This is a genomic window from Pseudonocardia humida, from assembly GCF_023898865.1.
Classification (GTDB): domain Bacteria; phylum Actinomycetota; class Actinomycetes; order Mycobacteriales; family Pseudonocardiaceae; genus Pseudonocardia; species Pseudonocardia humida.
Genome location: NZ_JAGSOV010000064.1, coordinates 1 through 55432 on the forward strand (window position 1 = coordinate 1; position 55432 = coordinate 55432).

Sequence of the window (55432 nt, forward strand, 5' to 3'; positions counted from 1 at the left end):
GGCCCGACCCCCGCACCCGCCCTCCCAACCGCAACTCGTGGATGCCAGGCGTGCGGGGGTCGGGACGGCCATGCCAACCTGAGCGGGACGACGCGACGGCAGGGGGCACTTCGACCCCCCTGCTCGAGCCGAGGCCCTCGCCGGAGGCGCACTTCCCCCGCCTCCGACGCGCTCCTCTCCCCGGAGCGGACGCGCGCGGACGCCCTCAGTAGGCAGGAACGTTGCCGGGTGGCGTGCCCAGCCTCGTGAGAACCGGTGGGGCAAAGGCCGGGTGAAAGAGCGCCTCCGGCGGCGCCTCCGCGGCGAGCGACCTCAGATCGAGCAGGGGTTCGGCCCCTGCCGTCACGTCGACACGCCCAGCGAAGCACGTCCGCCGCGACCCCCGCACGGTTGGCATCCACGGGCTGCGGCTGGGAGGGCGGGGTGCGGGGGTCGCGGGGGGGGGGGGGGGGCGCCCCCCGCCCCCCGGGGGCGGGGGGGGGGGGGGGGGGGTGGGGGCCGCCGCCCCCGGTGCGAGCGGTGAGCACCCCGCGATCGAGTGGCGCGGTCGCCCAGCCTGGTCGGGCGAGCGGCGCGTTCGCTCAAACCACGCGCTCCTGCCCGGGGTGAGCGAGCGGCGCGTTCGCGCAGCCTGGTTGGGCGGACGGCGCGCTCGCTCCGGGTCCCGTCCTCCCGCCGGGGCGAGGATGGCTCTCGTCCCCTCCGGTGGAGCGAGCGCGGCTTTCGTTCCGTCTGGCGGGACGAGAGTCGCTCTCGTCCCCCCCGGCGCGGGCGAGGACGCCCAGTCCCGGACGGGGTGGGTCAGGGGGTGCGGGGGCGCAGGCGGAGGCCCTCCATGCCGCCGTCGACGGCGAGGGAGGTGCCGGTGGTGGAGCCCGACAGGGGGGAGGCCAGGTAGAGGACGGCGCGGGCGACCTCGTCGGCGGAGACGAGCCTGCCGTGCGGCTGGCGGGCCTCCAGGGCGGCGCGCTCGGCGGCCGGGTCGGGGGCCGAGTCGAGCAGCCTGCCGACCCACGGCGTGTCGGCCGTGCCCGGGTTGACGGCGTTGACGCGGATGCCGTCGGGCATGCCGTCGGCGGCCATGGCGCGGGTCAGTGCGAGCACCGCGCCCTTCGACGCCGAGTAGACCGCGCGCTCGGGCAGCCCGGCGGTGGCGGCGATCGAGGACGTGTTGACCACCGCCGCGTGCGACGACGCCCGCAGGTGCGCCCAGGCGGCCCGGCTCACCCGGGCCGTGCCGACGACGTTGACGTCGAGCACGCGCGCCCACTCGTCGTCGGTGGCGGTCTCCACCGTGCCCTGCGCGCCGATGCCGGCGTTGTTGACCAGCACGTCGAGCCCGCCGAGCGCGGCCACGGCCTCCTCGACGGCGGCGCGGACGGCGGTGTCGTCGGAGAGGTCGGCCTTGACCGCGACGAGTCCGGACGCGGTGGGCGACTCGCGGTCGAGCACCGCGACGGCGGCGCCCTCCGCGGCGAACAGCTCGGCGATGGCCGCCCCGATCCCGGAGGCGCCGCCGGTGACCAGGGCGCGCAGCCCGTCCAGGGAGCCCATCACGCGGCCCCGAACGTCTGGCGCTGCCGGCCCAGGCCGTCGATCTCCAGCTCCACGACGTCGCCGGGGCGCAGGTAGGGCTTGGGGTCGGGCTTGCCCATGGCGACGCCGGCCGGCGTCCCCGTGTTGATCACGTCGCCGGGGTAGAGCGTCATGAACTGGCTGAGGTACCACACGACGTGCGCCACATCGAAGATCATGTTCTTGGTGCTGCCGTCCTGGCGGGACTCGCCGTTGACCGACAGCCGCAGCCCGAGGGCCTGCGGGTCGCCCACCTCGTCGGCGGTGGCGATCCAGGGCCCGAACGGGTTGAACGTCTCGCAGTTCTTGCCCTTGTCCCACTGCCCGCCGCGCTCGATCTGGAACTCGCGCTCGGAGACGTCGTTGCTGATCGCGTAGCCGGCGATGTGCCCGGCGGCCGCGGCGGGGGAGTCGAGGTAGCGGGCGGTGCGGCCGATGACGACGGCCAGCTCGACCTCGTAGTCGGTCTTGGTCGACCCGCGCGGGACGAGCACCTCGTCGTCGGGGCCGACGACGGTGTCGGGCGCCTTCATGAACACCACCGGCTCCGGCGGCGGCTCGGCGCCGGTCTCGGCGGCGTGGTCGCGGTAGTTCAGGCCGATGCAGACGATCTTGCCGATGCGGCCCAGCGGCGGGCCGAACCGGGTGCCCGGGCCGACCGGCAGCCCGGGCAGCTCGGCGAGGTCGAGCCCCGCGCTGGCGGCGACCAGCTCGCCGGTGACGTCCTGGGCCAGCGGGCGCAGGTCGAGCCAGGTCTTCCCGTCCGCCGAGACGGCGGGCACCTCGGCGCCGGGTTCCCCGATGCGGGCGAATCTCACGAGCTCTCCTCCGGTCGGTCGGTACGGTCGAGCCGGTCGGCGCCCCGACCGTCGGTGCGCCGGGCCAGCCAGGCCTCGGTGATGTGGCGGTCCATCGCGGCCGCCGCCCCCGCCGCGTCGCCGGCCGCGATGCGCTCGCAGACCTCGCGGTGCCCGCGGTTGGCGGCGATGCAGCCGTGCGCGTCGGGGCGGCCCACGTAGCGGGCGGCCTCGGCGGCCTGCGACTCCAGCGAGCGCACGACGCCGCGGGCGATCCGGTTGCCCGAGGCCCGCATGACGACGTCGTGGAACTCCTTGTCGCGGGGCATGTAGCGGGGCCAGTCGTCGACGAGTGCGTCCATCAGCTCGACCAGCTCGCGCAGCCGCGCCAGGTCGTCGCCGGAGATGGTGCGGGCGGCGACGAAGGCCATGTCGGCCTCCAGCAGCCGCCGGGTGACGACCAGGTCGTCGAGGATGGCGGAGTCCTCCTCGGCGCCGATGCTGGCCGCGAGCACCTGCTCGTCGAGCAGGTTCCAGTGGTCCTGATCGGCGATCACCGTGCCGGAGCCCTGGCGCACCCGGACCAGGCCCTTCTCCTGCAGCATCTTGACCGACTCGCGGACGACGGTGCGGCTGACCGAGAAGGTCTCGCAGAGCACCGGTTCGGTGGGCAGCGGGGTGCCCGGCGGGTAGGTGCCCGCCACGATGCGCTGAACCAGCTCGGTGGCGACGGCGCGGGAGAGCCCGGTCGGGCGCCGGGTCCAGGCGGGAGCGGCGGGACCGTCGAGCGGCGCTGCGGTCATGGCTCCCACTCCTTGGCGGACGGTCGGGCGGAACCCTACCCGAGGAGGGCGCGGTGACATCAGTCGTCATACGAATTACCGTGCGCTCGGCCCGGCCCAGGCTGCCGCCGAGCTGGCCCGCCTCCTGGTCACAGGTGGGCGAGGGTGGTGACCAGCCGGTCGGCGATGTCGGGCGGCCAGGGGAAGGCCGGTGCGGCGGTGCGCTGGTGGGCCAGGCCGTGCAGGCCCAGCCAGAGGGCCACCGCGTCCGCGGCCGCGTCCGTGCTCCGCGACGCGCCGGACTCCACGCACGCCCGCAGCTCGGCGATCAACAGCCCCAGGACGTCCTGGCCGAGCTCGGTGGCCTGCGCCTGCGTGATGCTCCCGCCGGCGACGGCCTGCTCGGCGTTCCACACCCCACCGAACATCACTCGGTAGCGCTGCGGTCGGGTGCGGGCGAACTCCAGGTACGCCGCGCAGGTGGCCCGCAGCCGGGCGACCGGATCGGCGTCCGCGGCGTCGCGGGCCCGCCGGAGCTGCTCGTCGAGCTCGGCGAAGGCCCCGGCGGCGACGGCCAGCAGGATGGCCTGCCGGTCGGCGAAGTGGGCGTAGATCGAGGGCGCGGTGATCCCGACGCGGCGGGCGACCGCGCGCAGCGTCACGGCCTGCTCGTCGCCCGCCTCGTCGAGCAGCTCCGCACCGGCGCGCACGATGTCGTCGCGGAGCCGCCCGCCCTGGCCGCGGCGGTTGCGTTCGCGGGTCCCGGAGCGGGGTGTCGAGGCCATGCTGTGAGCTTACAGCGCAAGTTTACGGGCGTAATCCCTTGCTGGGATCACGGAGCGGCGAGGCCGCCGGTGAGGAGGTCGGCGACGACGTCGGGGGCCAGGCCGTGGCCGCCGTCGCCGTGGGTGATCGAGGCGACCGACGCGGCCACGGTGAGCAGCCGGGCCGCGGCCAGGTGGACCGGGGTGGGCGGGCCGTCGTGCGCGCAGGCGGCGGCCAGGTAGCGGGCCACCCGCCCGATCGTGTCGCGCTCGAACTGCAGGGCGTGCTCGCGCAGCTCGGGATGGGTGTCCAGCTCGCGGAAGACGATCCGGTGCAGCGGGCTCGGGGTGCCGAGCTGGTCGCGCAGCCGCCGCCACAGCTCGGCCACGGCGTCGCGCGGTTCGGCCGGCCGCGGCTCGGGCAGCAGGCCGGTCAGCGCGGTGTCGGAGCGCTCGCGGACCAGCTGCAGCAGCAGGTTCTGCTTGGTCCCGAAGTGGTAGAAGATCAGCCCCTGCGGCACCTGCGCGGCCCTGGCCAGCCGCGCGGCCGAGGTGCCGTCGAAGCCGTGCTCGGCGAACAGCTCCTCGGCCGCGGCCAGGATGCGGTCGCGACCCGACGCGTCGGGTCGCCGCTGCTCGCCGGTCACCGCGGCCCGCGGGTCACTTCTTCGGCGAGGACCGGGTGAAGTCGGCCGGGATGACCAGGTCGTCCGGGCCGAGCTGGTGGATGGAGGACTTGGCCAGGCCGAAGAGCGTCTCCTCGACGCCGCTGCGCAGGATGGCCAGGACGTTGTTGACGCCCTTCTCGCCGTTGGCGGCCATTCCCCACAGGTAGGCGCGCCCGATCATCACGGCGCGGGCGCCCAGGGCCAGGGCCTTGACCACGTCCGAGCCGCGGCGGATGCCGCCGTCGAGCAGGATCTCGATCTGGTCGCCCACCGCGTCCACGACGTCGGGCAGCAGCCGGATGCTGGCCGGGGTGGAGTCGAGGTTGTTGCCGCCGTGGTTGGACACCGAGATCGCGGTGGCGCCGATGTCGACGGCGCGCCGGGCGTCGTCGGGGTGGGTGATGCCCTTGACCATGAACGGGCCGCCCCACTGCTCGCGCAGCCACTGCAGGTCGTCCCAGGTGACCGGCGGCGTCATCATCCACTGGCCGTAGGCGCCGAAGAACGTGGGCACGTCCTGACCGCGCGCGACGAGGTTCGGCACGCCCAGGTCGGGCAGCTTGCCGTGCTTGAGCCAGCGCAGCAGGTAGCCCGGCCGGACCGCGACCTGCGGGGCGTACCGCGCCATGGCCTTGACGTCGAGCCTCTCCGGGATGAACGGGCTGCCCCAGTCGCGGCGGGAGTCGAACACCCAGTCCAGGGTGACGATCAGGCCCTTGGCACCCGCCGCGCGGGCGCGCTCGGCGCGGGCCAGCATCGCGTCCCGGTCGCCCACCCAGTAGGACTGGAAGAAGAACTTCGGGTTGGCCTCCGCGACCTCCTCCACCGGCTTGGAGGCGAACGACGACAGCCCCATCACCGTGCCGGCCGCCGCCGACGCGCGGGCCACGGCGACCTCGCCGTCGGGGTCGACGGCCTGCACCCCGGTGGGGGAGATCAGCACCGGGAAGGCGACGTCCTGGCCCATGACCGTCGTCGAGACCTCGCGCTCGGTGGGCAGGTCGGCCACCCGGGGGCGGAAGCCGAGCTCGGCGAAGGCCGCGGTGTTGTCGTCCATGGTCGTGCCGGCCTCGGCGCCGGCCACGAGGGCCATGTAGACCCCCTTGGGCAGCCGGCGCTTGGCCCGGCGCTGGGCCTCGGCGACCGTCTCGAACCAGTCCCTGGTGCTTGCCATGGGCGAACCCTAATTCCTTCCTCGCTCCGCCGGACCTGTCGGAAGGGCGCAGATCACCGGCCCGGACGCCCGGGTGCGGCTCAGAACTCGGTGACGCCGGCGTCCGGGGCGATCTCGTGGGCGGTGATGTACTTCGACTCGTCCGAGGCCAGGAACAGCACCGTGTCGGCGACGTCCTCCGGCTCGGTGATGTCGACCGGCAGCAGGTTGGTGAACATCGGGGCCAGCCGCGGGTAGTCGCCGATGGCCTTGCCCAGCACCGCCTGCATGTCGCCGGTGCCCATCGGGGTGTTGACGCCGGTCGGGTGCACGGTGTTGACCCGGATGTGGTGGCGGCCGAGCTCGGCGGCGAACGCCTTGCTCATGCCGCGCACCGCCCACTTGCTGGTGGTGTAGGGGACCATGAACGGCTGCACCTTCAGCCCGGCCGCCGAGCTGATGATGATCACCGAGCCGCCGCCCGCGGTGACCAGGTGCGGCGCGCCGGCCATCACGGTGTTCCAGACGCCGGTGACGTTGGTGCTGATGGTGTCGTCGAAGATCTTCGGCGTGACCTCGTCCCAGGAGCGGGGCACGCAGATCCCGGCGTTGGCCACCACGACGTCGAGCCTGCCCAGCTCGGCGACGCCGTCGTCGACGGCGGCCTTGAGCGCGTCCAGGTCGCGGACGTCGAGGCGGGCGGTGACGATCCGCCGGTCGAGCTTCTCCACCGCGGCCGCGGTCTCGGCCAGCTCCTCGGGGGTGGCCGAGTCGTAGGCGACGCTGGGCAGCGGCGCGGCCACGTCCACCGCGATGATGTCGGCGCCCTCCTGGGCCAGCCGCACGGCGTGCGCCCTGCCCTGCCCCCGCGCCGCTCCGGTGATCAGCGCGACCTTGCCCTGCACACGTCCGGCCACTGCATCCGCTCCCTCGTCCGATCCGTTGTCCCCCGACCATCCCCCTGACTGGGTACTCAGTCAACGAATGTGACCGTCGCCGCTGTCGTCGGCTCCGCGCCGCGGCCGGGCTACGGTCGGCGGGTGGACGGATCGAGCGACGGAGCTGCGGGACCCCGCCTGGCCGGCCTGACGGCCGTGGTGACCGGCGGCAACCGGGGGATCGGCCTGGCCGTGGCCGAGGGCATGGCCAAGGCGGGCGCGGACGTGGCCGTGTGGGCCCGCGATGGCGCGACCAGCGCCGACGCCGTCGAGCGGTTGCGGGGCCACGGGGTCCGCGCGCTCGCGGTGGCCTGCGACGTCGCCGACGAGCAGCAGGTGGCCGAGGCCATGACCCGCACCGTCGACGAGCTGGGCCCGCTGGGCTGCTTCGTGGCCAACGCCGGGATCAGCGCGGCCGCCCCGTTCGTCGACACGCCGTTGGAGGACTGGCGGCGGGTGCTGCGGACCAACCTCGACGGCGCGTTCCTGACCACCCGCGAGGCCGCCCGGCGCTTCGTCGCGCAGGGCAGCGGCGGCTCGATCGTCGTGGTCGCCTCGACGGTGAGCCGCTTCGGCGCGGCCAACCAGGCCGCCTACGCCGCCAGCAAGACCGGTCTGCTCGGGCTCGGTCGCACGCTGGCCGTCGAGCTCGCCCGCCACCGCGTGCGCTGCAACATGCTGCTGCCCGGCTGGACCCGCACGGACATGACCGCGCCCGCCCTGCGGAACGAGCGGTTCACGGCGGCGACCACGGCCCGCACGCCGGTCCGCCGGTGGGCGGAGCCTGCCGAGTTCGAGGAGGTCGCGGCGTTCCTGGCCGATCCGGCGCTGACCTTCCACACCGGCAACGAGGTCGTCGTCGACGGCGGCTACACCGTGTTCTGACCCCGCGGCGCGTCAGGCGGGGTGGGGGCCGTGCGGGCGCCGTCGAGCACCTCAGCACGTCACGGCAGTTGCGGCTGTACGGGCTGTCGGTCAGCCGCCGTGCAACGGGGTCGGCGTTCGCTGCGTCACGTCGGGCCGGAGCGTCAGGCGTCGGCCTCCACCAGCAGGTCGCGGCCCCGGGTCTCCGGCATCCGGACGGCCGTCAGCAGACTGACCATCATGATCGCCATCATGTAGAGGGCCACCCCGAGCCAGCCGGCGAACACCTGCACCAGCACCCCGGACAGCAGCGGCGCGATGCCCCCGCCCAGGACCGCGGAGAACTCCCGGCCGAGCGCGACCCCGGCGTAGCGGTGGCGCGAGCCCGACAGCTCGGCGAAGGCCGCGGCCTGCGAGCCGACCGTGCCGTAGGCGGCGAAGACGAAACCGAGCACGATCACCAGCACGACCAACGCGGTGTCGCCGGTATCCAGGAGCAGGAACGCCGGGGCCGGGAACAGCACCAGGAACACGGCCACGGCGATGATCACCGGTCGGCGGCCGAAGCGGTCGGTGAGCAGGCCCGCGGTGAACGCCGCCGCGCACCCGAACAGCGCCCCGACGAGCAGCGCCTGCGGCACGAGCCTCGGGTCGACCCCGACGTTCTCGATGAGGTAGCTGCCGATGAACACCTGGAAGACGTAGGACTGGGTGTTGCCGCCGATGTTCAGCGCGAACGTGCGCAGGAACGCCCGGCGGCCGGTGGTGAACACGCTGCGGATGGGCGAGCCCGCGGCCCGCTGCTCAGCCGCCTGCTCGCGCTTGGCCTGCTCGAACACCGGCGCGTCGCGCAGCTTGCGGCGCAGCACGTATGCCGCGACGGTGACGAACGCGCTGGAGAAGAAGACGAGCCGCCACCCCCACGACAGCAGCTGGTCCTCGGGCAGCAGCTGCACGAGGATCCACACCACGGCACCGAGCGCGGTGCCCGCCGATGCCCCGACGAACACCAGCGAGGCGTAGCGGCCGCGGCTGTGGCGCGGGGCGATCTCGGTGAGCAGCACGACGCCGCCCGCCTGCTCGGCCCCGGCCCCGAAGCCCTGCAACAGCCGCAGCACCACCAGCAGCGCCGGGGCCAGCACCCCGACGGTGCGGTAGTCGGGCAGCAGACCGATCAGGAACGTCGAGATCCCCATCAGGAACAGCGTCGCGACCAGCACGAACTTGCGGCCCAGCCGGTCGCCGTAGCGGGAGAAGAACAGCCCGCCCAGCGGCCGGGCCAGGAAGCCGACGGCGTAGGCGCCGAAACCGGCCAGGATCGCCACGGCGGGCTCGGCGTCCGGGAAGAAGATCTCGTTGAACACGATCGCGGTGGCGGTGCCGTAGATGACGAAGTCGTACTGCTCCAGCGCGGTGCCGATGAGCCCGCCCCAGGCCGCCGTGCGCAGGGCGGAGCGGTCGACCCGGTTGCCGGAGCCGTCGTCCACGGTGGTCGTCGTCCGGGGGTCGGTCGTACCGCCGCCCGCGCTCTCCTGCGCCATCACCGTCTCCCCGTCGAGTACCGGCCCGCCGGAACGGACCATGCAACACGGTCGGATGGTCGACAACTCGAGGCCGAGGGGTAACGGTTCAGAAGGGGCCGCGGCGGCGGTGGGGGCGCCGCCCCAAGTAGGCGGGCGCGCATCGGGTAGACAGCACCGTGGCCTTTCGCCTGACCCCGCACGAGCGGGGCTTCTACCCGCTGTTCACCCGAGCCGCGGAGAACATCGCGACCGCCGCGGACGAGCTGGCCAAGCTGGTCGCCTCGGAGCCACCGGCCCGGGCCCGACCGGCCGCTGCGGTGCGGGACTGCGAGCACCGCGGCGACGAGCTGACCCACGACATCATGGTCATGCTCAACCGGACGTTCGTGACGCCGTTCGACCGCGAGGACATCTACCGGTTGGCCTCCGCCCTCGACGACGTCATCGACGCGATGGAGGAGGCCGCCGACCGGATCGTGCTCTACCGCCTCGGCGCCCTGCCCGCGGGGATCGCCCAGCAGGTCGAGGTGCTGCGCCGGGCCGCCGCGTGCACGACCGAGGCGATGCCGAGGCTGGAGGACCTGGCCGGCCTGGAGAGCTTCTGGATCGACGTCAACTCCCTCGAGGACGAGGCGGACGCGGTCTACCGGACCCTGCTGGGCGACCTGCTGGCCCCGCCGGACGACGCGCCGCCCGCCGACGTGCTCACCGTGCTCAAGGTCAAGGAGGTCGTGGAGACCCTCGAGGAGGCCGCGGACGCCTTCGAGACGGTGGCGAACACCGTGCAGAGCATCGCCGTCAAGGAAGCCTGAGCATGGAACTCGCGGCGATCATCGTCGTGATCGTGGTCGCGGTGGGCTTCGACTACACCAACGGCTTCCACGACGCCGCCAACGCGATCGCCACCTCGGTGTCGACCCGCGCGCTCACCCCGAGGGCGGCGCTGCTGATGGCCGCGGTGATGAACCTGATCGGCGCCTTCCTCGGGACGTCGGTGGCCAGCACGGTGGGCAGCGGCATCATCGACCCGCCGACCGGCATCTCCGGGCTGGTCGTGGTGCTGAGCGCGCTCATCGGCGCCATCGTGTGGAACCTGGTGACCTGGTACTTCGGGATGCCCTCCTCGTCGTCGCACGCCCTGATCGGCGGTCTCGTCGGGGCCGCGCTGGCCTCCGCGGGCACGGTGAAGTGGTCCGGGGTCCTGGAGAAGGTCGTCATCCCGATGGTGGTCTCGCCGATCGTCGGGTTCGTGCTGGCCGGCCTGGTCATGCTGGCGCTGCTGTGGATCTTCCGGCGGGGTCGGCCGTCCCGGCTCAGCCGCGGCTTCCGGCACGCCCAGACGGTCTCCGCGGCGGCCATGGCCCTGGGCCACGGCCTGCAGGACGCCCAGAAGACGATGGGCGTGATCGTGCTTGCGCTCGTCGTCGGCGGCTACCACCAGGGCTTCGAGGTGCCGTTCTGGGTGATCGTGGTGTCGGCGGGCGCGCTGTCGGCCGGCACCTACGCCGGCGGTTGGCGGATCATGCGCACGCTGGGGCGACGGATCATCGACCTCGACCCGCCGCGCGGCTTCGCCGCCGAGGCCACCGCCTCCGCGGTGCTCTACACCGCGGCCTTCGCCTTCGCCGCGCCGATCTCCACCACGCAGACGATCACCTCGGCGATCCTGGGGGTGGGCGCCACCAAGCGGCTCTCGGCGGTGCGGTGGGGCGTGGCCACGAACATCGTCGTGGCCTGGGTGCTGACGATCCCGATGGCCGCGCTGGTCGGGGCGCTGGCCTTCTGGGCGCTGCACGCACTGGTGTGAGCGGCCCGGGCCACCGGCTGGCAGCATGGGGCCGGTGGGCACCGGCGGTACGGCGTTCGTCCTGGGCGGGGGCGGCGTGCTCGGCGCGGTGCAGATCGGCATGCTGCGCGCGCTGGTCGAGGCCGGCATCCGGCCCGACCTGGTGGTCGGGACGTCGGTCGGGGCGCTGAACGGGGCGGTGCTCGCCGCGCTGCCCGCCGCCGAGGTGGCCGATCGGCTCGAACTGGCCTGGCGCTCGCCCGGCGCCCGCGAGCTGTTCGCGGGCGGGGGCGTCGCCCGGCTGCGGCATTTCGCGAGCAGCGGGGTAGCCGCGCACTCGCCGGCGCCGCTGCGCCGGATGATCGGCGAGATCGTGGGGGAGCGCCGCATCGAGGACCTGCCGGTGCCGTTCACCTGCTGCGCGGCCCGCATCGAGGACGCCGCCGAGCACTGGTTCGACCGCGGGCCGGTGGTCGACGCCGTGCTCGCGTCCGCGGCGGTGCCGGGGCTGCTGCCGCCCGCGGAGATCGACGGCCGGCACTACCTGGACGGCGGCCTGGTCAACAGCATCCCGCTGGGCCGGGCGGTCGAGCTGGGCGCGCGGCGGGTCTTCGTGCTCCAGGTGGGTCGGGTCGACCAGCCGCTGCGGCCGCCGCGGCGGCCGTGGGAGGTGGCGATGGTCGCGTTCGAGATCGCCCGCCGCCACCGCTACGCGCGCGATCTGGCCGCCGTGCCGCCCGATGTCGAGGTGCACGTGCTGCCGACCGGGGGCGGCACCCCGCGCTGGGACAGCCGCGCCGCCCTGCGCTACCGGGCCACCGGCGCCACCGGCCACCGGGTCGCGGCCGCGTACCAGGCGTCGGCGAAGTACCTGGGGATCTACTCCGACGACGGGAGCCGGGCGTGAGACCACCCCCGCGGTGGGCCCGGCGGGTGCTGCTCGCGCCGGGCGTGCTGCTGCTGACGGTCCTGGTGCTGGTCACGCTGCCGGGCTGGCTGGTGGTCGCGGCCGCGGTGTCGCCGCTGCTGCCCGGGAAGTTCCGGGCGCTGCGGGTGCTGTGGGTGGCGGTCGTCGCGCTCGTGCTGGAGAGCACGGTCCTGGTGGTCCTGTATTGGTACTGGCTGCTGTCGGGGTTCGGGGCGGCCCTGCGCACCCCGCTGTTCCAGCGCCTGCACTACCAGCTGATCGGCTGGTACCTGGACGTGCTGTACCGCGAGGTGGTGCGGGTGCTGCGGCTGCGCATCGAGATCGAGGGCCCGCACCCCGACGAGTACCTCAACCGCCCGCTGGTGGTCTGCTCCCGCCACGCCGGCCCGGGTGACTCGTTCATGCTGGTCCACGCCCTGGTCAACTGGTACGCGCGGGAGCCGAGGATCGTGCTGGCCGAGCAGCTGCAGTGGGACCCGGCCCTCGACGTCGTGCTCAACCGGCTGCCCAACCGGTTCATCCGCGGCGGGGGAGCGGCGCTGGAGCGCCGCATCTCCGAGCTGGCCCACGCTCTCGACCACGACGACGCGTTCCTGATCTTCCCGGAGGGCGGCAACTTCACCGAGCGGCGCAGGCTCGCGGCCATCGAGCGGCTGCGCGGGCGCGGGCTGGAGGACATGGCCCGCCGGTCCGAGGCCATGCGCCACGTGCTCGCCCCGCGTCCCGGCGGGCTGACCGCGGCGCTGGCCGCCGCCCCGGAGGCCGACGTCGTGTGGGTGGCCCACGCCGGGCTCGACCAGCTCTACACCCTCGCCGACGTGTGGCGGGAGCTGCCGTTGGACCAGACCGTGCGGATGCGCTGGTGGCGGGTGCCGGTCGCGGAGGTGCCGCGCACCGAGGAGGAGCAGGTCGAGTGGCTCTACCAGTGGTGGGAGCGCATCGACGCGTGGATCGACGAGGTCCGCCGGGAGGAGGCAGGCTGACGGGCGGCCACCGCCGGTCGGCGGGTGCCCGCCGGGCACGGACCCCGCCTCAGCGCGGGTCGAGGGGGCCCGGTGGCGGCTGCGGGACCGGTGGGCCGGGCTCCGGCGCCGGGTTCGGGGGCATCGGCTCCGGCAGCGGGACGGGCCCCGGGTCGGGACCGGGCAGCGGCGGCGCCGGGTCCGGGTGGGGCGTCGGGGGAGTCGGCGGCACGGGCGGGGGCTGCGGCGCCGGCCGCCCGGGATCGGGCGGCTCGAGCGGCGGGATGGTGTCGTCCACGGCGTCGGCGTACCCGTCGCCGGGTTCGGGCAAGCGGATCGCGGGTCAGCCGGTGCGCTGGCGGTGCTCCGCGCGGGCCGCCTCCACGGTGGCCTCGGAGTACCCGGCCTTGATCGCGCGGTGCACGGTGGAGCCCCAGGCGAACGCCGCGCCGTAGAACAGCCCGATCGCGGCGCCGGCCACGATCGCCATCAGGGTGATCGTCGGGCTGAACCCGAGCACCGGGTTGAGCAGCACGTAGAGGAGCAGGGCGACCGGCACGATCTGCACCACGGCGCGGACGAGGTGGCGCAGGAACCAGGTGCGGGTGGTGACGTCGTGCAACACCCACGCCCGGTTGCGCTCGGGCAGGCCGGCCCCGAAGGCGTAGAGGACCCAGCGGAACGGGTCGGGCCGGACGGTGTCGGTGGACATGCCTACGGCGTACCCGGCTGGGCCGGCGCGGAACCGCGCCCGTGCGTTCCGGCCTGGGGCTGAACGCGGGCATTCCTACGCAGGGTGGTCGAGCACCTGCTCCGAACGCCTCAGCAAAGTGCGCGAAGATGGGGGTACGAAATTGCCCTCGCGGCGGAGGGTGGACTGGTCCGGTGTCCTGCCGAGCGCGGCGTCCGCGCTCCCGGGTGGTCCGCCGCTGGTCGTGAGGGCTGTCGGTGGCCGGATGGTTGCAGCGGCAATGCTTCCCCGGCCGGTGGAACGGGAGCGGACGGCCGTCGCAGGGGGAGTCCGAGAGCGGATGCCGGTGTTCCGGCGCTTTTCTCGTCGGTCGTCGGCCGAGCCGCGGAAAAGGGCATCACGGCGGCGCGGGATCTATTTCCGATGAATCGACGGTGGGTGGCGATCGGTGAGTCGGTCCGCTCGGCGCGCGTCCGGGAGCGCCCGGCGGCCGGCCCGTCCGGCGGGCGGACGTCGCGCGTCGCCGTCCGGCACCCCGACCGTCCCGCTCCCGCTCGCCGAGTCGCGAACGGGGTCGCTCGATCGGACGTACCGATGTCCGCGGCGTGTGCTTTCCGTGGCTTTTCGGTCCGTGATAGCGTCCCGCGCCATCGCTCCCCTGGCGGATGTCCGGTTCTTTCGGCGTACGCATTATTACTCTCGGTGTGCAGGGCGGCCGCCGCCGTGACCGGAAGGTGTGTTGATGCGGTTCAGATGGGCACCCCGGACCGGCGCGCCGTCCCTGCGCACGCGCCTGCTCGCCGGCGTCATGATCCCCTCGACGCTGGTGCTCGTCGCGGGCGCGGTGGTCGGCGTGAACCTGATCAGCGACGCGGTCACCGAGGAGAGGATCGCCGAGGCCAGCCGGATCGGCGCGACGGAGGGCGCGGGCTTCTTCCCCAGCCTGATCGACGAGCGCAGCGCGAGCGTGCTCTTCCTGGCCGCGCCGACCGCGGAGCACCGCGCCCTGCTGGACGAGGCGCGCGCCGCCGTCGACGGCAGCTTCGCCCAGCTGCGCGAGGCGGCGGCGGAGATCTACCGGTTGCTCCCGCCGGAGCTGCGCACGCCCAGCAGCATCGGGGCGATGGTCGACCAGCTGCCGCAGCTGCGGGCCCAGGTGGACGCCAGGGCACTGCCCAGGGCGGAGGTCATGCAGACCTACAGCCGGGTGACGGACCTGATCTCCTTCGGCAGCCACGTCCAGGCCCAGAGCGCGCAGTCCGCGGCCAGCGCCAACTCCATCAACCGGTCGGCCGACCTGCACGGGATCGCCGACCGGATCGACCAGGCCAACTCGACGCTGGTCGCGGGCCTGCTCACCGGCGACCTCACCCGCACCGAGTTCGACGACTTCGGCACCGGCACCGGCGCCTACCGCGGCGCGCTCCAGGTCCTGCTCCCCCGGCTCACCCCGGCCGAGCAGGAGCGGATCGCGGCCATCCAGGCCGGCCCCGAGTGGCGGCAGGTGGCGGCCCTGGCCGACGCGGTGATCGCGCGGGGCTTCCGCGAGGGCGCCCCCGACGCCGAGCAGGCCGCCGTCCCCCTGCCCGACCTGGTCGCGACCGGGGCCGCGGCGCGCGAGCTGTCCCGGCAGTTCATGGAGATCGGCTTCGAGCGCCGGTCGGCGCTGGCGGTGAGCGACGCCGCGGCCGCGCAGGACGTGGTGCGCACGACCGTGATCATCGCGGTCGTGGCGCTGGTCGCGCTGGTCGCGGCGTTCCTGATCGCGCTGGCCGTCACCTCCCGGGTGGTCCGCAGGCTGACCTCGCTGCGCCGGGAGACCCTGGCGCTGGCCGAGACGACGCTGCCGGAGACGGTGGCCCGGCTGCGCAAGGGCGAGCGGCTCGACCTCGACCGCGACATCCCCGCCCTGGACCACGGCGCCGACGAGATCGGCCAGGTCGCCGCGGCGTTCAACAAGGCCCAGCGCACGGCGGTCGAGGCGGCCGTCGAGGAGGCGCACACCCGCGAGGGCTTCAACGCGGCGTTCCTCAACATCGCCCGGCGCAGCCAGGCGATCCTGCACCAGCAGATGCAGGTGCTCGACCGGCTGGAACGCGCCGAGCCCGACCCCGACCAGCTCGACCTGCTGTTCTCCCTCGACCACCTGGCGACCCGGGAGCGGCGCAACGCCGAGAACCTGATCATCCTCGGCGGCGAGCAGCCGCGCAGGCAGTGGCGCAACCCGGTCGCGCTGGGCGAGCTGGTGCGGGCCGCGGTCGGCGAGTCCGAGCACTACCAGCGGGTCACGGTGGGCAACCTGCCCCTCGTCATGGTCGACGGCGCCGCCGTCGGCGACCTCGTGCACCTCATCGCCGAGCTGGTCGACAACGCCACCGCCTTCTCCCCGCCCGGGGCGCCGATCGAGGTGCACGGCACGGTCGTCGGCCGCGGTGTCGTCGTGGAGGTCGAGGACCAGGGCCTGGGCATCGCCGAGGACCAGCTGGTGCAGCTCAACGACATGCTGCGCAACCCGCCCGACTTCGGCCTGTTCACCCTCTCGCGCGACTCCCGCATCGGGCTGTTCGTGGTGGCCCGGCTGGCCCGCAGGCACGGCGTCACCGTCACCCTGCGCTCCTCGGCGTTCGGCGGGATCCGCGCCGGGCTGCTGGTGCCGACCGCGATCCTGGCCGGCGACGCCACGTCGACCGAGCGGCCCGCCCTAGCGGGCGTCGGGTCGTCGGCGTCGGCCCGCACGCGCGCGTCGCAGCACGGGGTCGGGTCCGGCATGGGCGCGCACCGCGTCGACGACGGCGCCCCGCCGTCGACGCCGGGGGTGCGGGTGCCGGCGTGGGCGGCCCCCGAGGGGGCCGGGGCGCCCGGGCCCGCGCCGCGGCGTCCCTCGCCCGGCCGCGTCCCCGACAGCCGGGAGCTGGTCCCGGAGTCGGTCACCCCCACCGCCGAGGGCGGCCTGCCCCGCCTCCCGCGCCGCAGGCGCCAGGCCCACATGGACTCCCGGCTGCTGGCCCACGTCGGCTCGGCCGAGTCGGGCGCCGCCCCGGCCGAGCCCGACGACCCCGACCTGTTCGCCCCGCCGACCTACAGCCCGGAGACCGCGCGCAACCGCATGTCGGCGCTGCGCCGGGGCACCGCGCAGGCCCGGGAGCTGGACCAGGGCCACGACGACCGCACGGAAGGACCGCGCACGTGACCGGAACGCGCATCCCGCGGCAGGACCTCACCTGGCTGCTCGACGACACGGGCAACCGGGTGGGCGGCGTCACCGGCATCGTGGTGCTGTCCTCCGACGGGCTGCTCATCGCCTCGTCGTCGTCGGTGGTCGACAGCGACGCCGAGCACATGTCGGCGGTCGCCTCCGCCTTCCACAGCCTGGCCCGCAGCGCGTCCTCCCAGTTCCACGGCGGGACCGTGCAGCAGACGGTCGTGGAGATGGACAACGCGGTCCTGCTGGTCACCGCGGCCGGCCCCGGGGCCTGCCTGGCCGTACTGGCGACCGCGGAGGCCGACCTGGGCGCCGTCGCGTTCGAGACCGGGCTGCTGGTCCGCCGGGTGGGCCACACGCTCTCCGCCGCCCCCCGCGCCGCTTCCGGCGCGGACCGCGGGTGAGCCCCGGTGGCCGAGGACTCGTGGTTCGACGAGGACGCCGGACCGCTGGTGCGCCCGTTCGCGCTCACCCGCGGGCGCACCCGACCGGGCCGCTACGACCTCGACATGATCACCCTGGTGGTCGCGATCGGCTCGCACCGTGAGCCGGGCCGCGAACCCGAGTACGCCCGCATCCTCGCCGCATGCCAGCGCCCGGTCTCGGTCGCCGAGGTGTCGGCGACCGTCGACCTGCCCCTGGTGGTGGTGAAGGTGCTGTTGAGCGACCTCATCGAGCGCGGCGAGCTGCTGTTCCGCTCCCCGCCGCGCACCGTGTCCCCGCAAACCGATCGCGTCGTCCTCCAGGCGGTTCTCGATGGCGTCCGCAACCTCTGAGGGCCCGCTCCTGGGCCAGTCCGCGCTCAAGGTCCTCGTCGCGGGCGGCTTCGGGGTCGGCAAGACCACGATGGTCGGCGCGGTCAGCGAGATCCCGCCGCTGCGCACCGAGGAGCTGCTCACCGAGGCCGGGGCCGGCATCGACGACATCACCGGCCTCGACCGCAAGACCACGACCACGGTCGCGCTGGACTTCGGGCGCATCACGGTGAACCCGGAGCTGGTGCTGTACCTGTTCGGCACGCCCGGCCAGGAGCGCTTCTGGTTCATGTGGGACGAGCTGGCCGCGGGCGCGCTCGGCGCCGTCGTGCTGGCCGACACCCGCAGGCTCGACTCGTGCTTCCCCGCCGTCGACTTCTTCGAGCACCGCGGCATCCCGTTCGTGCTCGCGGTGAACTGCTTCGACGGCTCGCCGCGGTACCCGGTCGACGAGGTGCGCGAGGCGCTCGACATCGACGGCCCCGTGCCGATCGTGCACTGCGACGTGCGCGCGAAGGACTCGAGCAAGGAGGTCCTGGTGACCCTGCTGGAGCACCTCGTGCAGCGGGCGGAGGTCGGCGTGCTCGCCTGAGCACGCCGCCAGCCGCCGCTCAGTTGGCGCTGACCGGGCCGCGGGTACTGCCGTTGCCCGCCGACGCCTTCCACCTCGCGTCGTACTCACCGGTCTGCACGGCGTTCCGGGTCGACTCCGCGAGCCAGGACAGCGCCTCGCGGACCTGGTCCTCGATGTCCCAGCGGTCGATCGCGCCGGAGGACAGCAGGTTGGTGAGGAAGTCCGTGAGCTGGCGGCGCTCCTCGTTGCGCTCCTCGCGGGCCAGGACCATCACCGCCCGGACGTCGTCGGGGTTGCGGGCCAGCTGCAGCGCGAACTGCTCGACGTTCCCGGCCGCGATGATCGCCTTGTACGCGGCGAGCCGGTTCTGCTGGCGCTCGCGCTCGTGCCGGTCGGCGAGGTCCTTGAGCCGGTGCTCCAGCTCCTCGATCTCGATCTGCTGGTGCAGCTTCAACCGCGCGGCGGCGTGCTCGCTGGACTGCTCGTCGGCGCGCAGCCGCAGCACGGTGCTGGTCCGCAGCCCGTACGGCTCGCCGGGGTCCCAGCCCTCGATCGCCGCGGACGCCGCGGTGTCGGCGGCGCTGAGCTCCGTGGTGGGGACCCGCGGGTGACCTCGCGCAGGCGCCTGCGCAGCAGCGGGATCAGCGCCGCCCGGATGTCGCGGATGTTGTCGCCGACGACCCGAGCGGGCTCGACGACCCGCCACTCGACGTCGACGACCGCGGTGAACGCGATCATCTCCAGGCGGGACGGGAGCTCGAACTCGAGCGTGGTGTGGTGCAGCCCGAGGTCGACCTCGTAAAGAGTGCCCCCGCTCCAGAAGACCTCCGCCTTGGCCGGGCGGCCGTTCGGACCCACCGGGGTGGGGCCGCTGCGCGGGGTCATGATGACCAGGCCGGTGCGCGCCTGCGAGCGGGGCAGGTGGTAGAGCGCGTTGAGCCGGCGCAGCGGCCACTCGCGGATCAGCGGGCACGTCGCCGGATCGCGCCGCTCGCCCGGGTGCGGCACGAAGACGCCCACGGCGCGGCCGGCGACCGGCACGACCTCCCCCGGGACGGTCTGCACCCCATCCGCGGGGTCGACCGGGGCGAGCGGGCGCAACCACCCGGTCGAGTCGTGCGTGCGCGGGCCGGGCTCGTGGTCGTGGGACGGGGTGTCGGCGCCCCGGGTGCTCTCGTCGGTCTGGGTCATGCCGGAACCACCTTCACCTCTCGCGGCACGCTCGCTGCGGCGACGAGCGCTGCGTCCAACCGGGCCGCGACGTCCGCCGGCAGCGGGTCCGCCCACATGCGCTGCTTGCGGCGGACGAGTGCGCGCAATCGGGCGCGGTCGGACTGCTCCACCACGAGTAGCGGTAGGAAGGACTCGACCGCGCCGAGCAGAGATACGTCGGAGGCGGCCGAGTCGAACCAGTCGCCGATGACGTCGGCCATCACCTCGCGCCACGGGCTGCGCAGCGCATCGCGCACGAGCTCGGCCGCCGGCTTGACGACCTTCGGGTGTCGCCCCTGCAGGGCCAGCAGCACGGGCCAGCGGTCGCGGCCGGTGGGCACGTCGGCGCCGGAGAGCAGCAGGTCGTCGACGTCGATGTTGTCCGGCCTGCCCAACCCGGACACCGGGATGCCCGACATGAGGACCACGGCCTGCACGGCGAGCTTGCGCAGGCTGATCCGGTCGTGGTGCATCCACTCGTCCAGCCGACGCAGCACGCCCTCGTGAGCGCCGGTGCCGAAGAGGCGCGCGAGGCTGAGGCCGGCCGCGAAGAGCAGGGCGTTCCAGTCGCGCAGCAGCGGGCCGGGCCCGATCGCGGAGGCGTCGACCGTCTCGTAGGGGGTGCCCAGGACGCGGAGCTCGTCGAGCGTGACCGCCAGGTCGGCGTGGCCGACGTCGTAGCCGAGTGCGGTCGCCGACGTCCACCGCAGGGCGGGGTCGTCGCGGCGGCGCCACCGGCGCAGCGTGCGGGTGACGGCTCGGCGCACGCCCGGGTCGCGGGCGGCGTGGTCGAGGGCGAGCGCGGCGAACTCACGCCGGTGGCGCCACCGCTCGCTGTCCGCTTCCGGGTCGGCGTCGTCGATGTCCTCCACGGCGTGCGCCGTGCTCCTGCGGGAGCCCGCCCGCGCCGCGGGCTCGATCAGCTCGGTGAAGGCGTGCGCGAACTCCGTGGAGCACAGCAGGCCCGCGGCCTGCGCCGCCCGCACGCGGACGGCGGGCTGCGAGTCGCACGCCAGCTCGTCGAGCCACATCATCAGCGGGCGGCGCAGCGCCGGGCGGTGCTTCCAGATGTGGCGGAGCACGGCCGAAGGCGTCCTCGGGTCGATGAACCGCAGGACGTCGGCGGGGACCAGCGCACCGCGGAAGGTGACGGTGCGGCGCTCCTCGACCAGCCGCGTCGAGCCGAGGAGGTTGCGGTCGTCCTCGGCGGTGAGCACGCGCGGGCGCCCGAAGGCGGTCACCGCGGGCGTGGCCGCGCGGCCGGTCGACGGCGGCCCGAACGGCGTCGTCATGCGGGCCGCGAGCGACTCGGCCGCGCTCATCGCGATGTGCGAGGGGAGGCCGTCGAAGACGGCGATCGCGATGCGCAGCGCGCTGAGCCGGCGCGCCCGCTCGGCCCGCTCCCCGTGCGCCGGGGCGTCGAGGACGGCGAACCACCGGGCCACCTGCGTGTCCAGGAAGGCGGTCAGCTCGGACTCGATCTCGTCGACGGCCGGCTCGTCGGCGCCGCCGTGCGCGAGCAGCAGCCGGGCCAGTCCGGCCGCCTCGTCGGTGCGGGGCGCGGGGCCCAGCGCCTTGCGCAGGCGGGCGGACCTGGCCAGGGCCATCAGCCGCGCGGGCAGCTCGGCCGGGCTGTCGGGCGGGAGGTCGGCGTCGATGTGCCCGGCGACCAGCTCGAGCGGGTCGGGCGGCGGGCACGGCGCGCTGTAGCCCAGGAGCTGGTCGGCAGTGTCGGCGTGGTCGCCGACCACGAGGACGCAGTAGGCGGAGTTCCGTCCCAGCACCTCGGCGAAGCGGTCCGCGCTCACGGCGGACAGCCGCTTGTCGCCGTCGGCGACCGTCGCCAGGTACCCGTGCCCCGGGGCCACGTGGTCGCCCGCCAGGTCCGCGACCGCCGTCGTCGGGTCGAGGCGGGACACCTGGCCGCCGGTCAGGTCGTCGAGGAGGTGCAGGGCGCTCGTGGTGCGCCCGCTCGCCGGTTGGCCGGACAGGACCAGCAGGTGCCGGTCGAGCAGCAGCGCGCGCAGGTCGTCGTAGTTCGCCGGAGCGACGTAGCGGGCCCGCAGCGACACCAGGTCCTCCTCCCGGATCCGCCCCGGCGCGCGGGTCGGCAGGTGGCGGCCGCCGACCACCAGGTTGGTGCGGATGGTCACGTGCGCGTCGCGGCCGGCGACGAGGGTCGTCGGGTCGAGGACGGCGCGGCCGTGCTCGTAGGCCTCCCGGGCGAGGGCGTCGAACGCGTCGCCGGTGGAGTTGCTCAGCCGCCGGTCGCGCTCCCGGTCCTGGTCGTCGTCGGCGGCCGGTCCGCGGCCCTCGCTCGTCGGGGGCGGCGTCTTGTCGTTCCGGCCCGCGTCGTTCCGGCCCGTGTCGGTCGTGCCCGTGTCCTTGCCGTCGGGCCCGCCGCCGGTGGTGGCCTCGCCGGGACCGTCGTCGCCCATCACCGCACCCCGTAGTTCTTCACGATGCTCACGGTCATGTCCCGTCCGCTGAGGTAGCCGTTGTTGATCAGTCCGGTGTTGACGCCCACGACGACGTGGGCGGGCGGCGGTTCCGGGCCGTCGTCCGGTGCGGTGGCTGCGGTTCCGCCCGGGTCGGCGGGCGGCGGTTCCGGTGCCCGCGCCCGTCCGGCCACCGCGAACCAGGCGTTTCCCTCTGCGGTGCTGAGCGGCCGGTAGGAATCGCGGCGGGGGAAAAGGCCGGTGAGCGCCGCGGTCTCGTCGCGGAATCGTTCGGAAACGACGGTGACGACGCGAGCGCCGGGGATGGCGTGCAGCGGCACCGCCACCGGGTCGAGGCTGAGTCGGGTGGCCGTGGCGACGGCGTCCGGGGCGCTGGTCGCGATGTGCGCACCGATCCGCACCGTTGTCGTGGCGGCGCGGTGCGGGCCGGACAGCATCGCGTGGATCGTCCTGGCCGCGCGGGAGAGAATGCCGGCGCAATGGTCCGCGGAGCCGGTCGCCACCGCGCCGCTCGGGACGTGGTCGTGGTCGAACTCGACGCCGGCGGCGTCGGCGCGCAGTTCGAGGAACGCCCGCACGACGTCGTCCGCGACCGCCGGGTGCTCGCTCCGCACGGTCAGGTGCAGCGCGGCCAGGCGGCCGGGTTGCGCCGATCGCGCAGGCCGGGCCCGGTGCTCGGCGGCCACCGCCGTCGCCCCGCCCGCGGTGCCGCTCAGCAGCTCGACCAGTGGCGCGACGCCTTCCCGGGTGAGCTCGACGGAGTAGCTCGTACCCGAGTAGGGCAGCAGGACGGTCGGGATGTCCGCGCGCGTGTTCCCGGGCAGGAGCACGGGGATGAATTTGCGCAGCGCCGAGTCGGGGTCGCGGAAGACCTCCTCGCCGATCAGTAGTCCCTCGAACTGGACCCCGTGACCGGATCCGGAATCGTCCGCGCGCTCGAAACGCCGCCGGTAAGTGGGTGAGACCACGACCAGGACCCGATCGGCGGCGCGGATCTGCGCGATCGTCCACCGGACCCAGTCCTGGCGCTGCACCGCCGCGAACTGGTCGAGCCGGACGTCCAGATCGTGCTCGGCGAGCAGTTCGCAGAACCTGCGGACGCGGTTCTTATGACCCTCGTCCTCGTGCGCGTAGGAGATCAGTACCTGGCATGGCGCAACTCCGGAATCGCTCATCGTGTCCCCCGACACTCGGCGCACCATGTGGCTCGCCGGTGCTGCGGAGAGCGTTACCGAATCGCCGGATCCGCCTCCGAGATCTTTCGGTGATCGTCGGGACCGCCGCCGATCGGTGTCCCGCCGGGTGATCGCAGGGCGGTTGTGCGCCCGATCGGGGTTAGGCTGCTGCCCATGGCGCGCGTCAACGACGTCGGCGGGCAGTCCGGGTTCGGCCGCGTCACCGTCGAGCCCGACGAGCCCCCGTTCCACGCCGACTGGGAGGCTCGGGTCTACGCGCTCAACGTCGCGATGCTGCGCCGGGGCGTCTACAACCTCGACCAGTTCCGCGACGCGATCGAGCGGATGCCGCCCGCGGAGTACCTGGCGGCGTCGTACTACGAGCGCTGGCTGCACGCCGTGGAGGCGCTGACGGCGCCGCGGTCGGGCGATGGCTGAGCCGCGCTTCGCGGTCGGCGACCGCGTGCGCGCGCTGCCGGTGGATCCGCCGCACCACACCCGGGTGCCCCGCTACGCGCGGGGGCAGGTGGGGGAGGTGGTCGAGGTGCAGGGCGCCTGGCCGCTGGCCGACGACCGGGCCCGCGGGTTCGGTTCGCCCCGGGTCGAGGCCGTCTACACGGTCCGGTTCCCGGCCGGGGCGCTGTGGGGCGCGGCGGAGGAGCACTGGGTGCAGGTGGAGCTGTGGGAGTCGTACCTGGAGGGCGCGACATGAGCGGTCAGCACGCGAGCTCGCAGACGGCGGCGCGGGTGCGCCGGCTGGAGGAGCGGCTCATCGACGCCGGCCTGACCAGCGACGACGAGCTCGACGGCATCATCGGGAGGCTGCTGTCGGGGGCGTCGCCCGCCAACGGCGCGCGGGTCGTGGCCCGCGCCTGGATCGACCCGGCCTACCGCGAGCGCCTCCTGGCCGACGCGAACGCCGCCCTCGAGGAGCTGGGCCTGTCGATGAGCACGGGCCCGCAGCCGCAGCGCTTCACGGTCGTGCCGAACACCCCCGACACCCACAACGTCCTGGTCTGCACGCTCTGCTCCTGCTACCCGATCGCCCTGCTCGGGCCCTCGCCGTCCTGGTACAAGAGCGAGGCGTACCGGTCGCGGGTGGTGCGGGAGCCGCGCGCGGTGCTGGCCGAGTTCGGGCTGGAGCTGCCCGCGGGCACCGGGATCGTCGTGCACGACACGAGCGCCGAGAGCCGGCACATGGTGCTGCCGATGCGCCCGGCGGGCACCGACGGGCTGGCCGAGGACGCGCTGGCCGCGCTGGTCACCCGGGAGGGGCTGATCGGCACCGCCGCCGTGTAGCGCGGCACCGATGAATCCGGGCGACGGCGGCGGTCTCACCCCCCGACACACCCATCACCCCCAGGAGGGCCGAGCATGACCGCCACCATCACCACCCGCACCCTCGACGCCCCCGGCGCCACCATCACCTACGACGTGCGCGGCACCCTCGGCGATGGCGTCCCGCTGCTGCTCATCGGCTCCCCGATGGACGCCTCCGGCTTCGGCACGCTGGCCGGCCACTTCACCGACCGGCCGGTCGTCACCTACGACCCCCGCGGCACGGCGCGCAGCACCCGCACCGACGGCCACGGCGAGATCGGCCCCGAGGACCACGCCGACGACCTGCGCCGCGTGGTCGAGGCCGTCGGCGGCGGCCCGGTGGACGTGCTGGCCAGCAGCGGCGGGGCGGTCAACGCGCTGGCCTGGGTGGCGCGCAACCCCGAGCAGGTGCGCACGCTGGTCGCCCACGAGCCGCCGCTGGCGACGCTGGTCGCCGACCGGGAGGGCGTCACGGCGGCCATCGAGGACATGCACGAGACCTACCAGCGCGACGGGCTCGGCCCGGGGATGGCCAAGTTCATCTTCCTGGTCAGCCACGACGGCCTGCTGGCCGACGACTTCCGGTTCCCGCCGCTGGACCCCGCCCACTTCGGGCTGCCCACCTCCGACGACGGCAGCCGCGACGACGTACTGCTGGGCCAGAACCTGCGCCGCTGCACCGGCTACCGCCCCGACCTGGACGCCCTGCGGGCGGCCTCCACGCGCATCGTCGTGGCGCGCGGTGCGGCCTCCGGCCAGACGATGGCGGCCCGCGGCGCCGACGGCGTCGCCGCGGCGCTCGGGACCGAGCCGGTCGAGTTCCCGGGCGGGCACGCCGGCTTCCTGGGCGGAGAGTTCGGCCAGCAGGGCGAGCCGGACGCGTTCGCGAAGCGGCTGCGCGAGGTGCTCGACGAGGCCTGAGGCCGTCCACGGCGCGGCGGTGGGCGCCGCGGGTGTGGATCGGACCCGCCGCGCACTCGTACGATCGCGGCGTGCGCGACCTGCTCCGCTCCGCGTGGCGCGAGCCCCGCGCCCCCGGCGCCCCGCCGCCGACCTGGCGGGACCGGGCGCTGGTCGGCGTGCTCGTCCCGCTCGCGGTCGTCGAGGGCGTGCTGCGCCCGGAGCTGCCCGCCCGCGGTCTCTGGGTCCCGGTCGCCGTCGGGCTGCTGATCACGCTGTACTGGCGGCGCACGCACCCGCTGGTCGTGGCCGTGATCGGCTTCCTCGCCACGGCGACGGCCACCCTGCTGTCGGGCGGCGAGCAGCCCGGGCTGGTCACGCTGGCGGCGATGCTGCTGCTGCCCTACGCGCTGTTCCGGTGGGGCTCCGGGCGCGAGGCCGTGCTCGGAGCGGCGGCCCTGCTGGCCGGCCTCGTCGTCGCCACGGCCACGGCCGACCGCCTCCCCGACGCCGTCGGCGGCGCGACCGCGCTGACGACCGGCCTCGCGCTGGGCCTGGCGCTGCGCTTCCGGGCCGGGGCCCGCGCCCGCGAGCTCGACCAGGTCAAGCTGCTCGAACGCGAGCGGCTCGCGCGCGACCTGCACGACACCGTCGCCCACCACGTCTCGGCGATGGCCATCCGCGCCCAGGCCGGCATCGCGACCGCCGACTCCCGGCCGGAGGCCGCGGTGGACGCGCTGCGCCTGATCGAGTCGGAGGCGGCGCGCACGCTCGCCGAGATGCGCGCCATCGTCCGGGCCCTGCGCCCGGCCCGACCTCCGGACCTCGTGCCGACCCCCGGCCTCGCCGACGTGGCCGAGCTGGCCCGGCCGGGCCGCGACGGCCCCGCCGTCGAGGTGGAGATCAGCGGCGAGGTCGACGGCCTCGCGCCCGCCGTCGGAGCGGCGCTCTACCGGCTGGCCCAGGAGTCGGTGACCAACGCCGTGCGGCACGCCCGCTCGGCGACGCGCGTGCTGGTCGACGTCCGGGCCGACGACACCGCCGTCCACCTGCGCGTGAGCGACGACGGCGACGTCGCGCACCCCCGCCCGGAGGCCGCGGCGGGCTACGGGATCCCCGGCATGGTCGAACGCGCCGACCTGCTCGGCGGCACCTGCGAGGCCGGCCCGAACCCCGACCGCGGGTGGACCGTCAGCGCGGTGCTGCCGCGCGGCGGAGCGATCGCATGAGCCGGACGGGCATCGACCCGGGCGGGGACGTTCGGGTGCTGGTGGCCGACGACCAGGAGATCGTGCGCACCGGCCTGGTCATGATCCTGGACGCGCAGCCGGGGATCGTCGTCGTCGGCGAGGCGGGCGACGGCGGGCGGGCCGTCGACCTCGCCCGCGACCTGCGCCCGGACGTCTGCCTGTTCGACATCCGCATGCCCGGCGTCGACGGCATCGAGGCCACCCGCAGGTTGGCCGGACCCGGCGTCGCCGACCCGCTCGCCGTCGTCGTCATCACCACGTTCGACCTCGACGAGCACGTCTACGCGGCGCTGCGCGCCGGGGCGCGCGGGTTCCTGCTCAAGGAGGCGGGCCCGGCCCTGCTCGCCCAGGCCGTGCACGCCGCGGCCCGGGGCGACGCGCTCATCGCCCCGAACATCACCGCGCGGCTGCTGTCGGCCTTCGCGGGCTCGGGGGCGGCCTCGTCCCCGGCCCCGCCCGTCGCGGCGCTGACCGAGCGCGAGGAGCAGATCCTGGCCACCGTGGCCCGCGGGCGCACCAACGGCGAGATCGCCACCGAGCTGCACATCAGCCTGAGCACGGTGAAGTCGCACATCGCGAGCCTCATGGCCAAGCTCGGCGCCCGCAACCGCGTCGAGGTCGCCATCTGGGCATACGAGACCGACCGCGTGAAGCGCTGACCGGCCGGAAGTACGACGCCCCCGTCGCACCATCGGCCGGGACGGTTCGAGCCTGTCCGGCGATGTGCCGCGACCGCCCGCTCGGCACGCTCGTGGCATGACCTCCACACCACCCCGGCACTCGGGGGAGCCCGCGGCGGACACCGCCGACCGCCGCACCATGAAGGCCGTCGTCCAGCACGGCTACGGCCCGCCCGACCGGGTGCTCGCGCTGGAGGACGTCGCCGTCCCGGCCGTGGGGGAGGGCGAGGTGCTGGTCCGGGTGCGGGCCACCGGCGTCAACACCCCGGACTGGCTGACGGTGGGCGGCGTGCCCCGCATCCTGCGCCTGCAGGCGGGGCTGCGGCAGCCGAAGGCCCCGGTGCGCGGCAGCGACGTCGCCGGGACCGTGGCGGCGGTCGGGCCCGGGGTGCGCGACCTGCGCCCCGGCGACGAGGTGTTCGGCTCGCTGTGGACCAAGTCCATCGCCGCGGGCGCTGGCACCTTCGCCGAGTTCACCCTCGCCCCCGCGACCCAGCTCGTCCGCAAGCCCGCCGGGCTCTCGTTCGAGGAGGCCGGGGCGTCGGTCATGTCCGGCCTCACGGCGCTGCTCGCCGTGCGGGACGTGGGCCGGGTCGGCCCCGGTTCGCGGGTCCTCGTCAACGGCGCGTCGGGCGGTGTCGGGACCTTCGCCGTGCAGATCGCGAAGCGGCTCGGCGCGCACGTCACCGGCGTCTGCGGCCCCGGCAACGTCGAGATGGTCCGCTCGCTCGGGGCCGACGACGTCATCGACCACACGGTCGAGGACTACACCCGCGGCCCCCAGCGCTTCGACGTCGTCCTGGACAACGTGCTCAACCACCCGCCCGCCGCGACGATCGCGGTCCTGCGACCCGGCGGCACGTTCATCCCCAACAGCGCGGGCGAGGCGAAGGGCCTGCTCGGGGGCCTGCCCCGGGTCGTGCGGGCCAAGCTGGCGAGGCCGCGGACGGCCACCGTGCGCAGCGTCGAGTGCGACGTGACCCGCGAGAACCTGGACGCCCTCTCCGCGCTCCTCGCCTCCGGCGAGGTCAAGGTGATCATCGAGCGGAGCTACCCGCTGGCGGACGCGGCGGGCGCGGTCGCGCACATGGCGACCCGCCGGGCCCGGGGCAACATCGCCATCACCGTCCGGTAGCCGGGCGGGCGACCGAGACATCCGGCGTAGTCGACCTACGTCGTGCGGCCGCCACGCGGCCGTCATCGGCCAGGTTCGCCGCCGTTGCCGCGCCCCATACGCTCGCAGTCGCCATGTGAGATCGACCACGACGACGACGGGGCGTGGACGGGGGTGCGTGCCGGCCCCGCGACCGCCCGTGAGACACGCAGTCCACTGACAAGGGAGTCGGGCATGGGCGCTTTCACGACATCGAGGTGGCGCCGCTCGCGCCCGATCGCGCTCGCCGCGACGGGGCTGGCGGCCCTGCTGGTGGCCGGTTGCGGGGCCGCCCCCGGGATCAACGGCGCGAGCGGCGGGTCCGGGCCCGGCGGCGAGAGCGTGATCCGGACCATCGACCCCTACGGCGGCGACCCGGCCGTCGAGGGCACCCCGAAGGCTGGCGGGGTCCTGATCATGGGCACCGACCGCGAGGCCGCGGGCTTCGACCCGACGGCGCAGAACACCAACCAGGCCGCGACCGCGGTCTACGACTCGCTGCTCAAGCTCGCGCCCGGCGGCGTGGCCGAGCCGTACCTGGCCGAGTCGATGGAGACCTCCGACGCCGGCACGACGTGGACGATGGGCCTGCGCGACGGCGTCCAGTTCTCCGACGGCACGCCGCTCGACGCCCAGGCCGTGATCGTCAACGTGCAGCGCCACATCGACAAGAAGTCCTCGCCAGGGCACCGCTTCGCCGAGCCGATCGCCTCGATGCGCGCGGTGGACCCGCTGACCGTCGAGTTCGTCCTGAAGCAGCCCTTCGGGCAGTTCCCGGTGGCGTTCGCGCAGAGCTTCACCACCGGCGCCCTCGGCATGATCATCTCGCCGGCGGCGCTGGCCCAGTTCGGCGACCAGATCGTGTCCAACCCCGTCGGGGCCGGGCCGTTCGTGCTCTCGAGCTGGACGCGCGACTCGAAGATGACATTGACGAAGAACCCGAACTACTGGCAGAAGGACAAGGGCCTACCGCGCCTGGACGGGCTGGAGTTCCGGCCGCTGCCCGACACCGAGTCGCGCTACGCCTCGATCGAGAACGGCGACGTCGACCTGATCTTCGGCGGCTACCACACCGAGCTGCTGCGCGGCGCGGAGAATCCGAACCTGCGCGTGTACTACGGCTCCGGCAGCGGCGCGGAGTGGAGCCACTTCAACGTGGAGAAGGCGCCCTTCGACGACCGCCGCATGCGGGAGGCGTGGATCCGGGCGATCGACCGCAACGCGATGGCCGCCACCCAGTACCGCGGCCAGATGGAGGCCGCCGACGGCTACTTCGGCGCCGACAGCCCGTACAACACGCCCGAGGCCACCGCCGCGTGGCCGACCTACGACCTGGAGAAGGCCAAGCAGCTGGTCCAGGAGTACGTGGCCGAGGGCGGCAGCGCCACCGTCGTCTACAAGACCACGAACGCGCCGAACCGGGTGCAGTTCGCGGAGTTCCTGCAGGCGCAGATGGCGGCCGTGGGGATCACCGTCGAGCCGCAGTTCTACGACCTGGCCCAGTACTCATCGCAGGTCGTGCAGAGCGGCGACTTCCAGGTCGCGGGCAACGTCGGCGGTCCGGTCGACGCTCCCTACCCGGCCACGTCCAACGTGTTCCACACCGGGGGCAGCCAGAACTACGGCCGCTACTCCAGCCCGGAGGTCGACGCGCTGCTGGACAAGGCGGCCGCCAGCATCGACGACGCCGAGCGCACGCAGCTCTACCAGCAGCTGCAGCTGATCACCAACCAGGACCTGCCGCTGGCCTACTACAGCCGCGGCTACCTCTCCACGGTGGCCAAGCCGGAGGTGAAGGGCGTGGTGCGCTACCTGACGCGCGACATGTTCTTCGCGACCACCTGGCTGGACCGCTGACCCCCTGACCCCTCCGACCCCTGACCCGTCGAGAACGAACTTGTTGTCACCAACAGGCCCTGTTGATGACAACAGCTTCGTTCTCGACGGGTCAGGCCCGTTCACCGGCTGCCGCCGCGGCCCGCGTCAGCCACCGGGGGTACCCGCCTGCGACCGGTGGTGTACGGCAGTGGCACCGCGCGTGGTGGATGCGCATCCGGGTCCGCACGCAGCACCATGGGACCGTCGGCGGTGCACCGAACGCGGATCGAGGGCGGCTGGATGGTCGAGACGATGCGGGCGGCCGTGCGCCGCGCTCCGTCGTCGCCGGTCGTGGCCGACGCGGCGCTCGGCGCCTGCGTGGCGGTGGGCGTCCTCGTCGCCGCGTTCGCCGGGCTCGACCTCGGCGGCGGGCCGGATCCCCGCCCGCCGGACCTGGCCGCGTCCGGTCTGGCCGCGGTGGTCGTCGCGGCGATCGCGGTGCGCCGCCGCCACCCCGTCGCGGCGCTGGCCGTGCTCAACGCGGTCGCCCTCGCCTGGTTCGCCGTCGGTCTTCCCGGGCGGCTGATCACGCTGGTCCCGCTGGTCGGCTGCTACACGCTCGCCGCCCACCGGGGCTGGCGGTGGGGCCTGGCCGGCGCCGTGCCCACCGCGCTGGTCCACGTCGTCGCGATCCGGGTGGTGCTCGGCGACGTCGCGACCGTCGGCGTGGTCCCCGACGCGGTGCTGCTGGTCGCCACCGCGAGCAGCGCGGGCGCGGCCGTCGGCTACCACCGGGCGGTGCTCGCGGCCACCCGCGACCGCCTCGACCGGGAGACCCGCGCCCGCGAGGAACGGGCCCGCCACCTCGTCGTCGAGGAGCGGCTGCGCATCGCCCGCGAGCTGCACGACGTCTTCGGGCACGCCATGGCCACCGTCAGCGTGCAGGCCGGGGTGGGCCTGCACGTCGTCGACCAGCGCCCCGACCAGGCCCGCGCGGCCCTCGCCGCGATCAAGGGCATCTGCGACGAGGGGCTCACCGACGTCCGCACCATCCTCGGCATCCTGCGCGCCGACGCCCCGGCCGAGGAGTCGCCGGGCGCGCCGCGGGGCGGGCTCGACCGGCTCCCCGAGCTGCTCGACACGACCGGGACCACGGGCCTGCGGGTCGAGCTGAGCGTCGAGGGCGACCCGCGCCCGCTGCCCGTTCCGGTCGACCTGGCCGCCTACCGGATCATCCAGGAGGCGCTGACCAACGTGCTGCGCCACGCGGGGGCGCGCACCGTGCGGGTGGCGCTGACCCACGAGCCGTCGCAGCTGCTCATCAGGATCCGGGACGACGGGCCCACCGCGGGCGCGGACTCCCCGCGCGGGTACGGCATCGACGGGATGCGCGAGCGCGCCCGCGCGCTGTCGGGCCGGCTGACCGCGGCCCCGCACCCCGAGGGCGGCTACGAGGTGCGGGCCGAGCTGCCGATCCCGAACCGGAGATGATGCACGGCGATGGAGCCGATCCGCGTGCTCATCGCCGACGACGAGGCCCTCGTCCGCGGCGGCTTCCGCGTGCTCATCGAGACCGAACCCGGCATGGTCGTGGTCGGCGAGGCCGCCGACGGGGCCACGGCGGTGGACCTCGTCCGCCGGACCCGTCCCGACGTCGTGCTCATGGACGTGCGGATGCCCGGTGTCGACGGGCTGCGCGCCACCCGGGAGATCGCCGCCGACCCCGACCTCGCCGGGGTCCACGTCCTCATCCTCACCACGTTCGACCACGACGAGCACGTCATCGAGGCGCTCGGCGCAGGCGCCGCCGGCTTCCTGATCAAGAACACCGAGCCGCGCCAGCTCCTGCACGGCATCCGGGTCGTCGCGGGCGGCGAAGCGCTGCTGTCCCCCGGGCTGACCCGCCGGCTGGTCGCCCGCCTCACCGACCGGACGGCCCCGCGGCTCAACCCGGCGGCGCTGTCGCAGCTCACGGCGCGGGAGCGGGAGATCGTCGGGCTGGTGGCGCACGGCCTGAGCAACACCGACATCGCGACCGCACTGACCATCAGCCACGCCACCGTCAAGACCCACGTCGGTCGCGCCCTGACCAAGCTCGGCGCCCGCGACCGCGCGCAGCTGGTGGCCCTGGCCTACCAGCACCGCCTCGTCGAACCGCCCGACCCGGTGCCGTAGGACCGATGAGGTCGGGGCGGGGTGCCGGTCTACCCATCGACAGCGACACCACCGACCCGAAGGGGCCCTCCGATGGCGAAGCTCATCTCCACCCTGTTCATCTCGGCCGACGGCGTGGCCGAGATCGACCCCGACTGGCACTTCCCGTACTTCGACGAGAACATGGGCCGCGCCGTCACCGAGGACTACGCCACCTCCGACGTGCTGCTCATCGGCCGCGAGACCTACGACAGCTTCGCCGGGGCGTGGCCCGACCGGGAGACCGCGGGCGAGGACGACGCCCCGATGGCCAAGACGTTGGGCGACATGCGCAAGGTCGTCGTCTCGCGCTCCCCGCTGGAGTTCACCTGGCGCAACTCCGAGCAGCTCGACGGCGACCTCGTCGAGGCCGTCACCGCGCTCAAGGCCGACCCCGCCGTCACCGGCGTGCTCATCCCCGGCTCGATCTCGGTGGTGCAGCAACTGCTCGCCGCCGGGCTGGTCGACGAGCTGCGGCTGCTGGTGCACCCGGTGGCGGCCCGCAAGGGCCGCAGGCTCTTCGACGACGGCGACACGCCCTACCACCTGGCGGTCACGGCGACCGAGGTGTTCCCGACCGGGGTGATCCGGGTGATCTACTCGCCGACGGCGGCGCCGGCTCCGGTGGGGTACGACGACGTGAAGGGGAAGCTGCCCGAGGAGCAGTAGCCGATCGTCGGGGCTCATCCGCCTGCGCGGCCCGGGCTGCGGGCGGCCGCTCGGTGGGTTCTGCGCCGGCTTGGCGGTGCCTCTCGGTTTGCCTCCGGCGGCGCCTGCGCGGCGGGCGACCTCGGATCGAGCAGGGGGTCGCCCCTGCCGTCACGTCGACCCGCTCAGGTTGGCACGTCCGGCCCGGCCCCCGCCGGCTCGGTAGGTGGGCTGGGTTGGCCGGGGCGGCGGGGGCCGTGCCGGACGTGCACGCTGCGCGTGCCGACGTGACGGCAGGGGCTTCGGGACCGGGGTGGGCACCGGTGGCCACGGGGTCATCGCGGAACACGGGACACACTCCGGCCGGGGTTGGTCTGCGGTGGTCGAGTCGAGTCCGGGCGCCCGGGTGGTCCGGTTCTCGGGTGCCGTCGGGGTTTGCGTTCCTTGTCGAGCCAGGCCGGGGGTATGAACTCCGGTAGGCCGTCACGGGCGATGCGTACGAGCCATTCCGTCGAGTGGATCTCTTGGTGGTGCGTCCAGCACAACATGACGAGGTTGTCGGTTTTGGTGTGGCCGCCGCGGGCCCATTCTTTGATGTGGTGGATTTCGCACCAGCTGGGTGGGCGGTCACAGCCGGGGTGGGCGCATCCGTGGTCGCGGGCGACGATCGCGCGGCGGATGGGGAGGGGGATGGTGCGGGCTTCTCGCCCGATGTCGAGGGGTTGGCTGTCGCCGTCGAGGACGTTGGGGATGACCTTGGCGTCGCAGCAGAGTGCTCGGAGTGCGGCGGGGGTGGGGGTGCCACCGAGGTCGAGGCAGGCGGCGCGGGCGCGGTTCTCCAGGTCGGCCAGCCTGACCGTGACGGCGACATGGGGGCGTTCCCCGGCGGTGGTGGGGAGGATGGTGTCGCCGTGGGTGGCGACGAACCCGCACACCTCGGTCAACGCGTCGGCGTTGCGTTCGGCGGCGCTGCGCGGGTCTTGGGCGGTGCTCGGGGTGGCTTTGGCGTCGATGACGGTGGCGATCATGGCGTAGCGGACGGGGTCGGTGAACACCCCGCTGATCTTCCCGCCGCCCCCGGGTAGCGGGGTGAGTCGTAGCTCGTTGACCTGTACCGGTTCCCGATCGTCCGGTTCGGCGCCGTCCTGGTCGTAGGCGCGCACCAGTTCGGCTCCGAACCTGGCCAACTCCGTCGGGGTGCAGGTGTCGGCGACGGCGGCGATCTGTTCTTCGATGCCCGCCAAGGCGTAGGGCGGGATCCGCCGCGCGGCCGGTGAGTCGAGGAGTCGGGCGATCAGATCGACGTGCTGCAGGCTGGCCGCACCGCTAGTGAAGGCGGCGGCCATGGCAGGTAGCAAGGGCGGCAGCACCTGGCCCTGCAGGTCCACTCGCGCGGCGACGTGCTCGGCGGCCCGCACGATCTCCCGCGCCCGCCCCCGATCCACGGTCAGCACCGAGGCCACCGCGGAGTCGGGTCGCCGGTGCCCGGCGGCGGCGAACGCGCCGCTGCGCTGCAACACGGCCACGGCCTCGACCTGCACCTGCGATATCGCTCGGGTCAATTCCCTGGTAGCGGCGAGTGCGTCCAGTGCGTGTTGATCGGAACCGTTCTCGCGCAGCCCGGCGGCGACCGCACGAATGCGGTCTGCCGTGGCGGCGAGTTCGGTTCCGGTCATGCCTTGATTCTACTCGAACATTTGTGCGGAGTCGAGGAAGGATCGGGACCACAGGATAGTCGCCGCGCTCGCAGGTGAAGCGTTCACAATCGCAACCGGCACCTGGGGTCGGGGACGGCCGCCAGCGCAACCACACTATTCGTTGTTATCGCAACGGAAGCCCTACGCAACGGAAGCCCTACGCAACGGAACCGCCTGACCTCCAGCGCTGTTTGCGATGGAACCCGCCGCACCTGGACCTGACGCCGGCCGGGGCTGCGCACCTGACGTCCGCCGGGGCTGCGTCGTCATCCATGGAGAGGACACGACACCTGGAGGAGACCAATGAGCACCGCCCCCGCCGCCGTCGCGATCCCGGGCTACCGGGCCGGCACCTGGAGAGCCGACCCCGCACACTCCGAGATCGCCTTCTCCGTGCGGCACCTCATGATCAGTAGGACGCGCGGTCGGTTCACCGGCCACGACGTCACGATCGTCACCGGCGAGGACGTGCTGGACTCGTCGGTCGTGGCGACCATCGACCTGGCGTCGGTCGACACCGGCCACGAGGCGCGCGACGCGCACCTGCGCTCCGCCGACTACCTCGACGTCGAGCGGTTCCCGACGATGGGCTACCGCTCCACCGGCGTCCGCCGCACCGACACCGGGTGGGTCGTCGACGGCGAGCTGACGCTGCACGGCATCACCCGGCCGGTCCCGCTGGACGTGGAGCTGACCGGGTTCGGGCCGGACCCCTTCGGCGGGCAGCGGGCGGGCTTCTCCGCGTCCGCCCGCATCGACCGGCGCGACTTCGGCATCACCACCACGCCCCTCATGGACGGCGGTGGCGTCGTGGTCGGCGACGAGGTGTCGATCAGCCTGGAGATCCAGGCCGTGCTGCAGGCGTGAGCGGATCGGGGAGCGGGCGGATGACCGGCGACAAGCAGACCCTCGCGCGCCTCCACGCGGCGCTCAACAGCGCGGACCCCGAGCTCATCGCGACGACGATCGACGAGGTCGTCGCGCCGGGCGCGCGGATCCGCACGCCGCTGCCCGGTGGGGTGACGGGCGGGGAGGCGCTCAAGACGGTGTTCGCGGCCCTGTACCGGGCCTACCCCGACCTGCACGTCGCGGTCGAGGACATGATCGCCGAGGGCGACCGGATCGTCTGCCGCAACACCGTGACCGGGACCCACCGGGGGGAGTACATGGGGCTGGCGCCGACCGGCAGGTCGGTCACCTACGACGAGATCTTCGTGTTCCGCTTCGCCGGGGGCCGGATCGTCGAGACCTGGGGCGTGGTCGACGTCCTCGCCCAGCTGCGGCAGCTCGGTGCGGTCCCCGGCCCTCCCGGGCCCGATCGGGGGGTGGCGCGGAACACGACCGAGCACTGATCGACACCCGGGGCCGGACGGGCCACAATCCCTGCGGTGACCTCCTCGTTCCGGCGCCTGCTCGCGGTCGCGGCGCTGCTGGTGCCGCTGGCCGCGGCGGCCGGCTGCGCCCCCGCCGAGACCACCCCCACCGACGCGCAGGCGACCTGCGAGCCGGGCGCGCTGCCCACCCTCACCGACGGGACGCTGACGTTCGGCACCGACCAGCCCGTCTACCCGCCGTGGTACCTCGACGACGACCCGGCCTCCGGTGAGGGGTTCGAGGGCGCGGTCGCCTACGCGATCGCCGAGGAGCTCGGCTACGCGCGCGACCGGGTCACCTGGGTCCGGGTGCCGTTCAACGCCGCGATCCAGCCCGGGCCGAAGACCTACGACGTCAACCTGACCGAGTTCTCGATCACCGAGGAGCGCAGGCGGGCCGTCGACTTCTCCTCGCCGTACTACGACGTCAAGCAGGCCGTGATCGCGCTGGAGGGCACGCCGGCGGCCGCCGCGACGACCATCGCGCAGCTCAAGGAGCTGCGGGTGGGGGCGCAGGTCGGCACGACCAGCCTGGAGGCGGTCAGCGAGCAGATCGCCCCCGCGGCGGGGCCCGCGGTGTTCAACACCAACGACGACGCCAAGCTCGCGCTGACCAACGGGCAGATCGACGCGCTGGTCGTCGACCTGCCCACCGCCTTCTACATCACCTCCGCCGAGCTGGACAACGGCACGATCGTCGGGCAGCTGCCGCTGGGCGGCGGCACGCCCGAGCAGTTCGGCGCGGTGCTGGACCTCGGCAGCCCGCTCACCGGGTGCGTCTCCCAGGCCGTCGACCGGCTGCGCGACGCGGGCACGCTCGCGCAGCTGGAGGCGCAGTGGTTGGCGTCGGCCGGGTCGGCACCCGAACTGAGGTGACCGACCGGCTCGCGCCCAGCCCGCTGGCGCTGGAGCGCGCCGCCTTCCGCCGGTCCCGGGCGCGGCGGTCGACGCTCATCGCGGTCGTCTCGACGCTGGTCTTCGCGGCGGTGCTGGTCCTCGGGGTGACCGGCTCGCCGGGCTGGCCGCGGGTGCGGGCGACGTTCTTCGACCCGGCGACGGCGTGGGAGTCGCTGCCCGCGGTGCTGGCCGGGCTGTGGCTCAACGTCCGGGTCCTGGTCGCGGCGGAGATCGGCATCCTGGTGCTGGGGCTGGCGCTTGCGGTGCTGCGCACGCTGCGCGGGCCGGTGTTCTTCCCGGTCCGCGCGCTGGCCATCGGCTACGTGGACCTGTTCCGCGGCATCCCGCTGATCATCGCGCTGTACCTGATCGGCTTCGGGGTGCCGGGGCTGCGGCTGCAGGGAGTGCCCACCGACGCCGCCGTCCTGGGCACGGTCACGCTGATCCTGGTGTACTCGGCGTACGTGTCGGAGGTCTTCCGCGCCGGCATCGAGTCGGTGCACCCGTCGCAGCGGATGGCGGCGCGGTCGCTCGGGCTCACCCACCGGCAGTCGATGCGGCTGGTGGTGCTCCCGCAGGCGGTCCGCCGGGTGCTGCCGCCGCTGCTCAACGACTTCGTGGCCCTGCAGAAGGACGTGGGGCTGATCTCGGTGCTGGGTGCCGTCGACGCCGTGCGCGCCGCGCAGATCGCGCAGGCCAACTCGTTCAACTTCACCCCGTACGTCGTCGCGGCGCTGCTGTTCGTGCTGCTGGCGGTGCCGACGGGGCGGATCGCCGACGCGCTGTCGGCGCGCGCGGCCCGGCGCCAGGGGGCGGTGTGAGCGAGCCCGCGGACCCGTCGACCCGGCCCGGCAGCGTCGTGCTGGAGGTCCGCGACCTCGTCAAGCACTACGGCGACGCGACCGTGCTCGCCGGGGTCGACCTCGCCGTGGCCGAGCACCAGGTCGTGACGCTGATCGGGGCGTCGGGGTCGGGCAAGTCGACGCTGCTGCGCTGCGTGGACCTGCTGGAGGAGGTCGACGACGGGCAGATCCTGCTCGACGGGGTCGACGTGTCCGACCCGCGCGCCGACACCGCCGCCGCCCAGCGGCGGATGGCGATCGTGTTCCAGGGCTACAACCTGTTCCCGCACATGACCGCGGCGCAGAACGTGGCGCTCGCGCCGCGCGTGGTGCACGGAGTACCGGCGGGCGGGGCCGAGGAGCGCGCCCGCGAGCTGCTGGAGCGCGTCGGCCTGGGCGCCTTCGCCGGGGCCTACCCCGACCGGCTCTCCGGCGGCCAGCAGCAGCGGGTCGCCATCGCCCGTGCGCTCGCCGTGCGCCCCCGGCTGCTGCTGCTCGACGAGATCACCGCCGCGCTCGACCCGGAGCTGGTCGGCGAGGTGCTGGCGATCGTCAAGGAGCTCGCCGAGGGCGGCATGACCATCCTCATGTCCACGCACGAGATGGGCTTCGCCAGGCAGGTGTCCGACCGCGTGTGCTTCCTCGACGGCGGCCGGGTGCTCGAATCCGGCCCGCCCGAGCAGGTCCTCGGCGATCCGGTGCAGGAGCGCACCAAGCGGTTCCTCGCCCGGGTGGTGGCGGCGGACCGGCCGATCTGAGCGCGGCGGCGCGTCAGGGGCCGACGACGGCGCGCGCGGTCGGGTCGAACGCCGGGGCCACGACCAGCGCGCCGCCCTCGCGCTTGCACGACGCCACGGCGACGTGGCAGGGCCGGTCGACGGAGGCGGGGAGCAGCAGGCCGCCGTCGATCTGGTACCGCATGTTGGTGATCTTCCAGGCGGTGGCGGCCGGGTCGTCGGGGGACTGCGGCGGACGGTCCTTGCGGACCACGACCATCGCCTCGGTCACCCCCGGCGGCCAGACGAAGACGAGCGCGCCCGCGGTGGACGCGGTGAGGTGCTGCACGGCGGGGATGCCGCCCGGCGGTGCGTCCGGTGCCGGGTCGTCCGCGGGGGAGGCGGCGGTGGGCACCGACGAGCGCACCAGCTCGGAGGCCACCGGTCCGAGCCGGGCGACGACCTCGTAGACCGGGATCTCGCTGCCGGGCGGGACGGCGCCGTCGACGATGCTCGTCGAGCGGGTGCGCCCGACGACCTGCGACCGGCCGTCCGGCGTCCGCCGGGTGATCTTGTACTCGACCTCCTGCTCGCCGCCCGCCGTCCAGGTGACGTTGATGGAGGACCGGTCGTCGGCGTCGCGCTCGGCGCGCACGTCGACCGGCGGGGGCACCGCCCCCGGGCCCGGCGCGGGCTCCGGCGCGGGCTCGTTCGCCGAAACCGGCGCGTCGACCGGCGCGTCCACCGGCGCCTCGACGGGCGGGTCGACCGGCGCCTCGACCGGCTCGCCCCGCTCGACCCTGCGGGTCGGCTCCTCGGACTCGCGCTGCTCCGGGAGCGGCAGCGTCGGGCGCAGCGGCCGGTGGCGCCCGTCCGGCGGGTTCTCCTGCCGGACCGGGCGGGGCCGCGGGGTCGGCGTCGGGTGCGGCGGGCCCGGCCGCGGGCGGGGCAGCGCCGGTACGGCGGCGCGCAGCGCGGCGACGAAGGCCGCGCAGCTGGCGAACCGGCGGTCGGGGTGCTTCGCCGTGGCCCGCGCGATGGCGGCGTCCGCGGCGGCGGGCAGGTCCGGGCGGTGCTGGTTCAGCCGCGGCGGGTCGGCCGCGAGGTGGGCGTAGATCACCGCGGCCGTCTCCGGGCGGGGGTAGGGCACCTGGCCGGTGAGGCAGCGGAACGCCAGGCAGGCCAGCCCGTACTGGTCCGAGCGCCCGTCCAGCCACCGGCCCTCGATCTGCTCCGGGGAGGAGTACTGCAGCGTGCCGAAGACCTGACCGGCCGAGGTGATGTCGCTGCCCGCGGCCGCCCCCTTGGCGATGCCGAAGTCGCACAGGTACACCTGCTCGCCGCCGCGCGGCCGCTGCGACCGCGCGATCAGCACGTTGCCCGGCTTGACGTCGCGGTGCACCAGCCCGGCCTCGTGCACGGCGTCGAGGGCGTCGGCCACCGGCCCGAGCAGCGCGCACACCCGCTCGACGCCGAGCCTGCCCTCGCGCTGGAGCACGGCGCCGAGGTCCTCCCCGTCGACGAACCGCATCGACAGGTAGAGGATGCCGTTCGCGTGCCCCGCGTCGTAGATCGGGACGACGTTGGGGTGCTCCAGGCTGGCGGCGATGGCCGCCTCCCGCTCGAACCGGCGCCGGTACTCGTGGTCGGCGGCGAGCGAGGGCGGCAGCACCTTGAGGGCGACCGTGCGCCGCAGCTGCAGGTGGGTCGCCCGGTAGACGACCCCCATCCCGCCCTCGCCGATGAGCGCGTCGATGCGGTGCCCGGCCAGCACGTGGCCGACCCAGCCCGCGGCGGCTGCACTCCGCTGATCCGGCACCGGCAGTCCGGGGTGCCCGCCCCCGGCAGGCCCCCCGCCCCCTCTCGATACGTTCGTGTCGCCCCGTCGACCCCAGCATGCCCAACGGCCGTCGCACGGCCCCACCCGGAGCCTACGGCGCCGCGGGCCGCGACGATCAGGGCGCGGGTCCGCCGGGTTCGGGCGACCCGGCCCGGGCGAGCAGTCCGTCGACGAACGCCCGGAGCCCCTCTGGGTAGGTGTCCTGCGCGGCGAGCACGCCCCACCGGTCGCCGATGGCGGCCAGGTGCGGCTGGTGGGACGGGTCGAGGTCGCCGAGGGACGGGTCGGGGCCGCTGAACAGGGTGGCGCCCTCGGCCGGCCGGCCGTCGCCCGCACGGCGGTGGCGGGAGTTGGCGCGCACGAGTATCTCGCCGACCGTGTAGTACCAGATGCTGCGGTAGACGTGGACGGCCTGGGCGGGCGTGCACCCGTGGTCGACGGCCCCGGCCACGATGGCCTCGACCACCCGCAGCGCCGACTCGCCGAGGCGGCTGAGGAAGCCGTCGGTGGTGAGCACCTCGGCGGCCCACGGCCAGGCGGCGAGGGCGTCGTGCATCGAGGTGGCGGCCGCGACGATGCGATCGCGCGGGTCGCCGGACAGGTCGGGCGGCGGGAGCTGGTCGGCGAGCTCGTTGATCAGCTGGATCAGCAGGTCCTCGCGGTCCCGCACGTGGTGGTAGAGCGTCATCGTCGCGACCCCGGCCTCGGCGGCGAGGCGGCGGATCGTCAGCTTCTCCCAGCCGTCCCGCTCCAGGATCCGGCGGGCCGCCGCCAGGATCTGCGCGCGGGAGGTCCGCGGCGGTCGACCCGTGCGGCCGGGTGGGGCGTCGGGGCGGGTCACGGCCCCATCGTGCTCTCCCGTCACGGCGCTCCGCGAGCGGGTACCGGCTATGCGCTCGACAGGACGAGCGGCTCGTGGTTACTTTTCATACATGTACCAAAACTCATCCGAGTCCACGGGCGCGGGCGGGGCGGGCCTGACCGGGCTGCTGCGCCCGCACGTCGCCGGGTTCAGCGCCGTGCTGGTCCTGCAGGTCGTCGGGGCCGTCGCGGGTCTGGCGCCGCTGCTGGCGGTCGTCGAGCTGGGGCGGGTCCTGCTCCGGACCGGGCCCGTCGACCACGGCCGGGTCTGGGCGGTCGTGGCCGTCGGGGCGGCCGGGCTGCTCGTCCGGCTGCTGCTCACCGCCGCGTCCGCCGGGATCGGGCACGCCCTGGACGACCGCGTGCAGCTGGCGTTCCGCCGGCGGCTGGCCGCCCACCTGGGGCGCGTCCCGCTCGGCTGGTTCTCCCGGCGCCGCACCGGCGAGCTGGCCAAGGTCGTGGGGGAGGACGTGAGCGCCGTGCACCCGGTCATCGCCCACGCCCCCGGCGAGCTGGTGTCCGCGTTCGCGGTACCGCTGGTGTCGCTGGTCTACCTGGTCGCCGTCGACTGGCGGCTCACGCTGGTCACGCTGGCCCCGGTGGCGCTGGCGGTGGCGCTGGTGCCGCTGATGATGACCCCGTCGCGGCTGCGCGAGCAGGAGGAGTTCGACGCGGCCATGGGCCGGATCGCGAGCGCGGTCGTGGAGTTCGTGCAGGGCATCGCGGTGGTCAAGGCGTTCGGCGGCGCCGGGCGCGCCCACCGCCGGTTCCGCACCGCCGTGGACGGGTTCGTCGACGCCTTCCTGCGCTGGGTGCGCGGCATCTCCGGCATCGCCGCGGGGATGCAGCTGGCGCTGTCGCCGCCGTTCGTGCTGCTGGTCGTGCTCACCGGCGGCACGGCCCTGATCACCCACGGCGCCATGGCCCCGGCCGACCTGCTGCCCTTCCTGCTGCTCGGGCTGGGGCTGACCGCTCCGGTCGCGGCGCTGGGCCACGGCTTCGACGACCTGCAGGCCGCCCGCCGCGCCCTCGGCCGGATCCGGGACGTCCTCGACGTGCCGCCGCTGCCCGAGCCGGTCCGCCCGGTCGCCCCGCGGGGGCACCGGGTGGAGCTGCGCGGCGTCCGGTTCGGCTACGGCACGGGCAGCGACACCGGCAGCGACACCGGCAGCGACACCGGCAGCGACACCGGCAGCGACACCGGCAGCGACACCGGCAGCGACACCGGCAGCGAGGTCCTGCGCGGGATCGACCTGGTGCTCGAGCCGGGGACTCTCACCGCCGTCGTCGGGCCGTCGGGCGGTGGGAAGTCGACGCTGGTCGCGCTGCTGCCGCGGTTCTTCGACCCGACCGGCGGCTCGGTCCTCCTGGGTGGGGTCGACCTGCGCGAGATCGACGCCCGGGAGCTGCACCGGACGGTGTCGTTCGTGTTCCAGGACGTCCGGCTGCTGCGGGCGTCGGTGGCGGAGAACATCGCGCTGGCGGTGCCGCACGCCGATCCCGACGACGTGGTCCGCGCCGCCCGGGCCGCGCGCATCCACGACCGGGTCGTCCGGATGCCCCGCGGGTACGAGTCGGTGATCGGGGTCGACGCCGGGCTGTCCGGTGGGGAGGCGCAGCGGATCTCGATCGCCCGCGCCCTGCTCGCCGACGCGCCGGTCCTCGTGCTCGACGAGGCGACCGCCTTCGCCGACCCGTGGACCGAGCGGGCGGTGCGCCGGGTGCTGGCGCCCTCGGCGGACCGGACGGTGCTGGTGATCGCCCACCGGCTGGAGACCGTCGCCGACGCCGACACCGTCGTCGTGCTGGAGGACGGGGTGGTCGCCGAGCGCGGCAGCCCGGACGAGCTGCTGGCGCGGGACGGCAGGTTCGCCGCGCTCTGGCGCTCCCACCGATCGGCGCTCGTCGACGAGTCGCGAGAGGACGTGACCCGATGATCCGCCTGCTGCTGCGCGTGCTGGGGCACGAGCACGCCCGCCCGGTCCGCCGCACGGTCGCCCTGATGACGGTGACCGCCGTCGTCGAGGGCCTTTCCTACGCGCTGCTGGTCCCGCTGCTGCGGGCGCTGCTCGGGGGCGCGCCCGCGGACGCCTGGCCGTGGGTGTCCGCGTTCGGGGCGGCCGTCGCCGGCTACGCGGTGCTGCGCTACCTCAGCGACCTGGCCGGCTTCCGGGTCGGGACCACGCTGCTGCGCGGCGCCTACGACCGGCTCGGCGACCACCTGGCCCGGCTGCCGGTCGGCTGGTACGACGAGGGCCGCGTCGGGGAGGTGTCGGTGCTGGCCGGGCGCGGGGTCATGCAGGCCATGAGCGTGATCGCGCACCTGCTGGCGCCGTTCGTCTCGGCCGCGGTGACGCCGCTGACGATCGTCGCGGTGATGCTCGCCGTCGACTGGCGGATGGGGCTGGCCGCGGCGGCCGCGGCGCCGGTCGTGGCGGCGATCCAGGTCTGGGCGGGCCGCGCCACCGCGGCCGCCGACGCGGCGCGCGCCGATCGCGACCGGGAGTCCACCGGGCGGGTCGTCGAGTACCTCCAGGCCCAGCCGGTGCTGCGGGCGGGCGGGCGGACCGCAGAGCGATTCGGGCTGCTCGACGACTCGCTGCGCGAGGTCCAGCGCGCCTCCCGCCGCTCCACGCTCTCGGCGCTGCCCGGGGCGCTGGGGCTGGCGCTCACGGTGCAGGTGCTGTTCACCGCCCTGCTGGTGCTGGGCGCCCACCTCGCGCTGGGCGGGGCGATCGGCGCACCCGAGGTCCTGGCCGTCCTGGTGCTCGCGGCCCGCTGCGCCGACCCGCTGCTGTCGCTGGCGGAGATCGGCGGCAGGCTGCGCGGCGCGCGCTCCGCGCTGGTCGGCCTGGACGCGGTGCTGCGCGCCGAGCCGCTGCCCCAGGTCCCCGACCCGGTCCGGCCCGACCGCCACGACCTGGAGTTCGACCGCGCCACCTTCGGCCACGGCGACCGCACGGTGATCGAGGGCCTGTCGTTGACCGTGCCGGACGGGCAGCGGCTCGCCGTCGTCGGCCCGTCGGGCGCGGGCAAGAGCACGCTGCTGCACCTGCTCGCGCGCTTCCACGACGTGACGTCGGGGGCGGTGCGGATGGGCGGCGTGGACGTGCGCGCGATGAGCACCGAGGACCTGGCGGCCCGGATCGCCATCGTCTTCCAGCACGTGTACCTCTTCGACGGCACCATCGAGGAGAACGTGCGCCTGGGCCGCCCCGACGCCGACGACGCCGCCCTGCGGGCGGCCGCGACGGCGGCCCGCCTGGACGAGGTCGTCGAGCGGCTGCCCGACGGGTGGGCGACGAACGTCGGCGAGGGCGGTGCGCTGCTGTCGGGCGGCGAGCGCCAGCGCGTCTCGATCGCGCGGGCGCTGCTGAAGGACGCGCCCGTCGTCCTGCTGGACGAGGTGACCTCGGCGTTGGACCCGGTGAACGAGGTGGCCGTCCACGAGGGCATCGAGCGCCTGGTGGCGGGCCGGACGGTGGTGATGGTGACCCACCGGCCGCGGACCGCCCGGCACGCCGACCGCGTCGTCTTCCTGGACGGCGGCCGGATCGTGGAGTCGGGCGGCCACGACGAGCTGCTGCGCGGCGGCGGTCCCTACTCCGAGTACTGGGAGATCGCCATGGCGCCGTCGGCGGAGTGAATCGCGCTCACGGTGCCGCTACGGGCGTCAGGACAGCACGCGGATCTGGAAGGGGTAGTCGTAGGGCTCGCCGTTGGCCGCGCGGACGGCGCCCTTGATGTGGCACCACGCGGAGACCAGGAACAGCACGACGATCAGCGGGATGCCGATGACCGCGCCGATCACCGTGAAGATCAGCACCCAGCTGAGCACGTAGAGCAGCCAGAACGACAGGTTGAAGTTGAACGCCCCGGCGGCGGCCCGCCGGGTGTACGGGTCGTCCTTCCTGACCGCCCACACGATCAGCGGTCCGAGCAGGCTCAGCCACCCGGCGCTGACCAGCGCCGCGATCGGCGCCGACAGGTGGGCCAGGATCGCCGGGCCGCGGCTCGCGGTCGGGGCGGTGCCGGGGTCGGGCGGGTACGGGTGGGACGAGGACATCGTTGCTCTCCTTCACGGGTGCTACGACTCGTACAACGTCCGGTGCCGCCGGCTTGTGCCCAGGTAGGAGCAGGTTCAGGGCTTCCGGGATGCAGATCGGGGTCAGCCCTGAGCCCATTCGGGTGGCCGGGCGCGGAATCCGCCCGCGCGGCCGGGGCCCACGGAGTCGAACGGGGCGACGGCGGGGCGGAACCACCGCCGGTGCCCGGCCGTTCCCCACCCGTGGACGGGCCGGACGTCTCCGCGCTGCTCGCCGCGGAACGCGCGGAGACCGCGGAGAGCATCGCCGGGCTGGAACGGCAGCTCGCGTGGCTGGCCGAGCAGCAGGCCCTGGCGACCCACGACGACGAGCACGACCCCGAGGGCGTGACCGTCGCCGTCCAACGCGCGCAGCTGCAGGGGCTGTTGGCCGGCGCCCACCGCGACCTGGCCGCGCTCGACCGGGCGGTGGACCGGCTGGCCGCAGGCACCTACGGCCGCTGCGTCCGGTGCGGGGGCGACATCGGCCCGGCGCGGTTGGAGGCCCTGCCCGCCGCCGAGACCTGCATCGCCTGCGCGGGGGCGCGGCGGCGCTCCCCGCGCTGACCCGCCGTCCAGCGGTACGACGCCCGAGCCAGGCCCCGCACCGCTCGACGACATTCGTCCAAGACCGGGGGCCGCCGGCGCGGGCACCGTCTCGGGCATGGGTGAGCACCACGTCGAGCAGCGGCACGGGATGCGCGTCGTCCACGACGGACCGCGGCAGGCGCCGCCACTGCTGCTCGTGCACGGGTCGGGGGCCGCGGGCGGGTCGTGGGGGCCGGTGGTGCCGGCGCTCGCCGAGCGCCACCACGTCGTCCGCGTCGACCTGCCGGGCTGCGGCCAGTCGCCGCCCGCGCCGCCGTACGACGTGCCGGTGCAGGCGGAGAGGGTGGCGGCGGTGCTCGACGACCTCGGCCTGCGCTCCGTCACCGCGGTCACCCACTCCAGCGGGGGCTACGTCGCCACCGCGCTCGCCGAGCAGCGCCCGGACATGGTCGGGTCGCTCGCGCTGATCAGCTGCGGACCGGGACTCGCCGCGTTCCGCCCGCAGCCGCTCATCCTGCGGGCCCTGCTGGCGCCACCGCTGGGTCCGCTGCTCTGGGCGGTGCGCTCGGACGCGATGATCCGCAAGGGGATCAGCGCGACGTGCGCCCGCCCGGTGGAGATCCCCGACGACGTCGTCGCCGAACTGCACGGCACGACGCACCGCGCGCTCCGGGCGGTGCTGCGGTGCAACACCGCCTACCTCGGCGAGCGGAGCGTGCCAGAGCGCCTCGCCCCGCTCGGGATCCCGCTGCTGGTGGTCTTCGGCGCCGCCGACCCCCGCTGGGAGCCGTCCTCGGCCCACGACTACGACGCCGTGCCGGGCGCGCGGGTCGAGCTGCTGCCCGGGGTCGGGCACGTCCCCATGTTCGAGGCGCCGGAGGCGGTCTGCGAGCTGCTGCTGGGCTTCACCGACCGGTCCGCCGACACCCCGGTCGTCCGGCCCCGGGCCTAGGCTGGTCCCGTGCTCGCGACCGGGGCGCCACCCCTCGACTGGGCGGCGGTGGACGTCGCCGTCCCGCGCCCGTCGGCCCGGCTGCCGGGCGTCGGCATGGCCGGGTTCCACCACCGCGCCCCCGCGCCCGTGGACATCGCCATGGTCGCGCACCCGTCGGTCACCCTGCTCCTGGACCTGACCGAGGGCGGCGGCCTGGTCTGCGCCACCGCAGGCGGGCGCGAGAGCGGCAGCGTCGTCGTCGGACTCCTCCCCGGCGATCTCCACGCGACCGCCCGGGGCGCCGGCGAGTGCCTCCAGATCCGGTTGGAGCCCGCGGTGGCGGCCGCGGTGCTCCGCGCGTCGACCGACCTCACCGGGGCCGTGCTGCCCTTCGCCGACGTCTGGGGCCGCGGTGCCGCGCGCGCCGAGGCCGCGCTGCGCACCGCCGCGTCGTGGGACGAACGGTTCGCGCTGGCCGCGGAACTTCTCGGTCGCCGTCTCGCCGCCCACCCACCCGTCGACCCGGAGGTGGCGCACACCTGGCGGCGCACGCTCGCCGGCCGGGGGCGGGTGCGGGTCGACGGCCTGGCCGGCGAGGTCGGCTGGAGCCGCCAGCGGCTGTGGTCGCGCTTCCGGTCCCAGCTCGGCGTCACCCCCAAGCGCGCCGCCCGCCTGGTCCGGTTCGACCACGCCGCCCACCTGCTCGCCGCCGGCCGCGCCGCCGTCGACGTCGCCGTGGAGAGCGGTTACGTCGACCAGTCCCACCTGCACCGCGAGGTGAGGGAGTTCGCCGGGCTCACGCCCGCGGCGGTGGCCGCCGCGCCGTGGCTCGCGATCGACGACGTGGCGTGGCCGGCTCCGCCGAGCCGGAGCTGTCGAAAGCCGCCCGAGCCGTTCGTGTAGGTGGTGCGAGGCCGGCGCAGGGCCGGCCCGGACCACCAGGGAGACCGGGATGACCAGCTACCTGCTCAGCGTGTACCAGGCCGACGGCGCGCCGCCCGCCGACATCGACATGGATCGGATCATGCGGGAGCTCGGCGCGCTGCAGGATCGGATGAAGGCCGAGGGGGCGTGGGTGTTCACCGCCGGTCTGCACCCGGCGAGCACGGCGACCGTCGTGCGGGCCAAGGGCGACGAGGTGCTGACCACCGACGGCCCGTTCACCGAGGGCAAGGAGCACCTCGGCGGGTTCACGGTCGTCGAGTCGCCCGACCTGGACGCCGCCCTCGCGTGGGCCTCGGAGATGACCCGCATCACGACGCTGCCCGTCGAGGTGCGCCCGCTCGCGGGCGACGCGGTGCGCTGACGGTGCCCGGTCCGGTCGTCGACGCCGAGGGCGTCGCGCGCGTGTTCCGCGCGGAGTACGGCCGGACGGTCGCCGTCCTCGTCCGCCTCCTCGGCGACATCGACCTCGCCGAGGAGGCGGTGCAGGACGCGTTCGCCGAGGCCGTCCGGCGCTGGCCGCGGACCGGGCTGCCGCCCAGCCCGCAGGGCTGGATCGTGACCACCGCGCGCAACCGGGCGATCGACCGCAGGCGACGCGAGGCCGGGCGCGACGACCGGCACGCCCAGGCGCTGCTGCTGCACGCGCCGACCGAGCCACCGGAGGTGGGTCCCGTGCGGGACGACCGGCTGCGACTGATCTTCACCTGCTGCCACCCGGCGCTGGCCCCGGCCGCGCGCGTGGCGCTGACGCTGCGGCTGCTGGGCGGGCTGACCACGACCGAGATCGCGCACGCCTTCCTGGTCCCCGAGGCCACGATGGCCCAGCGGATCTCGCGGGCGAAGGGCAAGATCCGCGACGCCGGCATCCCGTACCGGGTGCCCCGCGACGCCGACCTGCCCGAGCGGCTGCGCGCCGTCCTCGCCGTCGTGTACCTGATCTTCAACGAGGGCTACGCCGCCAGCTCCGGGGCGAGCCTGGTGCGCGAGGACCTGTGCGCCGAGGCGATCCGGCTGGCCCGCCTGCTCACCGAGCTCATGCCCGACGAGCCGGAGGCCACCGGCCTGCTCGCGCTCATGCTGCTCATCCACGCGCGCCGCCCGGCGCGGACGACCCCGGAGGGCGAGCTCGTGCGGCTGCCCGACCAGGACCGGTCGCGCTGGGACGCCGCACTCGTCGCCGAGGGCCAGCAGCTCGTCCGGCGCTGCCTGCGCCGCGACCAGCCGGGGCCCTACCAGATCCAGGCGGCCATCAACGCCGTGCACAGCGACGCCCCGACCGCCGCCGACACCGACTGGGCGCAGATCCTCGCGCTCTACGACCAGCTCCTCGCCCACACCCCGACGCCGGTCGTGGCGCTGCACCGGGCGGTGGCCGTCGCCGAGGTGCGCGGGCCCGCGCCGGCGCTCGCGCTCGTCGACGCGATCGACGGCCTGGCGCGCCACCACCTGTTCCACGCCGTCCGGGCGGACCTGCTGCGCCGCCTCGGGCGCCGCGACGAGGCCGTCGCGGCCTACGAGACCGCGCTCCCGCTCGCCGGGGGCGAGGCCGAGCGCGCGTTCCTGCGGCGGGCCGCGGACGAGGTCCGCGGGGCCTGACGCGGGCGCACCGCTCGTCCTCCGGTCCTGCGCCCGCCCGGGGAACCGGCTCACGCCGGGTTCGGGAACATGCGGGTCGTGGTGGCCCCGTCGTCGGGGTCGCCGTCGGGGACGCGATCGAGGCCGACCAGCCGGTCGATGATCATGTTCTGGAACCGGTGCAGCGGTTCCTCGAACCGGAAGCACATCCGCCCGCCCCGGTAGGCCGGGTCCTCGATGCCCTGCTGGACGCGCTCGACGATCTCCAGGTCCTGGCGGTTGACCAGGTCCCAGAACTTCTCCAGCTCGTCGAGCCCGTCCTCGGCGGACGGGTCGTCGGCGGACTCGGGATGGGTGAGCAGGACCGCGGTCTCCACCGTGCGGTTCGCCGCGACGGGCCGGTTGAGCAGCACGAACGCGTGGTTGGGCAGGACGGACAGCGCGGTGCTGGGGAACAGCCAGACGAAGCGCCCGCTCTCGGCGTCCGGCCCGCCGAGCGAGCTGAGCGGGCGCAGCCCGTCCCAGCCGCCCGCCTCGGAGTCGCGCGACACCGGTGTGGTGCACATGCCGGTGTACATGCCCGGTCCCTGCCAGCGGTAGTGGTCGGAGAACCGGGAGACCCGGCTGAGCTCCGGGTGCACCCAGGGCAGGTGGTAGTACTCCATGAAGTTCTCGCCGACGAGCTTGTGGTTCGCGGCGACGTCGTAGGTGCGCCTGCGCCGCGGCACCCACTGCTCGAGGCGGTAGTCGGCGAAGCGCCGCGGGAGGTCGCCGAGCTGGGTGGCCAGCGGGGCGGGGTCGGCGGCGAGGTTGACGAACAGGAGGAAGCCCCAGGTGTCGACGGCGACCGGGAGCAGGCCGAAGTCGGCGCGGTCGAAGCCCTTGGCCACCGAGGTGTCGAAGACCGGCTCCTGGCCCGCGGGGATGTCGGAGCCCTCGAACAGCGGCGTCCCCAGGCACGTGCCGTCGGTGTCGTAGGTCCAGCTGTGGTACGGGCAGCGGATCCGGCCGTGCCTGCCCACCTCGCGGGCCTGCGGGTCGAGCAGCCTGGTCGCCCGGTGGCGGCACACGTTGTGGAAGCCGCGCAGCACGCCGTCGCGGTTGCGGGTGACGATGACCGAGCGGCCGGCGACCTCGACGACGACGCAGGCGCCGGGCCGGTCGACGTCGGCGGCGAACCCGACGGCGACCCAGCCCGCGGCGAAGACCTTCTCCCGTTCGAGGACGAAGAACTCCGGCGAGGTGTACGCGTCGGGGATCAGGGTGGACGACAGCTCCACCGGCAGGCGGGTGGCGCGGTAGGTGGACTCGTCGGTGAAGCGCGCGGGGTCGACGGGGCGGGCGGGCAGGGCGGCGTGCGGGTCGGCGGTCATCGCGGTGGACTCCTCACACGTGGAAGCTGCGCGGGAACGACGGGTCGGTCAGCGCGGGGCGGGTGATCGTGAAGCCGTCGATCGGGTGGGCCGGTTCGCGGTCGAGCGCGAGGTCGGTGAGCAGGCCGCCGATGAGGGCGGCGAACTTGTAGGCGTGCCCGGCGCCGACGGCCACGACGACCTGCGGGTGCTCGGGCAGCCGGTCGAGGACGAAGCCCTGGTCCGGCGGCACGGTGTACAGGCAGGTCTTCGAGTACAGCTCCGGCCCGCCGAAGCGCGGGAGGTGCCGGGCGACGAACTCGGCGTAGCGCTCGCGGCGCACCGGGTCGGGCTCGAACGACCGGTCCTCGGCGGTGGTCTCCTCCCCGCCCATGTGCTGGCCGAGCTTCGTGGCGACCTCGCCGTGCACGGGGAACCCGTAGAAGTTGTGCCCGCCGTGCCACATGAACACCGGGAACCGGGCGGGCGCGAACTCCGCGAGGTGCGGGGTGGCGTAGTAGGTGACCTGCTCGCGCAGCACGGTCAGCGGCAGCCGCACCCCGGTCCCGGCCAGCACCTGGTTGGTCCAGGCGTCGGCGGCCACGACGACCCGGGTCGGCCAGCACGGTCCCGGCGTCGGTGACCACCGCGACCCCGTCCCCGTCGGGCCGCAGCGCGCGCACCGGGGTGCGGGTGCGGATCTCGGCGCCGTGCGCGCGGGCCAGCGCGATGTGCACGGCGTTGGCCCGACCGGCGTCGACGATGCCCGAGTCGGCCTGGTAGAGCGCCTGCTCGCGGCCGCCGACCCGGAACTGGGGCCACCGCTCGACCAGCTCCCGCGCGTCGAGCAGCTCGTAGGCGACGCCGAAGCGGTCGAACACCGCCGTGTAGCCCTCGATGTTGCGGCTGCCGGTGGCGGTGGCCCGCCTGGCGTCGCGGTCCTCGATGACCAGCCCGCCGGTGCGGGTGAGGAGCTGCTGGCCGGACTCGGCCTCGACCTCCGCCCACGCCTCGTACGCGGGCGTGGCGATGGCCGCGTACTCGGCCTGGTGCTGGGCGAGCCGGATGATGCGGGAGTGGTCCTGGGAGGCGCCGCGGTGGTGGCCGAGGTCGAACTGCTCGAGGCCCAGGACGCCGGGCCCGAGCTCGGTGGCGAGCCGGTGCAGCGCTGCGGACCCCAACCCGCCGAGGCCGACGACGACCACCCGATATCCCGCCATGCTCGCAGTGTGAGCGGCCCGACCGTTCGCGTCCATCGACGATTCGAACCGCTGACCTTGTACGGTTCGTACATGATCGATCGACGGTTGCGGGTGCTCCGGGCGATCGAGCGGCACCGGACCGTGACCGCGGCGGCCGAGGTCTGCGGGCTGACCCCGTCGGCGGTCTCGCACCAGATGCAGGCGCTGGCCCGGGAGCTCGACGTCGTCCTGCTCGAACCCGCCGGACGCGGGGTGCGCCTGACCGCGGCCGCCCGCACCCTGCTCGCGCACGCCGGCACCCTCGCCGCCCAGTGGGAGCGCGCGCGAGCCGACCTGGCCGCGCACCGCGGCGGGGAGGTGGGTGGCGTGCTGCGCTTCTGCGCCTTCTCCACCGCGGCCGCGGCCGTCGTCCCCCCGGCGCTGGCCCGGTTGCGCCGGGCGCACCCGGCGCTGCGGCTGCACCTGCGCGAGACCGAACCGGCCCGCGCCTTCGACCTGCTCGCCGCCGACGACACCGACGTCGTCGTGGTGGTCGCGACCCCCGACATCCCGCCCACCTCCGACGAGGCCTTCGACCAGCAGGTGCTCTTCGACGAGCCGCTGGACCTGCTCGTCGGACCGCGGCACCCGGTGGTCGGCCGCGCGGACGTCGCCCTCGACGCGCTCGCGTCCGATCCCTGGATCTGCGCCTCACCCGGGCGCGCCTACCACCAGCTCGTCGTGCTCGCCTGCACCAGCGCAGGCTTCGCCCCCGACGTCGCCCACTACGCCGACGAGTGGGACACCGGCGCCGCCCTCGTGGCCCGCGGCTTCGGCGTCGCCCTCGTCCCGCGCTTGGCCGAGCTGCCCACCCGGCACGACACGCGCCGCGTGCCGATCGGCGCCCCGCCGGTGCCGATCCGCCGGGTGGTCGCCGCCGTCCGGGCCGGCTCCCGGGAGCAGCCCACCATCGCGGCCGGGCTCGAGGCCCTGCGGCTGGTCTGCGCCGCGCTGGCGACGACGCTCGGGGCGCAGGCGTAGCGGGCACGTAGCGGGCACGGAGGGTGGCCGCCGCCCGCCCGCGGACGACGACTCCCGCCTACCGTGATGCCCCCTGCCGGTACCGCGAACCTAATCGGGCGGGGCGCCCGGCACTGCCGAGGTTCCTCGCCGAACCCCTTCGGGTTTCTCGGTCCCCCGGGTACTGCGAACGGACCAGAGCGGCGGTCCCGGGGCGGTCAGACCTCGGGGTGGGTGTCGCGCAGCCAGGCCAGGACGGCGTGCACCCGGCGGTTGTCCTCGCCGCTGGCCGGCAGCCGCAGCTTGGTGAAGATGCTCGCGGCGTAGCCCTCGATGGTGCGGGTGGTGACCCCGATGATCGTCGCGATGCCCTGGTTGGACCGGCCCTCTGCCATGTGCCGCAGCACGTCGCGCTCGCGCGGCGCGAGCGCGTCGAGCGAGCTCTGCGAGGCGGGGCGGGCGAACAGGGCCGCGACGATCTCCGGGTCGACCGCCGACTTGCCGGCGGCCACCCGCTCCAGGGCGTCCCGCAGCGCGTCGACGTCGTCGACCCGGTCCTTGAGCAGGTACCCGACGCCCGGGACGCCGATCGCCATCAGCCGCATCGCGTAGGAGGTCTCCCCGTAGGTCGACAGCACCAGCACCCCGACGCCCGGGTAGCGCTGCTTGATCGTCTCGGCGACGTCGAGGCCCTCGTCGGCGAAACCCGGGGGCATCCGGATGTCGACGACGACCGCGTCGGGCTGCTCGACGGCCATGAACCTGAGCAGGTCGGCGCCGTCGCGGGCGGCGTAGCGGACGTCGATCCCGGCGCTCTCCAGCAGCCGGGTGAGGCCCATCCGCAGGATCCCCGAGTCGTCGGCCAGCGCTACCCGCACGGCAGCTCCGCCGCGAGCGTCGTCCCGCCGCCCGCGGGGCTGTCCAGCCGCATGCGCCCGCCGATGGCCTCCACCCGGTCGCGGATGTTGGCCAGGCCGGACCCGGTCGCGATGCGCGCCCCGCCCGTCCCGTCGTCGACCACGGACACGTGCAGCCGGTCGTCGTCGCGCTGCACGTCGACCCGCACCCGGTGCGCTCCGGCGTGCCGGGCGGCGTTGGTGAGCGCCTCGCACACCAGGAAGTACGCGGTGGCCTCGACGGCGGGCGGCAGCCGCTGGTCGAGGATCGCGCTGCTGGTGGGCAGGCCCATCCGCTCGATGACGCCCTCCAGCGCGGCCCGCAGCCCGGACTGGGTCAGCACCGGCGGGTGGATGCCCCTGGCCAGCCCGCGCAGCTCGCCGGTGGCCGCCCGCAGGTCGGAGCGGGCGCGTTCGATGGCGGCGTAGACGTCGGAGCCCGGCTCGGCCTTCTGCCGGGCCTCGCCCAGGCTGGCCGCGGCGACGAGCAGCGTCTGCTGCGCGCCGTCGTGCAGGTCGCGCTCGATCTGCTGGCGCCCGCGCAGCTCGGCCTCGGCCAGCCGGGCCCGCGACTGCTGCACCTCGCGCAGCCTGCCCTTGAGGTCGGCGTGCAGGCGGTAGTTCTCCAGGGCGAAGCCGCACGCGGCCACGGCCGGCGCCACCAGCCCCGGGTGCCGCTGCAGCGCCGGGTCGAGCAGCATCAGCGCGAGCGCGTCGCCCGAGGTGGACCGGATCTGCACCGGCCAGCGCCCGTCCGCGGGCGGCTGCGCGCCGCGCTCGACGTCGTCGACGTCGACGTAGACCTGCTCGCGGGGCAGCCAGAACAGCAGCACGAGGGTGTCGTCGCGCAGGCTCTGGCGCAGCTCGGCCTGGATGTCGGGGCCGCTGGGCGAGCGGACCAGGCGCACGACCAGGTCGGCGAGCGCGGCCCGGGTGAGCCCCCGGCGCAGGGCGCTGGTCAGGAACGCGATCGGGGTGAACAGGGCGGACACCCCGATGACGGCGCGCAGCGTGTCGATGGTGGCCGAGGGCAACGAGCCCGACCAGGCCAGCAGGTAGGCCGACCCGCAGATCAGGACGGCGACCGCGGCGATCACACCGGGCACCGCGTCGATCCGGTCGACGCTGCGCGAGCGCCGCACCTTCAGCAGCAGCGGCACGAGCACCGGCACCGCCACCACGACCAGCCCGACCGTGGAGACGGTGCTCAGCGCGTCGTACAGGGGGCGGTTCGGCCAGAGCGTGGGCCACCAGGTGGTCTGGTCGTAGCCGCGCCCGATCCACTCCCGCTCCGCCACGACCGCGAGCACGAGCTTCGGCACGACCACCCAGAGGCCGAGCACGGCGACGTAGACGCGGTCCCACCAGCGGGTGAGCTGCGGGTCGGGGTAGCGCAGCAGGGCGTACACCCCGAAGACGAACCACAGGTACCCGCACACGGATGCGATCAGCGGCAGCGGGAAGACCTGCCACTGCGGCGGCCACGACCAGCCCCACGACCACAGGTAGAACACCGCCACCAGGATGAGCGCCACGCCGGTGCCGCGCTGCTGGCGCTCCTCGAGCAGGACGATGCCGGTCGCGGTGAAGGAGACCGCGACGAGCACGTTGACCAGCCCGATCACCGGGCTGGAGACGAGCAGCGGCCACGAGGACACCAGCCCGACGGCCGCGGCGAGCAGCGCCCCGCCGACCGCCCGCAGGCGGACGCTGCGCCGGGGCCGGCCGAGCGCCGGGTCGGCGATGGTCACCACCAGGCTCACCTCCGGATTCTCGACCTCCGTCGGAGGGCTCCGACACCCGGGAAACCCGGACCCCGCGGTGGCGTCCGGCGCAACCGGCGGGCTCGTCACCCGGGCGCGGTGACCGTCCCACCATGCCTTGTCACCGAGCGTGCTCG

54 protein-coding genes and 1 pseudogene are annotated in these 55432 nt (G+C 74.7%); 33 read left to right on the forward strand and 22 right to left on the reverse strand.

Features of this window, described 5'->3' with window-relative positions:
• Positions 1-801: 801 nt before the first annotated feature.
• The 7 genes from KDL28_RS30115 to KDL28_RS30145 all read right to left on the reverse strand — a co-directional run bounded on the left by KDL28_RS30115 (position 802) and on the right by KDL28_RS30145 (position 6656).
• A complete protein-coding gene (locus tag KDL28_RS30115; RefSeq protein ID WP_252444111.1) occupies positions 802-1554 on the reverse strand; it encodes an SDR family NAD(P)-dependent oxidoreductase in 753 nt (250 codons plus the stop codon).
• Complete coding sequence (locus tag KDL28_RS30120) at positions 1554-2393, reverse strand: fumarylacetoacetate hydrolase family protein (protein ID WP_252444112.1); 840 nt, start codon at positions 2391-2393, stop codon at positions 1554-1556. The genes KDL28_RS30115 and KDL28_RS30120 overlap by 1 nt, the downstream gene beginning before the upstream one ends.
• Positions 2390-3175: a FadR/GntR family transcriptional regulator gene (locus tag KDL28_RS30125; protein WP_252444113.1), complete on the reverse strand. Its 786-nt coding sequence runs from the start codon at positions 3173-3175 to the stop codon at positions 2390-2392. The genes KDL28_RS30120 and KDL28_RS30125 overlap by 4 nt, the downstream gene beginning before the upstream one ends.
• A 128-nt stretch (positions 3176-3303) precedes the next feature.
• Entirely contained in the window at positions 3304-3939 is a 636-nt protein-coding gene (locus KDL28_RS30130; RefSeq protein ID WP_252444114.1) for a TetR/AcrR family transcriptional regulator, read from the reverse strand.
• A gap of 47 nt (positions 3940-3986) precedes the next feature.
• The gene (locus KDL28_RS30135; protein WP_252444115.1) at positions 3987-4565 is read right to left on the reverse strand and encodes a TetR/AcrR family transcriptional regulator; all 579 of its coding nucleotides are present in this window, start codon (positions 4563-4565) and stop codon (positions 3987-3989) included.
• Positions 4566-4578: 13 nt separating this feature from the next.
• Positions 4579-5760 carry a pre-mycofactocin synthase MftD gene (mftD, locus tag KDL28_RS30140; RefSeq protein ID WP_252444116.1) on the reverse strand — a complete coding sequence of 394 codons (1182 nt, stop codon included), beginning with the start codon at positions 5758-5760 and terminating at the stop codon, positions 4579-4581.
• Positions 5761-5840: 80 nt separating this feature from the next.
• Complete coding sequence (locus KDL28_RS30145; RefSeq protein ID WP_252444117.1) at positions 5841-6656, reverse strand: mycofactocin-coupled SDR family oxidoreductase; 816 nt, start codon at positions 6654-6656, stop codon at positions 5841-5843.
• A gap of 123 nt (positions 6657-6779) precedes the next feature.
• Here KDL28_RS30145 and KDL28_RS30150 point away from each other — a divergent pair, with 123 nt between their 5' ends.
• Positions 6780-7562: an SDR family NAD(P)-dependent oxidoreductase gene (locus KDL28_RS30150; RefSeq protein ID WP_252444118.1), complete on the forward strand. Its 783-nt coding sequence runs from the start codon at positions 6780-6782 to the stop codon at positions 7560-7562.
• A gap of 143 nt (positions 7563-7705) precedes the next feature.
• Here the strand turns inward: KDL28_RS30150 and KDL28_RS30155 are convergent, their stop codons facing one another.
• Positions 7706-9082, reverse strand: a complete 1377-nt coding sequence (locus KDL28_RS30155) for an MFS transporter (RefSeq protein WP_252444119.1) — start codon at positions 9080-9082, stop codon at positions 7706-7708.
• 158 nt (positions 9083-9240) lie between these two features.
• Here KDL28_RS30155 and KDL28_RS30160 point away from each other — a divergent pair, with 158 nt between their 5' ends.
• The 4 genes from KDL28_RS30160 to KDL28_RS30175 are packed head-to-tail and all read left to right on the forward strand — an operon-like array spanning position 9241 to position 12761.
• Entirely contained in the window at positions 9241-9876 is a 636-nt protein-coding gene (locus tag KDL28_RS30160) for a DUF47 domain-containing protein (RefSeq protein ID WP_252444120.1), read from the forward strand.
• A 2-nt stretch (positions 9877-9878) separates the two neighbouring features.
• The gene (locus tag KDL28_RS30165) at positions 9879-10871 is read left to right on the forward strand and encodes an inorganic phosphate transporter (RefSeq protein ID WP_252444121.1); all 993 of its coding nucleotides are present in this window, start codon (positions 9879-9881) and stop codon (positions 10869-10871) included.
• 34 nt (positions 10872-10905) lie between these two features.
• Positions 10906-11757, forward strand: coding sequence for a patatin-like phospholipase family protein (locus KDL28_RS30170; RefSeq protein ID WP_252444122.1), 852 nt, complete (start codon positions 10906-10908; stop codon positions 11755-11757).
• Positions 11754-12761 carry a 1-acyl-sn-glycerol-3-phosphate acyltransferase gene (locus KDL28_RS30175; RefSeq protein ID WP_252444123.1) on the forward strand — a complete coding sequence of 336 codons (1008 nt, stop codon included), beginning with the start codon at positions 11754-11756 and terminating at the stop codon, positions 12759-12761. The genes KDL28_RS30170 and KDL28_RS30175 overlap by 4 nt, the downstream gene beginning before the upstream one ends.
• Before the next feature lie 322 nt (positions 12762-13083).
• On the opposite strand, the gene KDL28_RS30180 is transcribed toward KDL28_RS30175, so the two are convergent.
• The gene (locus KDL28_RS30180) at positions 13084-13452 is read right to left on the reverse strand and encodes a DUF5313 family protein (RefSeq protein WP_252444124.1); all 369 of its coding nucleotides are present in this window, start codon (positions 13450-13452) and stop codon (positions 13084-13086) included.
• A gap of 721 nt (positions 13453-14173) precedes the next feature.
• Between KDL28_RS30180 and KDL28_RS30185 the strand changes: the two genes are divergently transcribed.
• The 4 genes from KDL28_RS30185 to KDL28_RS30200 are packed head-to-tail and all read left to right on the forward strand — an operon-like array spanning position 14174 to position 17980.
• The gene (locus KDL28_RS30185; RefSeq protein WP_252444125.1) at positions 14174-16621 is read left to right on the forward strand and encodes a sensor histidine kinase; all 2448 of its coding nucleotides are present in this window, start codon (positions 14174-14176) and stop codon (positions 16619-16621) included.
• Positions 16618-17037, forward strand: coding sequence for a roadblock/LC7 domain-containing protein (locus KDL28_RS30190; RefSeq protein WP_252444126.1), 420 nt, complete (start codon positions 16618-16620; stop codon positions 17035-17037). Before KDL28_RS30185 ends, KDL28_RS30190 begins: the two co-directional genes overlap by 4 nt.
• A 6-nt stretch (positions 17038-17043) precedes the next feature.
• Positions 17044-17409, forward strand: coding sequence for a DUF742 domain-containing protein (locus KDL28_RS30195; RefSeq protein ID WP_252444127.1), 366 nt, complete (start codon positions 17044-17046; stop codon positions 17407-17409).
• Positions 17390-17980, forward strand: coding sequence for a GTP-binding protein (locus tag KDL28_RS30200; protein ID WP_252444128.1), 591 nt, complete (start codon positions 17390-17392; stop codon positions 17978-17980). The genes KDL28_RS30195 and KDL28_RS30200 overlap by 20 nt, the downstream gene beginning before the upstream one ends.
• A gap of 19 nt (positions 17981-17999) precedes the next feature.
• On the opposite strand, the gene KDL28_RS30205 is transcribed toward KDL28_RS30200, so the two are convergent.
• The 4 genes from KDL28_RS30205 to KDL28_RS30220 are packed head-to-tail and all read right to left on the reverse strand — an operon-like array spanning position 18000 to position 22808.
• Positions 18000-18467, reverse strand: coding sequence for a hypothetical protein (locus KDL28_RS30205; protein WP_252444129.1), 468 nt, complete (start codon positions 18465-18467; stop codon positions 18000-18002).
• On the reverse strand, positions 18413-19153 hold the full coding sequence (locus KDL28_RS30210) for a hypothetical protein (RefSeq protein WP_252444130.1): 741 nt from the start codon (positions 19151-19153) through the stop codon (positions 18413-18415). The genes KDL28_RS30205 and KDL28_RS30210 overlap by 55 nt, the downstream gene beginning before the upstream one ends.
• The gene (locus KDL28_RS30215; RefSeq protein WP_252444131.1) at positions 19150-21612 is read right to left on the reverse strand and encodes an amino acid adenylation domain-containing protein; all 2463 of its coding nucleotides are present in this window, start codon (positions 21610-21612) and stop codon (positions 19150-19152) included. Before KDL28_RS30215 ends, KDL28_RS30210 begins: the two co-directional genes overlap by 4 nt.
• Complete coding sequence (locus KDL28_RS30220) at positions 21612-22808, reverse strand: SEFIR domain-containing protein (RefSeq protein WP_252444132.1); 1197 nt, start codon at positions 22806-22808, stop codon at positions 21612-21614. Before KDL28_RS30220 ends, KDL28_RS30215 begins: the two co-directional genes overlap by 1 nt.
• A 174-nt stretch (positions 22809-22982) precedes the next feature.
• Here KDL28_RS30220 and KDL28_RS30225 point away from each other — a divergent pair, with 174 nt between their 5' ends.
• The 11 genes from KDL28_RS30225 (at position 22983) to KDL28_RS30275 (ending at position 32791) form a co-directional block, all read left to right on the forward strand.
• Positions 22983-23246, forward strand: a complete 264-nt coding sequence (locus KDL28_RS30225; protein WP_252444133.1) for an SH3-like domain-containing protein — start codon at positions 22983-22985, stop codon at positions 23244-23246.
• The gene (locus KDL28_RS30230; RefSeq protein ID WP_252444134.1) at positions 23239-23520 is read left to right on the forward strand and encodes an SH3-like domain-containing protein; all 282 of its coding nucleotides are present in this window, start codon (positions 23239-23241) and stop codon (positions 23518-23520) included. The genes KDL28_RS30225 and KDL28_RS30230 overlap by 8 nt, the downstream gene beginning before the upstream one ends.
• A complete protein-coding gene (locus tag KDL28_RS30235) occupies positions 23517-24107 on the forward strand; it encodes a nitrile hydratase subunit alpha (protein ID WP_252444135.1) in 591 nt (196 codons plus the stop codon). The genes KDL28_RS30230 and KDL28_RS30235 overlap by 4 nt, the downstream gene beginning before the upstream one ends.
• Before the next feature lie 75 nt (positions 24108-24182).
• Positions 24183-25049: an alpha/beta fold hydrolase gene (locus tag KDL28_RS30240; RefSeq protein ID WP_252444136.1), complete on the forward strand. Its 867-nt coding sequence runs from the start codon at positions 24183-24185 to the stop codon at positions 25047-25049.
• 71 nt (positions 25050-25120) lie between these two features.
• Positions 25121-26257 (forward strand): sensor histidine kinase, encoded by a 1137-nt coding sequence (locus tag KDL28_RS30245; RefSeq protein WP_252444137.1) that lies wholly within the window; start codon positions 25121-25123, stop codon positions 26255-26257.
• Positions 26254-26937, forward strand: a complete 684-nt coding sequence (locus KDL28_RS30250; protein WP_252444138.1) for a response regulator — start codon at positions 26254-26256, stop codon at positions 26935-26937. Before KDL28_RS30245 ends, KDL28_RS30250 begins: the two co-directional genes overlap by 4 nt.
• Before the next feature lie 97 nt (positions 26938-27034).
• On the forward strand, positions 27035-28093 hold the full coding sequence (locus KDL28_RS30255) for an NAD(P)-dependent alcohol dehydrogenase (RefSeq protein ID WP_252444139.1): 1059 nt from the start codon (positions 27035-27037) through the stop codon (positions 28091-28093).
• A gap of 213 nt (positions 28094-28306) precedes the next feature.
• Positions 28307-29968, forward strand: coding sequence for an ABC transporter substrate-binding protein (locus KDL28_RS30260; protein ID WP_252444140.1), 1662 nt, complete (start codon positions 28307-28309; stop codon positions 29966-29968).
• Between the two features lie 231 nt (positions 29969-30199).
• Positions 30200-31420 carry a sensor histidine kinase gene (locus tag KDL28_RS30265; RefSeq protein ID WP_252444141.1) on the forward strand — a complete coding sequence of 407 codons (1221 nt, stop codon included), beginning with the start codon at positions 30200-30202 and terminating at the stop codon, positions 31418-31420.
• Positions 31421-31429: 9 nt separating this feature from the next.
• Positions 31430-32104 (forward strand): response regulator, encoded by a 675-nt coding sequence (locus KDL28_RS30270; RefSeq protein WP_252444142.1) that lies wholly within the window; start codon positions 31430-31432, stop codon positions 32102-32104.
• A 72-nt stretch (positions 32105-32176) separates the two neighbouring features.
• A complete protein-coding gene (locus KDL28_RS30275) occupies positions 32177-32791 on the forward strand; it encodes a dihydrofolate reductase family protein (RefSeq protein WP_252444143.1) in 615 nt (204 codons plus the stop codon).
• 314 nt (positions 32792-33105) lie between these two features.
• On the opposite strand, the gene KDL28_RS30280 is transcribed toward KDL28_RS30275, so the two are convergent.
• Positions 33106-34446, reverse strand: coding sequence for an HNH endonuclease signature motif containing protein (locus KDL28_RS30280; protein ID WP_252444144.1), 1341 nt, complete (start codon positions 34444-34446; stop codon positions 33106-33108).
• A 324-nt stretch (positions 34447-34770) separates the two neighbouring features.
• Here KDL28_RS30280 and KDL28_RS30285 point away from each other — a divergent pair, with 324 nt between their 5' ends.
• From KDL28_RS30285 to KDL28_RS30305, 5 genes are read left to right on the forward strand one after another with little or no spacing between them, the layout of a single operon-like run.
• A complete protein-coding gene (locus KDL28_RS30285; RefSeq protein WP_252444145.1) occupies positions 34771-35334 on the forward strand; it encodes a YceI family protein in 564 nt (187 codons plus the stop codon).
• A gap of 20 nt (positions 35335-35354) precedes the next feature.
• Positions 35355-35819, forward strand: a complete 465-nt coding sequence (locus KDL28_RS30290) for an ester cyclase (protein ID WP_252444146.1) — start codon at positions 35355-35357, stop codon at positions 35817-35819.
• Between the two features lie 36 nt (positions 35820-35855).
• The gene (locus tag KDL28_RS30295; protein WP_252444147.1) at positions 35856-36716 is read left to right on the forward strand and encodes an ABC transporter substrate-binding protein; all 861 of its coding nucleotides are present in this window, start codon (positions 35856-35858) and stop codon (positions 36714-36716) included.
• Positions 36713-37558, forward strand: a complete 846-nt coding sequence (locus KDL28_RS30300) for an amino acid ABC transporter permease (protein ID WP_252444148.1) — start codon at positions 36713-36715, stop codon at positions 37556-37558. Before KDL28_RS30295 ends, KDL28_RS30300 begins: the two co-directional genes overlap by 4 nt.
• The gene (locus tag KDL28_RS30305; RefSeq protein ID WP_372497114.1) at positions 37555-38337 is read left to right on the forward strand and encodes an amino acid ABC transporter ATP-binding protein; all 783 of its coding nucleotides are present in this window, start codon (positions 37555-37557) and stop codon (positions 38335-38337) included. Before KDL28_RS30300 ends, KDL28_RS30305 begins: the two co-directional genes overlap by 4 nt.
• Positions 38338-38350: 13 nt before the next feature.
• Here the strand turns inward: KDL28_RS30305 and KDL28_RS30310 are convergent, their stop codons facing one another.
• Positions 38351-40114 carry a serine/threonine-protein kinase gene (locus tag KDL28_RS30310; RefSeq protein WP_252444149.1) on the reverse strand — a complete coding sequence of 588 codons (1764 nt, stop codon included), beginning with the start codon at positions 40112-40114 and terminating at the stop codon, positions 38351-38353.
• Positions 40115-40250: 136 nt separating this feature from the next.
• Entirely contained in the window at positions 40251-40976 is a 726-nt protein-coding gene (locus tag KDL28_RS30315) for a TetR/AcrR family transcriptional regulator (RefSeq protein WP_252444150.1), read from the reverse strand.
• 91 nt (positions 40977-41067) lie between these two features.
• Between KDL28_RS30315 and KDL28_RS30320 the strand changes: the two genes are divergently transcribed.
• Together KDL28_RS30320 and KDL28_RS30325 are read left to right on the forward strand one after the other, a co-directional pair.
• Entirely contained in the window at positions 41068-42933 is a 1866-nt protein-coding gene (locus tag KDL28_RS30320) for an ABC transporter ATP-binding protein (protein ID WP_252444151.1), read from the forward strand.
• Entirely contained in the window at positions 42930-44642 is a 1713-nt protein-coding gene (locus KDL28_RS30325; protein WP_252444152.1) for an ABC transporter ATP-binding protein, read from the forward strand. Before KDL28_RS30320 ends, KDL28_RS30325 begins: the two co-directional genes overlap by 4 nt.
• Positions 44643-44669: 27 nt before the next feature.
• Here the strand turns inward: KDL28_RS30325 and KDL28_RS30330 are convergent, their stop codons facing one another.
• Complete coding sequence (locus KDL28_RS30330) at positions 44670-45062, reverse strand: DUF4870 domain-containing protein (protein WP_252444153.1); 393 nt, start codon at positions 45060-45062, stop codon at positions 44670-44672.
• Between the two features lie 222 nt (positions 45063-45284).
• Here KDL28_RS30330 and KDL28_RS30335 point away from each other — a divergent pair, with 222 nt between their 5' ends.
• The 5 genes from KDL28_RS30335 (at position 45285) to KDL28_RS30355 (ending at position 49104) form a co-directional block, all read left to right on the forward strand.
• Positions 45285-45647: a TraR/DksA family transcriptional regulator gene (locus KDL28_RS30335; RefSeq protein WP_252444154.1), complete on the forward strand. Its 363-nt coding sequence runs from the start codon at positions 45285-45287 to the stop codon at positions 45645-45647.
• Between the two features lie 97 nt (positions 45648-45744).
• Positions 45745-46581, forward strand: a complete 837-nt coding sequence (locus KDL28_RS30340; RefSeq protein WP_252444155.1) for an alpha/beta fold hydrolase — start codon at positions 45745-45747, stop codon at positions 46579-46581.
• A gap of 9 nt (positions 46582-46590) precedes the next feature.
• Positions 46591-47466 carry a helix-turn-helix domain-containing protein gene (locus KDL28_RS30345; RefSeq protein ID WP_252444156.1) on the forward strand — a complete coding sequence of 292 codons (876 nt, stop codon included), beginning with the start codon at positions 46591-46593 and terminating at the stop codon, positions 47464-47466.
• A gap of 49 nt (positions 47467-47515) precedes the next feature.
• Entirely contained in the window at positions 47516-47869 is a 354-nt protein-coding gene (locus tag KDL28_RS30350) for a YciI family protein (protein ID WP_252444157.1), read from the forward strand.
• A 2-nt stretch (positions 47870-47871) separates the two neighbouring features.
• Complete coding sequence (locus KDL28_RS30355; protein ID WP_252444158.1) at positions 47872-49104, forward strand: RNA polymerase sigma factor; 1233 nt, start codon at positions 47872-47874, stop codon at positions 49102-49104.
• A gap of 50 nt (positions 49105-49154) precedes the next feature.
• Here KDL28_RS30355 and KDL28_RS30360 read toward each other — a convergent pair whose 3' ends face one another.
• The 3 genes and pseudogenes from KDL28_RS30360 to KDL28_RS42245 all read right to left on the reverse strand — a co-directional run.
• Positions 49155-50456: an aromatic ring-hydroxylating oxygenase subunit alpha gene (locus KDL28_RS30360; protein ID WP_252444159.1), complete on the reverse strand. Its 1302-nt coding sequence runs from the start codon at positions 50454-50456 to the stop codon at positions 49155-49157.
• Between the two features lie 13 nt (positions 50457-50469).
• On the reverse strand, positions 50470-51039 hold the full coding sequence (locus KDL28_RS30365) for an FAD-dependent oxidoreductase (RefSeq protein ID WP_252444160.1): 570 nt from the start codon (positions 51037-51039) through the stop codon (positions 50470-50472).
• A 79-nt stretch (positions 51040-51118) separates the two neighbouring features.
• Positions 51119-51691, reverse strand: a pseudogene (locus KDL28_RS42245) (FAD-dependent oxidoreductase); the annotation flags it as partial.
• A gap of 36 nt (positions 51692-51727) precedes the next feature.
• On the opposite strand from KDL28_RS42245, the gene KDL28_RS30375 reads away from it, so the two are divergent.
• A complete protein-coding gene (locus tag KDL28_RS30375; protein ID WP_252444162.1) occupies positions 51728-52657 on the forward strand; it encodes a LysR family transcriptional regulator in 930 nt (309 codons plus the stop codon).
• Positions 52658-52854: 197 nt separating this feature from the next.
• Here KDL28_RS30375 and KDL28_RS30380 read toward each other — a convergent pair whose 3' ends face one another.
• Both KDL28_RS30380 and KDL28_RS30385 read right to left on the reverse strand, forming a co-directional pair.
• Entirely contained in the window at positions 52855-53514 is a 660-nt protein-coding gene (locus KDL28_RS30380) for a response regulator transcription factor (protein WP_252444163.1), read from the reverse strand.
• Positions 53505-55295 (reverse strand): sensor histidine kinase, encoded by a 1791-nt coding sequence (locus KDL28_RS30385; protein WP_252444164.1) that lies wholly within the window; start codon positions 55293-55295, stop codon positions 53505-53507. The genes KDL28_RS30380 and KDL28_RS30385 overlap by 10 nt, the downstream gene beginning before the upstream one ends.
• Between the last annotated feature and the right edge of the window lie 137 nt (positions 55296-55432).

Excerpts from the sequence above, each read along its gene's own strand:
- KDL28_RS30115 (WP_252444111.1), bottom strand. The coding sequence starts at position 1,554 with ATGGGCTCCCTGGACGGGCTGCGCGCCCTGGTCACCGGCGGCGCCTCC.
- KDL28_RS30125 (WP_252444113.1), bottom strand. The coding sequence starts at position 3,175 with ATGACCGCAGCGCCGCTCGACGGTCCCGCCGCTCCCGCCTGGACCCGG.
- KDL28_RS30130 (WP_252444114.1), bottom strand. The coding sequence starts at position 3,939 with ATGGCCTCGACACCCCGCTCCGGGACCCGCGAACGCAACCGCCGCGGC.
- mftD (WP_252444116.1), bottom strand. The coding sequence starts at position 5,760 with ATGGCAAGCACCAGGGACTGGTTCGAGACGGTCGCCGAGGCCCAGCGC.
- KDL28_RS30155 (WP_252444119.1), bottom strand. The coding sequence starts at position 9,082 with ATGGCGCAGGAGAGCGCGGGCGGCGGTACGACCGACCCCCGGACGACG.
- KDL28_RS30165 (WP_252444121.1), top strand. The coding sequence starts at position 9,879 with ATGGAACTCGCGGCGATCATCGTCGTGATCGTGGTCGCGGTGGGCTTC.
- KDL28_RS30180 (WP_252444124.1), bottom strand. The coding sequence starts at position 13,452 with ATGTCCACCGACACCGTCCGGCCCGACCCGTTCCGCTGGGTCCTCTAC.
- KDL28_RS30185 (WP_252444125.1), top strand. The coding sequence starts at position 14,174 with ATGCGGTTCAGATGGGCACCCCGGACCGGCGCGCCGTCCCTGCGCACG.
- KDL28_RS30200 (WP_252444128.1), top strand. The coding sequence starts at position 17,390 with ATGGCGTCCGCAACCTCTGAGGGCCCGCTCCTGGGCCAGTCCGCGCTC.
- KDL28_RS30210 (WP_252444130.1), bottom strand. The coding sequence starts at position 19,153 with ATGACCCAGACCGACGAGAGCACCCGGGGCGCCGACACCCCGTCCCAC.
- KDL28_RS30215 (WP_252444131.1), bottom strand. The coding sequence starts at position 21,612 with ATGGGCGACGACGGTCCCGGCGAGGCCACCACCGGCGGCGGGCCCGAC.
- KDL28_RS30220 (WP_252444132.1), bottom strand. The coding sequence starts at position 22,808 with ATGAGCGATTCCGGAGTTGCGCCATGCCAGGTACTGATCTCCTACGCG.
- KDL28_RS30225 (WP_252444133.1), top strand. The coding sequence starts at position 22,983 with ATGGCGCGCGTCAACGACGTCGGCGGGCAGTCCGGGTTCGGCCGCGTC.
- KDL28_RS30230 (WP_252444134.1), top strand. The coding sequence starts at position 23,239 with ATGGCTGAGCCGCGCTTCGCGGTCGGCGACCGCGTGCGCGCGCTGCCG.
- KDL28_RS30235 (WP_252444135.1), top strand. The coding sequence starts at position 23,517 with ATGAGCGGTCAGCACGCGAGCTCGCAGACGGCGGCGCGGGTGCGCCGG.
- KDL28_RS30240 (WP_252444136.1), top strand. The coding sequence starts at position 24,183 with ATGACCGCCACCATCACCACCCGCACCCTCGACGCCCCCGGCGCCACC.
- KDL28_RS30250 (WP_252444138.1), top strand. The coding sequence starts at position 26,254 with ATGAGCCGGACGGGCATCGACCCGGGCGGGGACGTTCGGGTGCTGGTG.
- KDL28_RS30255 (WP_252444139.1), top strand. The coding sequence starts at position 27,035 with ATGACCTCCACACCACCCCGGCACTCGGGGGAGCCCGCGGCGGACACC.
- KDL28_RS30260 (WP_252444140.1), top strand. The coding sequence starts at position 28,307 with ATGGGCGCTTTCACGACATCGAGGTGGCGCCGCTCGCGCCCGATCGCG.
- KDL28_RS30270 (WP_252444142.1), top strand. The coding sequence starts at position 31,430 with ATGGAGCCGATCCGCGTGCTCATCGCCGACGACGAGGCCCTCGTCCGC.
- KDL28_RS30275 (WP_252444143.1), top strand. The coding sequence starts at position 32,177 with ATGGCGAAGCTCATCTCCACCCTGTTCATCTCGGCCGACGGCGTGGCC.
- KDL28_RS30280 (WP_252444144.1), bottom strand. The coding sequence starts at position 34,446 with ATGACCGGAACCGAACTCGCCGCCACGGCAGACCGCATTCGTGCGGTC.
- KDL28_RS30285 (WP_252444145.1), top strand. The coding sequence starts at position 34,771 with ATGAGCACCGCCCCCGCCGCCGTCGCGATCCCGGGCTACCGGGCCGGC.
- KDL28_RS30290 (WP_252444146.1), top strand. The coding sequence starts at position 35,355 with ATGACCGGCGACAAGCAGACCCTCGCGCGCCTCCACGCGGCGCTCAAC.
- KDL28_RS30320 (WP_252444151.1), top strand. The coding sequence starts at position 41,068 with ATGTACCAAAACTCATCCGAGTCCACGGGCGCGGGCGGGGCGGGCCTG.
- KDL28_RS30325 (WP_252444152.1), top strand. The coding sequence starts at position 42,930 with ATGATCCGCCTGCTGCTGCGCGTGCTGGGGCACGAGCACGCCCGCCCG.
- KDL28_RS30330 (WP_252444153.1), bottom strand. The coding sequence starts at position 45,062 with ATGTCCTCGTCCCACCCGTACCCGCCCGACCCCGGCACCGCCCCGACC.
- KDL28_RS30340 (WP_252444155.1), top strand. The coding sequence starts at position 45,745 with ATGGGTGAGCACCACGTCGAGCAGCGGCACGGGATGCGCGTCGTCCAC.
- KDL28_RS30350 (WP_252444157.1), top strand. The coding sequence starts at position 47,516 with ATGACCAGCTACCTGCTCAGCGTGTACCAGGCCGACGGCGCGCCGCCC.
- KDL28_RS30360 (WP_252444159.1), bottom strand. The coding sequence starts at position 50,456 with ATGACCGCCGACCCGCACGCCGCCCTGCCCGCCCGCCCCGTCGACCCC.
- KDL28_RS30375 (WP_252444162.1), top strand. The coding sequence starts at position 51,728 with ATGATCGATCGACGGTTGCGGGTGCTCCGGGCGATCGAGCGGCACCGG.